Annotated in this window: 53 protein-coding genes and 2 pseudogenes (1 of these 55 only partly in view); 27 read left to right on the top strand and 28 right to left on the bottom strand. The window is 58.1% G+C overall.

The features are described 5' to 3' along the window. From H6G62_RS07845 to H6G62_RS07825, 5 genes and pseudogenes are all read left to right on the top strand, one after another. A pseudogene (locus H6G62_RS07845) lies at positions 1–49 on the top strand (GDP-mannose 4,6-dehydratase) (its annotated part extends 398 nt beyond the left edge of the window); the annotation flags it as partial. A 10-nt stretch (positions 50–59) separates the two neighbouring features. Then, complete coding sequence (locus tag H6G62_RS07840) at positions 60–512, top strand: hydrogenase maturation protease (RefSeq protein ID WP_190493760.1); 453 nt, start codon at positions 60–62, stop codon at positions 510–512. A 301-nt stretch (positions 513–813) separates the two neighbouring features. Further along, positions 814–1776 carry a LysR family transcriptional regulator gene (locus tag H6G62_RS07835; protein WP_190493758.1) on the top strand — a complete coding sequence of 321 codons (963 nt, stop codon included), beginning with the start codon at positions 814–816 and terminating at the stop codon, positions 1774–1776. Between the two features lie 178 nt (positions 1777–1954). Then, on the top strand, positions 1955–3031 hold the full coding sequence (locus H6G62_RS07830) for an anthranilate phosphoribosyltransferase family protein (RefSeq protein ID WP_190493756.1): 1077 nt from the start codon (positions 1955–1957) through the stop codon (positions 3029–3031). A 236-nt stretch (positions 3032–3267) separates the two neighbouring features. Next, positions 3268–4425 carry an S-layer homology domain-containing protein gene (locus H6G62_RS07825; protein ID WP_190493755.1) on the top strand — a complete coding sequence of 386 codons (1158 nt, stop codon included), beginning with the start codon at positions 3268–3270 and terminating at the stop codon, positions 4423–4425. Between the two features lie 111 nt (positions 4426–4536). Here the strand turns inward: H6G62_RS07825 and H6G62_RS07820 are convergent, their stop codons facing one another. The 5 genes from H6G62_RS07820 to H6G62_RS28550 all read right to left on the bottom strand — a co-directional run bounded on the left by H6G62_RS07820 (position 4537) and on the right by H6G62_RS28550 (position 7952). After that, positions 4537–4734 carry a hydrogenase isoenzyme nickel incorporation hypB domain protein gene (locus H6G62_RS07820; protein ID WP_347239308.1) on the bottom strand — a complete coding sequence of 66 codons (198 nt, stop codon included), beginning with the start codon at positions 4732–4734 and terminating at the stop codon, positions 4537–4539. Between the two features lie 53 nt (positions 4735–4787). After that, on the bottom strand, positions 4788–5141 hold the full coding sequence (locus tag H6G62_RS07815; protein WP_190493753.1) for a hypothetical protein: 354 nt from the start codon (positions 5139–5141) through the stop codon (positions 4788–4790). An 81-nt stretch (positions 5142–5222) separates the two neighbouring features. After that, entirely contained in the window at positions 5223–5696 is a 474-nt protein-coding gene (locus H6G62_RS07810; protein WP_190493751.1) for a hypothetical protein, read from the bottom strand. Positions 5697–5807: 111 nt separating this feature from the next. Continuing rightward, positions 5808–6905, bottom strand: coding sequence for a hypothetical protein (locus H6G62_RS07805; RefSeq protein ID WP_190493749.1), 1098 nt, complete (start codon positions 6903–6905; stop codon positions 5808–5810). A 363-nt stretch (positions 6906–7268) separates the two neighbouring features. Then, positions 7269–7952 carry a helix-turn-helix domain-containing protein gene (locus H6G62_RS28550; protein ID WP_190493748.1) on the bottom strand — a complete coding sequence of 228 codons (684 nt, stop codon included), beginning with the start codon at positions 7950–7952 and terminating at the stop codon, positions 7269–7271. Between the two features lie 798 nt (positions 7953–8750). On the opposite strand from H6G62_RS28550, the gene H6G62_RS07795 reads away from it, so the two are divergent. Together H6G62_RS07795 and H6G62_RS07790 are read left to right on the top strand one after the other, a co-directional pair. Further along, complete coding sequence (locus H6G62_RS07795) at positions 8751–9254, top strand: hypothetical protein (RefSeq protein ID WP_190493746.1); 504 nt, start codon at positions 8751–8753, stop codon at positions 9252–9254. 505 nt (positions 9255–9759) lie between these two features. Beyond that, positions 9760–10842 (top strand): Gfo/Idh/MocA family oxidoreductase, encoded by a 1083-nt coding sequence (locus H6G62_RS07790; RefSeq protein WP_190493743.1) that lies wholly within the window; start codon positions 9760–9762, stop codon positions 10840–10842. 276 nt (positions 10843–11118) lie between these two features. On the opposite strand, the gene priA is transcribed toward H6G62_RS07790, so the two are convergent. Continuing rightward, positions 11119–13740, bottom strand: a complete 2622-nt coding sequence (gene priA, locus H6G62_RS07785) for a primosomal protein N' (RefSeq protein ID WP_190493741.1) — start codon at positions 13738–13740, stop codon at positions 11119–11121. 607 nt (positions 13741–14347) lie between these two features. Here priA and H6G62_RS07780 point away from each other — a divergent pair. The 3 genes from H6G62_RS07780 to H6G62_RS07770 all read left to right on the top strand — a co-directional run bounded on the left by H6G62_RS07780 (position 14348) and on the right by H6G62_RS07770 (position 17386). Then, positions 14348–15325: an RNA polymerase sigma factor, RpoD/SigA family gene (locus H6G62_RS07780; RefSeq protein WP_199324826.1), complete on the top strand. Its 978-nt coding sequence runs from the start codon at positions 14348–14350 to the stop codon at positions 15323–15325. 62 nt (positions 15326–15387) lie between these two features. Beyond that, positions 15388–16632, top strand: a complete 1245-nt coding sequence (locus H6G62_RS07775; RefSeq protein ID WP_190493738.1) for a glucosyl-3-phosphoglycerate synthase — start codon at positions 15388–15390, stop codon at positions 16630–16632. 277 nt (positions 16633–16909) lie between these two features. After that, a complete protein-coding gene (locus H6G62_RS07770) occupies positions 16910–17386 on the top strand; it encodes a hypothetical protein (protein ID WP_190493736.1) in 477 nt (158 codons plus the stop codon). A 93-nt stretch (positions 17387–17479) separates the two neighbouring features. Here the strand turns inward: H6G62_RS07770 and pdxH are convergent, their stop codons facing one another. From pdxH to psb28, 3 genes are all read right to left on the bottom strand, one after another. Further along, a complete protein-coding gene (pdxH, locus tag H6G62_RS07765) occupies positions 17480–18124 on the bottom strand; it encodes a pyridoxamine 5'-phosphate oxidase (protein WP_190493734.1) in 645 nt (214 codons plus the stop codon). Between the two features lie 342 nt (positions 18125–18466). After that, positions 18467–19387: a TIGR01777 family oxidoreductase gene (locus H6G62_RS07760; protein WP_190493732.1), complete on the bottom strand. Its 921-nt coding sequence runs from the start codon at positions 19385–19387 to the stop codon at positions 18467–18469. A 282-nt stretch (positions 19388–19669) separates the two neighbouring features. Then, on the bottom strand, positions 19670–20047 hold the full coding sequence (gene psb28, locus H6G62_RS07755; protein WP_190493730.1) for a photosystem II reaction center protein Psb28: 378 nt from the start codon (positions 20045–20047) through the stop codon (positions 19670–19672). Positions 20048–20470: 423 nt separating this feature from the next. Here psb28 and H6G62_RS07750 point away from each other — a divergent pair, with 423 nt between their 5' ends. Beyond that, a complete protein-coding gene (locus H6G62_RS07750; RefSeq protein ID WP_190493729.1) occupies positions 20471–20845 on the top strand; it encodes a hypothetical protein in 375 nt (124 codons plus the stop codon). Positions 20846–20868: 23 nt separating this feature from the next. Here the strand turns inward: H6G62_RS07750 and H6G62_RS07745 are convergent, their stop codons facing one another. The 9 genes from H6G62_RS07745 to dprA all read right to left on the bottom strand — a co-directional run bounded on the left by H6G62_RS07745 (position 20869) and on the right by dprA (position 32117). After that, the gene (locus tag H6G62_RS07745; RefSeq protein WP_199324822.1) at positions 20869–21618 is read right to left on the bottom strand and encodes a TSUP family transporter; all 750 of its coding nucleotides are present in this window, start codon (positions 21616–21618) and stop codon (positions 20869–20871) included. A 46-nt stretch (positions 21619–21664) separates the two neighbouring features. After that, entirely contained in the window at positions 21665–24469 is a 2805-nt protein-coding gene (locus H6G62_RS07740) for a UPF0182 family protein (RefSeq protein ID WP_347239307.1), read from the bottom strand. Between the two features lie 172 nt (positions 24470–24641). Then, positions 24642–25706: a serine/threonine-protein kinase gene (locus H6G62_RS07735; protein ID WP_190493723.1), complete on the bottom strand. Its 1065-nt coding sequence runs from the start codon at positions 25704–25706 to the stop codon at positions 24642–24644. Between the two features lie 243 nt (positions 25707–25949). Continuing rightward, positions 25950–27041, bottom strand: coding sequence for an ATP-binding protein (locus H6G62_RS07730; RefSeq protein WP_190493721.1), 1092 nt, complete (start codon positions 27039–27041; stop codon positions 25950–25952). Positions 27042–27049: 8 nt separating this feature from the next. Beyond that, positions 27050–27277: a 4Fe-4S dicluster domain-containing protein gene (locus H6G62_RS07725; protein ID WP_190493719.1), complete on the bottom strand. Its 228-nt coding sequence runs from the start codon at positions 27275–27277 to the stop codon at positions 27050–27052. 257 nt (positions 27278–27534) lie between these two features. Further along, positions 27535–28773, bottom strand: a complete 1239-nt coding sequence (locus tag H6G62_RS07720; RefSeq protein WP_190493717.1) for an ATP phosphoribosyltransferase regulatory subunit — start codon at positions 28771–28773, stop codon at positions 27535–27537. Further along, the gene (locus H6G62_RS07715) at positions 28773–29720 is read right to left on the bottom strand and encodes a J domain-containing protein (protein ID WP_190493715.1); all 948 of its coding nucleotides are present in this window, start codon (positions 29718–29720) and stop codon (positions 28773–28775) included. The genes H6G62_RS07720 and H6G62_RS07715 overlap by 1 nt, the downstream gene beginning before the upstream one ends. A gap of 270 nt (positions 29721–29990) precedes the next feature. Beyond that, positions 29991–30830, bottom strand: coding sequence for an inositol monophosphatase family protein (locus tag H6G62_RS07710; RefSeq protein ID WP_190493713.1), 840 nt, complete (start codon positions 30828–30830; stop codon positions 29991–29993). 114 nt (positions 30831–30944) lie between these two features. Next, positions 30945–32117, bottom strand: a complete 1173-nt coding sequence (dprA, locus tag H6G62_RS07705; RefSeq protein WP_190493711.1) for a DNA-processing protein DprA — start codon at positions 32115–32117, stop codon at positions 30945–30947. A 224-nt stretch (positions 32118–32341) separates the two neighbouring features. Here dprA and H6G62_RS07700 point away from each other — a divergent pair, with 224 nt between their 5' ends. Beyond that, positions 32342–32821 carry an Hsp20/alpha crystallin family protein gene (locus tag H6G62_RS07700; protein ID WP_190493703.1) on the top strand — a complete coding sequence of 160 codons (480 nt, stop codon included), beginning with the start codon at positions 32342–32344 and terminating at the stop codon, positions 32819–32821. A 56-nt stretch (positions 32822–32877) separates the two neighbouring features. On the opposite strand, the gene H6G62_RS07695 is transcribed toward H6G62_RS07700, so the two are convergent. Then, positions 32878–33459, bottom strand: coding sequence for a M67 family metallopeptidase (locus tag H6G62_RS07695; RefSeq protein WP_190493701.1), 582 nt, complete (start codon positions 33457–33459; stop codon positions 32878–32880). Positions 33460–33473: 14 nt separating this feature from the next. On the opposite strand from H6G62_RS07695, the gene nrtS reads away from it, so the two are divergent. The 6 genes from nrtS (at position 33474) to H6G62_RS07665 (ending at position 41012) form a co-directional block, all read left to right on the top strand. After that, complete coding sequence (gene nrtS / locus H6G62_RS07690; protein ID WP_190493699.1) at positions 33474–33731, top strand: nitrate/nitrite transporter NrtS; 258 nt, start codon at positions 33474–33476, stop codon at positions 33729–33731. Positions 33732–34206: 475 nt separating this feature from the next. Then, positions 34207–34995, top strand: a complete 789-nt coding sequence (locus H6G62_RS07685; RefSeq protein WP_190493697.1) for an amino acid racemase — start codon at positions 34207–34209, stop codon at positions 34993–34995. A gap of 12 nt (positions 34996–35007) precedes the next feature. Further along, positions 35008–36057: a transporter substrate-binding domain-containing protein gene (locus H6G62_RS07680; RefSeq protein WP_190493695.1), complete on the top strand. Its 1050-nt coding sequence runs from the start codon at positions 35008–35010 to the stop codon at positions 36055–36057. Positions 36058–36194: 137 nt separating this feature from the next. Continuing rightward, positions 36195–37445, top strand: a complete 1251-nt coding sequence (locus H6G62_RS07675) for a cation:dicarboxylase symporter family transporter (protein WP_199324821.1) — start codon at positions 36195–36197, stop codon at positions 37443–37445. A 63-nt stretch (positions 37446–37508) separates the two neighbouring features. After that, the gene (locus H6G62_RS07670) at positions 37509–38966 is read left to right on the top strand and encodes a cache domain-containing protein (RefSeq protein WP_190493692.1); all 1458 of its coding nucleotides are present in this window, start codon (positions 37509–37511) and stop codon (positions 38964–38966) included. 129 nt (positions 38967–39095) lie between these two features. Continuing rightward, the gene (locus H6G62_RS07665; RefSeq protein ID WP_190493684.1) at positions 39096–41012 is read left to right on the top strand and encodes an AAA family ATPase; all 1917 of its coding nucleotides are present in this window, start codon (positions 39096–39098) and stop codon (positions 41010–41012) included. 122 nt (positions 41013–41134) lie between these two features. Here H6G62_RS07665 and H6G62_RS07660 read toward each other — a convergent pair whose 3' ends face one another. Then, positions 41135–41692 (bottom strand): pyridoxamine 5'-phosphate oxidase family protein, encoded by a 558-nt coding sequence (locus tag H6G62_RS07660; RefSeq protein WP_190493683.1) that lies wholly within the window; start codon positions 41690–41692, stop codon positions 41135–41137. A 170-nt stretch (positions 41693–41862) separates the two neighbouring features. On the opposite strand from H6G62_RS07660, the gene H6G62_RS07655 reads away from it, so the two are divergent. The 4 genes from H6G62_RS07655 to H6G62_RS07640 all read left to right on the top strand — a co-directional run bounded on the left by H6G62_RS07655 (position 41863) and on the right by H6G62_RS07640 (position 45590). After that, positions 41863–43215, top strand: coding sequence for a proton extrusion protein PcxA (locus tag H6G62_RS07655; RefSeq protein ID WP_190493681.1), 1353 nt, complete (start codon positions 41863–41865; stop codon positions 43213–43215). A gap of 175 nt (positions 43216–43390) precedes the next feature. Next, positions 43391–44074 (top strand): dTMP kinase, encoded by a 684-nt coding sequence (gene tmk / locus H6G62_RS07650; RefSeq protein ID WP_190493679.1) that lies wholly within the window; start codon positions 43391–43393, stop codon positions 44072–44074. Then, on the top strand, positions 44047–45024 hold the full coding sequence (gene holB, locus H6G62_RS07645; protein WP_190493677.1) for a DNA polymerase III subunit delta': 978 nt from the start codon (positions 44047–44049) through the stop codon (positions 45022–45024). Before tmk ends, holB begins: the two co-directional genes overlap by 28 nt. Before the next feature lie 338 nt (positions 45025–45362). Beyond that, positions 45363–45590, top strand: a complete 228-nt coding sequence (locus H6G62_RS07640) for a hypothetical protein (protein WP_190493675.1) — start codon at positions 45363–45365, stop codon at positions 45588–45590. 196 nt (positions 45591–45786) lie between these two features. Here the strand turns inward: H6G62_RS07640 and H6G62_RS07635 are convergent, their stop codons facing one another. The 3 genes from H6G62_RS07635 to H6G62_RS07625 form a co-directional block, all read right to left on the bottom strand. Beyond that, entirely contained in the window at positions 45787–47460 is a 1674-nt protein-coding gene (locus H6G62_RS07635) for a Gldg family protein (RefSeq protein ID WP_190493673.1), read from the bottom strand. A 303-nt stretch (positions 47461–47763) separates the two neighbouring features. Continuing rightward, positions 47764–48600: an ABC transporter permease subunit gene (locus H6G62_RS07630; RefSeq protein ID WP_190493671.1), complete on the bottom strand. Its 837-nt coding sequence runs from the start codon at positions 48598–48600 to the stop codon at positions 47764–47766. Further along, positions 48597–49577 (bottom strand): ABC transporter ATP-binding protein, encoded by a 981-nt coding sequence (locus H6G62_RS07625; RefSeq protein ID WP_190493669.1) that lies wholly within the window; start codon positions 49575–49577, stop codon positions 48597–48599. The genes H6G62_RS07630 and H6G62_RS07625 overlap by 4 nt, the downstream gene beginning before the upstream one ends. Before the next feature lie 235 nt (positions 49578–49812). Between H6G62_RS07625 and H6G62_RS07620 the strand changes: the two genes are divergently transcribed. Genes H6G62_RS07620 through H6G62_RS28545 form a run of 3 tightly spaced genes read left to right on the top strand, consistent with a single transcriptional unit; the run spans position 49813 to position 50801 of the window. Next, positions 49813–50211: a hypothetical protein gene (locus H6G62_RS07620; RefSeq protein WP_190493802.1), complete on the top strand. Its 399-nt coding sequence runs from the start codon at positions 49813–49815 to the stop codon at positions 50209–50211. Between the two features lie 60 nt (positions 50212–50271). Then, positions 50272–50598, top strand: coding sequence for a DUF433 domain-containing protein (locus H6G62_RS07615; RefSeq protein ID WP_190493799.1), 327 nt, complete (start codon positions 50272–50274; stop codon positions 50596–50598). A gap of 2 nt (positions 50599–50600) precedes the next feature. After that, positions 50601–50801, top strand: a complete 201-nt coding sequence (locus tag H6G62_RS28545) for a DUF5615 family PIN-like protein (protein ID WP_347239306.1) — start codon at positions 50601–50603, stop codon at positions 50799–50801. Positions 50802–50970: 169 nt separating this feature from the next. On the opposite strand, the gene H6G62_RS07605 is transcribed toward H6G62_RS28545, so the two are convergent. Together H6G62_RS07605 and H6G62_RS07600 are read right to left on the bottom strand one after the other, a co-directional pair. After that, positions 50971–51378: a DUF2237 domain-containing protein gene (locus H6G62_RS07605; protein ID WP_242051876.1), complete on the bottom strand. Its 408-nt coding sequence runs from the start codon at positions 51376–51378 to the stop codon at positions 50971–50973. Between the two features lie 465 nt (positions 51379–51843). Next, positions 51844–52332 carry a molybdenum cofactor biosynthesis protein MoaE gene (locus H6G62_RS07600; protein WP_190493667.1) on the bottom strand — a complete coding sequence of 163 codons (489 nt, stop codon included), beginning with the start codon at positions 52330–52332 and terminating at the stop codon, positions 51844–51846. Positions 52333–52436: 104 nt separating this feature from the next. On the opposite strand from H6G62_RS07600, the gene H6G62_RS07595 reads away from it, so the two are divergent. Further along, positions 52437–53981 (top strand): site-2 protease family protein, encoded by a 1545-nt coding sequence (locus H6G62_RS07595; protein ID WP_199324824.1) that lies wholly within the window; start codon positions 52437–52439, stop codon positions 53979–53981. A gap of 217 nt (positions 53982–54198) precedes the next feature. Here H6G62_RS07595 and H6G62_RS07590 read toward each other — a convergent pair whose 3' ends face one another. Then, positions 54199–55386 carry a DNA double-strand break repair nuclease NurA gene (locus H6G62_RS07590; RefSeq protein WP_190493665.1) on the bottom strand — a complete coding sequence of 396 codons (1188 nt, stop codon included), beginning with the start codon at positions 55384–55386 and terminating at the stop codon, positions 54199–54201. Positions 55387–55505: 119 nt separating this feature from the next. On the opposite strand from H6G62_RS07590, the gene H6G62_RS07585 reads away from it, so the two are divergent. Beyond that, positions 55506–56279, top strand: coding sequence for a Uma2 family endonuclease (locus tag H6G62_RS07585; protein WP_190493663.1), 774 nt, complete (start codon positions 55506–55508; stop codon positions 56277–56279). A 72-nt stretch (positions 56280–56351) separates the two neighbouring features. Here H6G62_RS07585 and H6G62_RS07580 read toward each other — a convergent pair whose 3' ends face one another. Both H6G62_RS07580 and H6G62_RS07575 read right to left on the bottom strand, forming a co-directional pair. Next, the gene (locus H6G62_RS07580) at positions 56352–56609 is read right to left on the bottom strand and encodes a hypothetical protein (RefSeq protein ID WP_199324819.1); all 258 of its coding nucleotides are present in this window, start codon (positions 56607–56609) and stop codon (positions 56352–56354) included. 60 nt (positions 56610–56669) lie between these two features. Beyond that, positions 56670–57159 (bottom strand): annotated as a pseudogene (locus tag H6G62_RS07575) (IS4 family transposase); the annotation flags it as partial.

Below are 57159 nucleotides of genomic sequence, written 5' to 3'. Positions count from 1 at the left end.
CCATGCTTGGCAGTGGCACCAGCGGCGACATGGAGCCCCCATTCCCTAGCAATCCGCCCATGAAAACCCTCGTGATTGGCTATGGCAATACCCTGCGCGGCGATGATGGCGTGGGGTATCGCCTAGCCGAAGCGGTGGAGGATTGGCACCTGGCCCAGGTGGAAGCCTACCCCTGCCACCAGATCACCCCCGACTTAGCCGCCCTCATCGCTGATCAAGAACGGGTCTTTTTTGTCGATGCCGCGCTCCCCCAGGATCCCCATAGTCCCTTAATTCTGACGAGGCTCATGCCGGGGTCGGAGCCGTCCCTCACCTTCACCGGACACCACAGCACCCCGATGGATCTGCTAATCCTGACCCAACAACTCTATGGTCAATCTCCCCTGGCCTATACGCTGCTGCTGCCCACCTGGGCCATGGGCTATGGCGAAGATCTGTCCCCCATTGCCCAAACGGGGCTGATTCAGGGGTTGCGCTGGCTTCAAAAACTTATCCTCAACCCTGATGGATGACCCTGGTGTCAGCCCTCGCCCGCTGATATCGGGGATATCACGAGCCGGATGTAGTATGAGAGGCAAAACAGGGTTCAGGGTCAACGGCTCCATCCTATCCATCTCCCCTGTTTCAGGGGAGATGCAACAGAGGACATCGTCCTCCGAGGATTTCCATTGGCCCATGGCGATCATTAGGGGTAGCGTTTCGGCTACCGTTGATACGAATTGGGAAGAGGTGATCTGTTAGGAAAGGGTAACGCCAGTTCTTCCCAGGACATCCTAGGGCGGCTGGGTTACTCTTCACCTGGGCAGTGGGTTAATGCGGATCGAGCAAATTCAGGCGTTTTTGGCGGTGGCAGATACGGGTAGCTTTCAGGCCGCCGCGCACCAGTGCCGCGTTACCCAATCTACCGTGAGTCGGCAGGTGCAGGCTCTAGAAACAGAGCTAGACGCCCCGTTGTTCCATCGCGGTGCCCAGGCCAAGCTAACGGTGGCGGGTGAACGGTTGCTCCCTAAGGCTCGTCGTATTGACCAAGATTGGACGCAGGTGTCGCGGGATATTGCGGATTTGATGGCTGGGAAACAGCCGGAGCTTTGTGTGGCGGCGATTCAGTCGGTGTGCTCTACGCTGTTGCCCCCGGTGCTGCAACGGTTTTGCGAGGAATACCCCCAGGTGCAGTTGCGGGTGACGGCTCTGGGTAGTGATCGTTCTCTCAAGGTGCTGCGGGATGGCCTGGTGGATGTGGCCGTGGTGATGCACAATCCACGATTGATTACCCAATCGGAAATGGTGGTGACGCCACTGTTTGAGGAGGCCGTGGAGGTGCTGATGGCGGCGGATCATCCCCTCGCGAGCCAGCCCCAGGTGTCTTGGGAAATGCTGTCTCGGTTTCCCCAGGTGATCTTTAAAGATGGCTACGGAATGCAGCGCCTCGTGCAGGAACAGTTCCAAAACCGAGGGGAAGACCTCAAAGCCGCCCTAGAACTGAACACCTTAGACGCCTTTCGGGGGGTGATTCGCCAGGGAAATTTCATCGCCCTGCTGCCCCAGTCGGCCCTGGTGGAATGTTACACCGACCCCACCCTGGCGGTGCGTCCCACGGAAGACCCCGTGCTGACCCGATCCGTGGTACTCGTAACCACGCGGGATCGGCTCACCATTCCCCCGATTCGGCGGTTCTATGACCTGGTGCAGGGAGTTTCGGCCACGGTGTTGCAATCCGTCAAGCAGGTGGAGGCGGCCATGGTTCAACCTTCGGTGCAGATTAGCAACTCACGGTAGGGTGGATCTCTTAGCTACTCCTGGGCAGATAGCAGGCTGATGCTACCAGACATGTGCGGCTTGCTGAGCATTGGAAATGACTTACTAAGGGGCACAATCGGGCCTGGGCCGATGCTTTCCAGGGCGCGATCTCGGTAGGATAAAAACGACCTAGGGCGGAATGACGAGGGGGATTAGCATGAGCCAAGACTTTCGAGAGTTACTCAAAAAGGTGGGCAGCGGTAGCCATACCTCTAAATCCCTTAGCCGCGAAGAGGCCGACGCCGCCACCTGCATGATGCTGACCCAAACCGCCACCCCCGCCCAAATTGGGGCCTTTATGATTGCCCACCGGATCAAACGCCCCACCCCCGAAGAACTGGCGGGCACCCTCGATGCCTACACCGCCCTAGGGCCAACCCTCCCTGCCATTGCCGATGGCCGCAAAGCCCTGGTGCTAAGTTGTCCCTACGATGGCCGTTCCCGCACCGCTCCAGTGGTTCCTGTAACCACCCTGGTGCTGCTGGCGGCAGGGGTGCCCGTGGTGCTGCACGGTGGCGACCGAATGCCCACCAAGGAAGGGATTCCCCTGGTGGAACTGTGGGCGCAGTTGGGGGTGAACCTAGCGCACCTCACCCTCGCCCAAAGTCACGACTTGCTGAATCAAACGGGGTTCGGATTTGTCTATCTGCCCCAGCATTTTCCTCAGGCTAACGCCTTGGTGCCCTACCGGGAACAAATCGGCAAGCGGCCCCCCTTCGCCACCGTGGAACTGATGTGGTCGCCCTACGCTGGCCCCCATCGCCTGGTGCTGGGGTTTGTGCATCCCCCCACCGAAGCCCTGGCCCAGGTCACCTTTGCCCTGCGTGGACAGGCCGAGTGGATGGCCGTCAAAGGTTTAGAGGGCAGTTGTGATTTGGCCCGTAGCCGCACCGCCATCGTCGGCATTCACCCCAGCAACCATGTCCCTGGTGAGCCGTTAGAACGCCTGCTGCTGCACCCTAGGGACTACGGCTTTGAGGGCGATGATGTCCCCCTAGAGGACGAAACCAGCCTCGGTGAAGCCCTGCTTTCGGTGCTAGTGGGAAAACCTTCGGAACTGTTCAAAACGGCCCAGTGGAATGCGGGGTTTTACCTGTGGCAGAGCGGTGCAGCAGAGTCCCTAGAGGCCGGATTAGCCCTCGCCTACGATCTACTCACCCAGGGGCAAGCCATGGCTAAACTCGATGAACTGCGCCACCACACGACCGCTCTCATCGTCGATCTGGTGTCCTAGGACGATGGCCTTAACCGAGATATGAGCGTAACTTAGGCGGAAAAGTTCCCATTTTTCAGCGTAAAGGCAAAATTTTTAGCGATAGATCCGCTTTTATGGGGAATTGATAAGTTTTTTGGCCCTTAGCAACCATCGGCCTCCTCCTCCGTCAGGGCAAAAAGACAGGTTGACCAAAGACATCGTGCTCTACCACGCCACGATTGCCTTTCTCACACCCTAGAGGAGAACGATTGATCATGACTGACCGTACTTGGGCCAAGACCCTACGCCTAGCCCCGCTATCCCTGGTGTTTACGGCCCTCACCTTGGGCGGTGCGTCCTCAGTAGCCCTAGCTGCCGAAGCCTCCCGTGGCCCCATCCAAGACTTTAACTGGCTGAAGGATGCCGGACTGTTGGAACAAGCTCTGGACGGAGCTTACACCAAGGATGACGATGATGATGACGATGACGACGACGATAACGGTGGCCAAGTTATCTACGAGCGCACCACCACGACCACCACGGTGACGCAAACCCAATTTACCGACATTTCCACCACCAGTTGGGCCAGTGATTTTGTCTATCGGCTATCCGCCATTCAAGTGGTAACGGGTTTTCCCGGTGGCTACTTCCTGCCCACCAATAACCTGACCAAGGCCCAATATGCGGCCATGATTGCCCAAGCCTTCGACCAGCCCACCGTTCGTCAAACCGTCACCATTCGCAATCTTTCTCGGAATTACTGGGCCTATGAGTCGATCCAGAAAGCCTACTCCATGGGCTTTTTAGATCTTGATGACGACACCTTTAACCCCAACGCCACCATGACCCGCCTGGATATGCTGGTGATGCTGGCCAGGGGCATGGGCATTACCCAGGTGAGCCAGGGCCGCTCCGTGGATGCCATCCTGAGCGTGTTCAGCGACGCCAACCAAATTCCCAGCGAATATCGGGTGATCATCGCCGCCCTGGTAGAACGGGGCGTTTTGGTGAACTACCCCACTGTCACCACGCTCAACCTGTCCAGCACCGTGTCTCGCGCCGAAGCCTGTAGCTTTGTCTATCAGGCCATGGCCTACCTGGGCAAGGTGGAGAAAGTAGAGTCGGCCTACATCGCCAACGCCACCAACATCACGGGTCTCACGGGGCTGACGACCGTCACCACCACCACCACCACCACCACGACCACTGAAACCAATACGGTGAATGTGGACGACGACGACGATGACGACGATGATGACGATGACGATGACGATGACGATGATGACGATGACGACGATGACGATGACGATCGTCGCCGCCAAAGCTGCAACCAAGGCATTGGCAACGGTGCCGAGGGCTGCGATCCAGGCAATTCTCGTCCCCACGGCGGCAGCAATGACGAGGGAGGGCGCACTCCTGGCTCTAGCCGCTGACCCTCTATTCGACGTTGGCTGATTTCACAACGTCGAAGCACACCTAACCCCAAGCTTCCCCGGTCTAAAAGGCGCTATGTGTTGATCGCCAATGGGCTAGGGAAGCTTGTTTTAATGACCTGGGCTAGACCGAGAGCGCACCCAGTTGAACCACAGGTCTAGTCCTTCCCCGGTTTTGGCAGAAACGGGAATGATAGTGACTTGGGGGTTCATCTGGCGCACATTGTCGGCGATTTGCTCAAGGCTGATGTCCAGATAAGGCGCGAGATCCACTTGGTTCACCTCCTGCTGCCAGCCTGTCAGCGGCAATCGAGTCTCTTTTTCTAGGGCGCGTTGGGGTTCGGATGTAGTACTAGACCGGGTTAGATCGCCTTGTCCTCTGCGACCGAACCTTGCAAGCGTCGCACGCCTTCTTGGAAGCCCTGATCGTAGTCCAGGGTGGCTCGGAAGTTGTCGTAGGGGAGACCATTTAGGGCATCCTGGAGGCCGCGAAAGAATTCCTCTTCAGCGGATACCGTTTGCTGGCGTTCTGCCTCTGCGGCTCGTTGATTGGCTTCATTGGCTCTGCGGTTGGCATTGATGACGGCACTCGTCCCCGTAGCCGCCCCGACGCCCAACATAAAGTTCCCAAAACTGGCCTGAGCTACCTTGGCCGTAGAACCTAGGAATGCCATGGCGGTAACCACAGACAACCCTGTTGCGATGGATCGTTTCATCCGTTTATCCTCGTTATTTAAGACCTAAGTATTCAAAGCGTTACATTCAAAGCATGACCCTTTTTGAAACCCTGTGGGGCATCAATTCTGGGCAGGGCGTGGCGAAATCCAGCCCTCGACCGTTGCCGATGTAATCAGCACCCGACCATCGACTCGGCCTAGACGCAGCACCGTTTGACTGGACGCCATCCATGATTGCCCTTCGGCGGTTTCAACGGCTTCCATTTGATAGATTTTGGCAATCCCAAAATCATCGTTAATGATGTCGATGGTGACGTAGTTTTCTAGGCTTTCCTGGCTCTGAACTTGTCCGAAGGATTGCTCTAGGAGTTGTCGATGGGCCTGTAATCCTTCCAGACGGGTCGTAATGGTAGATAGGCCATTGCCCGACTGAACCGTCACCACCGTCACCGCAAAGGGCGCTATGAGTGCTAGGGTTTGATCCACATTCTGATTGGCCCGTGCCGTTTGTAATTGGTCAATGACAGCCCGTACATTGTCTTCCGTCAGCCGGTTCGTAGCCTGGGCAATGGACACAGGAGAAGCAACAGGCATGGCCTTTACCGGCACCGGAATTATGGCGGTGGTTAGGCCAAGAGCCAGCGCAGAATAGACAAGAAATGTTGACTTCATACGGATGCGATCCATCAATATTAAGAACGTGGGCTAAAATCTGAACTTCACCCCAATGTTGGGGCCGTGGGTAAACAGGTTAACACCAGAATTGCCGCTGGTGTAGTCCAGGTAGGTAAACCCATAGGAGGCTAGCAGGGAGGTATTTCCTGAAAATAGCCAGTCAACCCCAGCGTATCCAGCGGCGGAGAAGGTTAGGTCTCCCAGGCCAAAACCGGACATACTACCACCCGCTAAGGCCGCCAAATTATGGGACAAGTTCCAGCGAGCCCGTCCCCCCAGCATGGGTTCAAAACTGGTCTTAGATTGGTCAAACTCAAACTGATTGCCCAGCGGGCCAGTCAGCACTAGATTGTTGTTGAAGCTATAGAATCGCACCCCGGCCAGGGCATCAAATACGAATGGCCCCAGGTCAAATTCAGTATCGGCGGTTCTGAGTGCCGTAGCTAAATTACTATCCCCAAAACGGTAGGCACCCCCTAGATCCAGTTGGACAAACGATGTGCCCGCTGCCGCACTTAGGGTCGCCTGAGGGGGCAAGCCGACTTGCTGTAGCGCCGGAGGAACGGGAATGGTTGCCGTTTGCCCCGTACCCAGGTTCACATAGGCTCCCCCAAAAAAGATACCCCAGGGGCCTTTCCAGGCTTCAAATCGACCAAAGGCGGCAAAGTTGAGGTCATTGACAATGGTGCTAAAAGTGTCGCTAATCCCGGCATTAATGGGTGCGCTAATTCCCCTAACCGTGACGTCGCCATTGGCCCCAAAGGGTACGTAAAAGAACGGCTCAATACTAAATCGCCAGGGAATTTCATCGGCTGAATCGGTAGCTTGAGTGAGTAAATTGGCCTGGGTAAAGGTTTCTCTCAAGGAGGCCTCATCGGCGGACTCACGAAGTAGGTATAAATTATCTTGAACCGTGATGGATTCCTCCTCCGTTTCAACGAGGGTAGGACTCTCAAACACTGCTTCTAGATTGGTGGAGTCGATGGACAGGACAACGTTTCCTGATGAGTCTGATATTGGAAGTTCAACGGCCCTAATGTCTTCACTGACGATGTCTTCACTGCCCACGCCTTCGCTGACCCTAGGTGCGGCCTGAGCCATGGCAGCATTGGCCCAGCCCAGCGTCATGACTATCAACCAGGGGCTGAGGCGCAAAACAGAAGAAATAGACGGTCTGATTAACCCAGTCCCGGAGCCGATTTCTCTCATAGTATAAATCTCCACCCTTGGGATTTGATTTGATTTAAGGCAATGGGTATGTAGTCGCTCTCTCTGAGCCCTAAATGAAGACTGAGCCAGGGCAGTCTGTAAATTCTGATATTAAATCAAAACCAGCAAAAGAGAAGTTGTCAAGGGCTGGACAACGCAAGACGTGCGTTTTTTGAATAGTGGTCGTGAAGATCGCCGCTAGAATTAGGCCATTCCCTAAGGTCTAGTTGGAATAGAATCGATATTTTTAACTATTTTTTAATCATTTAATACCTTGGATCCCTATTGTCGCTGCAAGGTTTGGGATGGCGACTCACCAAAGAGTTGCTTGTAGTCCCTGGAGAAGTGACCCAGGCTGAAAAAGCCCCATTGGTGGGCAAGGTGAGCCACGGTTTCGATTTTTGGGTCGGCGTGGATCAGGGCGCGACGAATACTGTGGAGGCGCTGCACTTTCACAAAGGCCATGGGTCCCATGCCCAGCATTTCCTGGAACCCGTACTGAAGCGACCGCTGGCTGGCACATACCGCCTGACAAATATCCGCCAGGGTCAGGGGGTGGTCGAGATTGGCCATGATGTAGGCCTTGGCCGCCATCACCAAGGCCGCTCGACGGTAGGGGCGGGGGGGCTCGGCTTGGTGGCCCGGAGGCAGGGCGTCAATCAGGAGTGGGATTAAGGCTTGTTCCAGCAGGGTAGCGGCCTGGGGAGTATGGTGCCAGATCTGATGATCTGACCCGGCTTGGAAGAGTTGGCGGAGATAGCTGCAAAGGGGAGAGAAGCGATCCGCCGTGGACACCGCCATATTGTTTTGGAGGAAGTTGTCGTCTAAATCGTAGCGATTAGCAAGGGCAGCATAGTGTTGAAACAACGCCTTGGAGACATCAATTTTGCACTGATCCTGGCCCCCTGGGGAGGTGATGAGATGAACAGGACGCTCGATATCAAAGCCAAAAATTGCGTTGGCCACGAGTGGCCTATCGCGGGCAAAAGCGGGAAGGGACGGTGTATTTAGGAGAACTACAAATCTGAGATGATCGGGCCGTTTGTCATTAGTCACCTGAAGCGCTTGGTTCGTCTGGTACCGGGTCACAACTAGGCCGGGACTCAATGCCCAGGAGGACAAGCGCCCTTGAAAAGCACCCCGACTGAGTTGGGTTAACTGGAACCCACCGGGAGAAAGGGCTTCACCGAAATGATCAACATCGTTGAACGTAGCTTCTAGATACCTAGGCCAACTCGCCGCTGGCCGTTGGACTGGCAACTCAGAGGGATTTCGGATGAGTAGACGTGCATTCATACCTCACCTTACAACGGTGCTCGTCAAGTCTTGTTAACGATAAGCTGTGTGCATCTAAATTGCATATTAGCTTTCTCTGAAGCCTTTGCTAAAAGGCTTTTGGGGCGATCTAGCCAATGTATTTTAGATGACTAACAGCTTGCCATTCCTGCTAATCTAGGGGAATTTGGTTTTGCTCAGTCGGTAGGATAGATGAATGATCAGACCAGACCTAGGATGATTAGCGTTGGCATCGCCATGCTGAAGGCATTAGGTGTAACCGACTTGGCGGAGGCATCTTTGTTGATTGTTACGATTGTATTTGGTTACTTAGCACAAAAAAATAGGATTAATATAGGATTGATCCTATGATGGCTTGGTAAAGCGCAATCCCTGCGGGATAATTCTTCGATATTAAGTAAATAAATCGATGGTTGATTATTGCAATTCATCATCGTAGTCTGAGTTATTTAACCCAAGGATTTGGCCATGTTTTTCACCCGCCACCTGCCTAAGATGCTCTTCGTTATGGGGCTGGCTACGGCATCCTCATTTATCTATGCCCTTGCGCCAGCCTGGGCGATAGTGAATATTTTGAAGCTTCCCTTCGATGCAACCTTTGAGGCGAACTATTTCGATCAGGGGCACTACTTCTTCTACTACCACTGGGGCGTCATGGTGGGATTTATGGGGGTGGTGATGGTTGTGGCGGCCTTCAAAAAATCCTGGCGTGCCCCAGTGGTGTTTTATTCCTTTGCGGAAAAAGCCTGGATGGTGGCGCTCTATGTCGCCTCTCGCGGGTTTGCTAACTCCAGCACCTACGGCTACTTTCCGGTGTTGGTGGTGGATTCCTTCGTTTCCCTGTGGACGCTGGGCTACTGGATCGAGCAGCGGTCTATCTTTCCCGACCCAGAAATTGCGTTCCCGTCCATTACCGATGATCTGGAGAGTGAGCCGCAGCCCACTTTGTTGGATTCTGAAACAACAGTCTGACGCATACGATAGGGCTATCTTGACGCTAACCCTCCTCTTCCGCCATGCGTCTATCTACTCTCGCCTAACTGAGATGCACCCACCGAGTCTTCTGTGCAAGCTGAGAATTTCGTCCGTCAGGTCAAAGAATACTTAGAACCGCTATATAGCGGTTCTCGCTTCAGTAAGATGCAAGCTTGTTTAGCTTCAGATTTCCCCAGGTTATTGCTGTAGAAGATTTACCTTGTACCCCTCTTATTAGGGGGGCTGGGGGGATCTTCGCGGTGTACTTTCTTCGAGTGGAACCCGCTCTATGATCTTTCTCAAACTCACCCGCTAGATCTCCAGGGAGATTCTGGACAAAGCCCACCCTATGCGTGAGTGGGGAGAGGTAGGGGTACGACAGATCTTGGTAGGATGGGCCTCTGGCGGTAAATCGCACCACGACTCATCCACTTCTCACCCTGGAGAAGAAGTGGGGTATCACGTTGGTTTTAGAGATCGGTTAGTTAAGGAAAAAACAGCGATGGCAACCACACTAGGCGTCGGCGTTTTGGGCACTGGGTTTGGCCAAAAGGTGCATATCCCCGGCCTCCAGGCTCACCATCGCACCGAGGTTGTGGCTGTCTACCACCGAGACTTGGCCCAGGCCCAGGCGGTGGCGGAAGCCCACCACATCCCCCACGCCTGCGATAGTGTGGATGCCCTGCTCGCCTTACCAGAGGTACAGGCCGTTACCGTGGCCACGCCGCCCTTTTTGCACCACGCCATGGCCACCGCCGCCCTCAAGGCTGGAAAGCACGTCCTGTTAGAAAAACCGACGGCCCTCAATGTGGCTGAAGCCCTGGAAATTCAAGCCCTGGCCCAGCATCACCAGCGGGTGGTGACGCTCGATTTTGAGTTTCGCTTCGTCCCGGCATGGCAGCGGTTGGCGGAACGCTTGGCCGAGGGCTACGTGGGCAACCTACGTTTCGTCAAAGTGGACTGGACGGTGCCCGGTCGCGCCGATCACCGCCGTCCCTGGAACTGGTACGCCCAGAAAGCCCTTGGCGGCGGTGCCCTTGGAGCCTTTGCCTCCCACAGTTTCGACTACCTAACCTGGCTATTTGGCCCCATCGAACGCCTCAGTGCCCGCCTCAGCACCGCCATTCCCCAACGCCACGACCCCGCCAGCGGCACCCTCAAACCCGTGGATGCCGACGATACCTGTAGCCTCACCCTGGATTTGGCCTGCGGTGCCCCCTGCCAGGTGGCGATTAGCTCCGTCACCTATGCTGGACGGGGCCACTGGGTCGAAGTCTACGGTGACCAGGGCACCCTCGTCTTGGGCAGCGACAATCTGACGGATTACGTCCACGGCTTTCGGCTCTGGGGCAGTCAGGGCGGCGCACCCCTCAGCGAATTGGCCATCCCCGAACGGCTAGACTTTCTCACCACCTACGCCGATGGCCGCATTGCTCCCTTTGTGCGCGTCGTCAACCACTGGGTGAACGACATCGACCAAGGCCAAACCACCGCTCCGTCCATTGTGGAAGGGGTGCTCTCCCAACGGCTGATGGACGCTGCCCACCAGGCCCACCAAACCAATGCCTGGATCAATTTAAGTTGATTAAGCGCCAAGCTTATGGGTTTAGGAACTGTGGGAACTTCCGTAAGCCCCTATTAGCTTGCTTTTCTGATTCGGTAAACTTATCACCCTGGATCCAGAAGAGCCCCAAAAGGGTAATCCTTTGAATGGAATGCTTGAAATAGTTGGGTCTAAAATAGCGAGGATAAACGAAATGAAGCGGAATGCTGTCGCGGCCTCCAGGATGCCTTGAATGGTCTCCCCTACGACAACTTCCGAGCCACCATGGATTACGATGGGGGCTTCCATCGCCCAGATCTAGGACAAATTGAGCGGATCGACATCAATGGTGAGGCTCACCGAGGTGGGGCACAGATCTCGCAGCGCCTGCAAATTGGGCAGGGGCAGCCCTGGGGGAAACTTCAGCAGAATTTGCCATCGAAACCGACGGGCCACCCGCAAAATGGGGGCTGGCGCAGGGCCAAGGCGGATGTGGGGCCAGCCTTGGAGGTAGGTATCGAGGTGCTGGGCGACGGTCTCGGCAACTCGCTGCACGGCCTGGGCGTCGAAGCTGCTCAGCCGCAACAGCACCAACTGACCCGCCGGAGGGTATTGCAAGATCTGGCGTTGCTCCCACTCGGTGGCAATAAAGGGCTCGTAGGCGTGGTGGGTCACCGCTTCGATAACGGGATGCTCCGGCGTGTAGGTTTGCAGCAGGACTTGGCCCGGTTGGTCGCCCCGTCCGGCCCGCCCCGCCACTTGGATCAACACTTGCATAGCCCGTTCGCTAGCCCAATAGTCACTCATATACAGCAGTCCATCGGCGGCGATGATGCCCACCAGGGTCACCTGGGGCAGATCGATGCCCTTGGTCAGCATTTGGGTGCCCACCAGCACATCGGCCTCCCCCTCGGCAAAGCGGGTCAGCAGGGCGCGATGGGATCCTTTAGTGCGGGTGGTGTCGCTGTCAAAGCGGATGCAGCTCAGGCCAGGGAACTGCTCCGCCAGGGCATTCACCACTCGCTGGGTGCCGCTGCCAAAGTGCTTCAGGTAGGGCGATCCACAGTCGGGACAATGGCGGGGATGGCCCTGCTGGTGGCCGCAATAGTGGCAGCGCAGAGTCATGGCGCTGTGGGCGTGGGGCTGATGGTAGGACAACGACACATCGCAATGGGGGCACATCATCACCAGCCCACAACTGCGGCAAGACACAAAACTGCTGTGCCCCCGCCGATGGATGAACAATAGCCCTTGCTGCCCCTGGGTCTTCATTTCGGTAAGAGCATCCTGAAGCCGCCGACTAAAAATACTGCGGTTACCCTGGTGCAGTTCCTCCCGCATGTCGATAACCTCCACCTTGGGCATAGGCCGAGCCTGAACCCGCTGGGGCAACGACAGATAGGTCGCGGGGAGGGGAGTCGGGAGTGGGCAGTCGGCAGTCGGCAGTCGGCAGTTGGGTAGGGGCGAGGTCTCCTCACCCTGAAGGATTTGGCGTTGGGATTCTGGGAGGGGGGATTGGGGGGAACTGAACTTTGAAGGTTGAAGGTTAAAGGTTGAGCTTTGATCACTGAGGTCTGAACCTCGAAACCCAGGATGGCACTGCACCCAGGTTTCTAAGGAAGGGGTAGCAGACCCCAAAATCAGAGGACAGTTTTCCAGTTCGGATCGCCACTGGGCAACGGTGCGGGCATGGTAGCAGGGGGTCACGTCCTGTTTATAGCTGCCATCGTGTTCTTCGTCGAGGACGATCAGCCCTAGGTAGCGCAGGGGCAGAAAAATGGCCGACCGGGTGCCCACAATCACCAGGGGATTTCCCGGTTGCAGGCATTGTCGCCAGGTGTCGTAGCGTTCGCCATCGCTGAGGCCACTGTGGTACACGCAAACCTGGGAGCCAAACCGCCGCCGAAAGCGATCCGTCAGTTGGGGGGTGAGGCCAATTTCCGGCACCAGTACCAAGGCGGATTGACCCGCCGCCAGCCGAGGCGCAATGGCCTGAAGATACACCTCGGTTTTGCCCGACCCCGTCACCCCATGGAGCAAAAACTGGGCTGCTCCATGGGTTTGGGTAATCGCGGCTAGTACCTGGGCCTGGGGAGGGGTCAATGCCTTGGGTTGGTCGGCGGCGAGGGCGGGAACCGTTTCGGTACGTAGCCGTTCGCGGGGGGCAATGGCCAGATACCCCTTTTGGGCCAGCCGCTTCAGGGTAGCGCTGGTGGTTTGGCACCGCTGGAGGGCATCGCTGAGCCACAGATCGCCGCCGTGGCGTTTCAAAATCGTTAAGATTTCCGCCTGCCTAGGAGTGAGATCCGCCAGATCCGCAACATCGGCCACCAGCGTAACCGCCTGTCGTTGCTGGGGTTGAGGCGGCTGGGGCGGGGCCAGGTAAGATTCTGCCCAGCCCAGTTGAATCAATTGTTGAATATTTCGGTAGGAAATGTTGTGCCGTTTTAGATATTGCCATGTATAATCACCCGTGGCTGAACGACGCAGGATCTCCAATAGAGTGATCAAGGCGGGCGATAATGACCCGTCAACCTGGGAGGGGATGCGTTCAGGACACAGCCGCAACCGACGCTGGGATCGTGCCAGCAACCCCGGTGGTAACGCCGTTCTAAGCACCTGAACTAAGGGTGTTTGGTACCGTTCGGCCACCCGTTGCAGTAGCGTCCAGTAGGGCGGTGCAAAAAAACGTTTCTCCACCACGCCTTCTACGACCCGAATTTGATCAGGGCTGAGATGAGGCGGTGGTGTGGTCAGCAGGGATAGGGCAATGGCCCCCACCTGTTGCGACCCAAAGGGCACCGTGAGAATGTCGCCCGCCTCCACCGTCAGGTGTTCCGGTAGGCGATAGGTATAAATCTCCGGTTGCCCCCCGTAGTCAACTAAAACATTGACCCAACTGGGTGAATGGGAAGCGGACTCGAAACGGGGCTGAACCATAGGGGCAACTGTCCTGGGTGTAATGCCAGTTTAAAGGCTGGAGCTACCTGGGTGCTCCCAGAATTTGGGTTAGCTATCTAGCCCTAAAAGCCTAGCGCCCACGACAGTGCTTAGGTCGGTTTTCCATGCTTAAGAATAAGGAGAAATGGACGACAAGGATTCATCAAAATGGCACAAGATTTTTTGAAAAATTCCCTTGCAAAATTGGCAAAGCTTGCTACACTACGCAGAACCACAAAGAAATGTTACATTGCCTGGGAATTTTCAGAAAAGTGCGTATTGTGGACTCACAAAATTACCTCTCCCAATCGTTCCCCACAGGCTAAAAGTTCGTGCTAGGGGCTGTCACTAATCGGGCAGTCTGATATACATGCTTCCAACCTGTAGCCATACAGATTTACTGACTCCTATGACCACTACATTTAACTCCAGCACAGACAGTTCTATCGGTTGGCCAGAGCACTCCCTCGATGAGTTCTCCAACGATTTTACTCGCGCTACCGAAAAATCTCCCCTGGCGGAAGGCGAGGTTGCCCTTGAGCATGTCGCCTGGGAAGAGGATCGAGAGGTCTTGGCCAAGTTTACCCAGGCCAGTGAGCTCTCGGAAATGGGCATCTCTGGCTACAGCAAAACCCTCAGCGATGACGCTGTAGGAGCCTTTTTTAAGGAGATGGCCCGCTATCCTCTCCTAGAGCCGAGCGAGGAGATCGAGTTGGCCCGTCAGGTGCGTTTTCTGGCTAAGGTAGACAGCGTTAGCGAAAAGCTCACGAAGGAACTAGGCCGTAAGCCCACCCGTCAAGAGATGCTAGCCAAACTGAACCTAACCGAAGCCGAGTTTAGTCAAAAACTCCACGATGGTCGAGCCGCAAAACGGCGAATGATTCGGTCGAATTTGCGCCTGGTCGTTTCTATCGCTAAGCGCTACCTAAATCGAGGCGTTCCCTTCCTGGATTTGATTCAAGAAGGTGCCCTTGGATTAAACCGTGCTACGGAAAAATTTGACCCCGACAAGGGCTACAAATTCTCCACCTATGCCTATTGGTGGATTCGTCAGGGGATTACCCGCACCATCGCCAACGATGCCCGTACCATTCGGTTGCCCATTCACATTGTTGAAAAACTGAATAAACTGAAGAAAGCTCACCGTGATCTGCGTCGGGATCTCCAGCGCAACCCCACCGAACAGGAGTTGGCCGATGCCCTCGATGTGACGGTGGATCAGCTCAGAAGTTTACAGCAGGTGCGCCGCCGTTCTTTGTCCTTAAACCACCGAGTGGGCAAAGGCGAAGATACCGAACTCATGGAACTGCTAGAGGACAGCCGCACCCAATCGCCGGAATCTCAAATTAGCGAAAATATGATGCGCCAGGAGATTACCAGTGTTCTCGCGGAGGTGCTGACCGAGCGTGAAAAGGAAATCATTGCCCTGCGCTACGGCCTCACCACAGGCGAAACCCACACCCTAGAAGAGGTGGGCGGTATTTTCAACCTGTCGCGGGAGCGGGTGCGCCAAATTCAAACCAAGGCCATGCGTAAATTGCGCCGTCCCCAGGTGGCTTCTCGCCTGAAGGGCTGGCTGAAGTAGTCATGCTGACTACCCCGGTCATGCGATGCCCCTATGATTGAGGCAATCGTTGGGGAGTTGGCATGGATTATAAGCAGGAACTGATTACCACCATTCACGATTTGGGGGGAGATCTAGATCGCCTCGAGACCAGGCTGACGGAACTCAGCCAGCATCACCCCACCGCCGTGCTCATTCCCTCCCTCTATGAGGAACTAGAGCGGCCCGCCCTAGCCACCATTCGCGACCACCTCAGCCAATGCCCCTTTGTTAACCGGGTCGTCATTTGTCTCTATGCCGACAGCGTTGAGCAGTATCGGCGGGCGGTGGACTTTTTTGCGCCCCTGCCCCAGCCCACCTGGGTACTGTGGGAAAACGGCCCGGCCATTACGGCCATTCTGCAATTTTTAGCGGATCAGGGACTCGATTTGCTGCAATTTCGCGGCAAGGGGCGGGCGGTGTGGTTGGGCTTAGGGGTGGCGTCCTTGGATGCGGTGGCCATTGCCCTCCACGATGCCGACATCACCACCTACGACCGCACCTATCCCCTCAAGCTGCTCTACCCGCTGCTAGAGCAAGAATTTGGTATCGCCTTCTGCAAAGCCTACTACGCCCGCATTGGCCACCAGCGTCTCCATGGCCGAGTAACGCGGCTGTTTGTAACGCCCTTGATTACCTCCTTGATGGAAGTCTTCGGCTACCGCGATTATCTGCGATACTTGAACGCCTACCGCTATCCGCTATCGGGGGAATTTGCCCTGACCAGCGATTTGGCCTTGAATACGCGCATTCCAAGCAACTGGGGCTTAGAAGTAGGACTGCTGGCGGAGGTCTACCGCAACGTGGCCCTGAAGCGCGTGGCCCAGGTAGATTTGGGCATTTTTGAGCACAAACACCAAACCCTGGGGCAATCCACCAATGTGGGTCTGCAAAAAATGTGCCGCGACATTTTGCAATCTATTCTCCGCACCCTCACCGAAACCGAGCAGGTGGTGATCGGCCCCGACCACATTCGCAGCCTACGCATTAAATTTCGGCGCGAGGCCCAAAACCTGGCCCGTCAGTATTTTGTGGATGCCCGCTTCAACCACCTCGACTATGACCGTCACCAAGAAGAAGTCACTATCGAGACCTTTGAGCAGGTGATTGTCTCCGCCGGACAGCAATATCTAGATGACCCCACCGGAACCCAAATCCCCGACTGGACAAGGGCGCTTGCCGTTAATCCCGACCTGCGGGAACAATTGCTCGATGCCGTTCTGTCTGACATGGCCCAGGCTCGATCCGTCCTCCCCAGCCCAGAACCACCTACCCCAGCCCTCAGTTAGTCTCAGCACCCAGCATTGCTATCCCGGCTGGCACAGAACGCCGCGCCAAAACCCGCGCAGGTCGCTATCATGGGGCACGGGTTCCCTGGTGACCACAATGGGATGCCCGCTACTGTGAGGTAACGTGATGGCCGCATTATCCCTAGGGAAACGCTCAAGGGGGACGAGTTCCATACTCAGGCGGGGAGCTCAGGGGAGCCTGGGCTTAGGGATAGCCCTTGCTGCGGTAGGAAGCTTAGCCCTACCCAGTCTGGCCATTCCGGGGCAATCCGTTCGTGTGGCAGAATCTTGGATTCGCAACAACCCCACCCTCAGCCCTGCGCCCAACGAGCGCCTCAGCATCAACCGCACCCCCAGCCCTGGGCAGCGGTTTTCCTTCCAGGCCAGCCTCTTTCCGGTGGCGGGAGGAATGCCCGACAATGCCCGCCGCATCATCCGCACCGAGCGCTTTACCCTGGTAGACCACGCCAACGACATCACGGTAGACCGCCTAGAGGAATCCTTGCGGCTAATCTACGGCCCCCAAATTTTTAACGACTACCGCCAGGGGCAAATCCTGTTTGAGTACCCCACCGATCAGGCCACCGAGAACCCGAATCTCACCCTGGTCGGAGCGGTGCGCTCTGGGGAACGATTTGCCTACTGGTATGAACTGGCCTACGGCGAAAGCGGCACCCCCTACCTAGGTCGCATGGCCGTGTTTTTGAAGGAAGACTTGCCCATGTTGCGAGAACGCCTCGTCCCCACCCGCTAAAGGGTTGGTTGATCAACCCGGTTTCTCCCGTGGTAAAGCCCCAATCCCCTACGCCCTCCGCTCAATCAACCGGGTTTTTAGCTGTCCTGTGCCCTAGGGCGACAGCCGCACCACCTGCCAGCCCGATTCTCTATCTGAGGCAGGGGTATAGAGGAAACGGTCGTGCAGACGGCTGGGACGGCCTTGCCAAAACTCAAAGCTGGCGGGCTTGACGCGATAGCCACCCCAAAAATCGGGCAGGGGAATGTCTTGGTTGAGAAAGCGCTGCTTCATTTTCTCGAACTGCATCTCCAGCAGTTGCCGGGAGGAAATAATCTGGCTTTGCTGAGACACCCACGCCCCCAACTGGCTCCCCCTGGGCCGAGAGGTGAAGTATTTGAAGGATTCGGCGGCGGAAATTTTGCTGGCGGTGCCCGTAATCGCCAACTGCCGCTCTAGGGCATACCACGGAAACAGCAGCGACACCTGGGGATGATGCTCGATGTGTTGGGCCTTGCGGCTGCCGTAGTTGGTGAAAAACACAAAGCCGTCCCGGTCAAAGTATTTCAATAGCACTGTGCGCTGGTAAGGATGTCCTTCCGGCGACACCGTAGACAGCACCAGGGCATTCGGCTCTAGCAGTTTCGCCTCACAGGCTTGCTGAAACCACAAGGTGAACTGATCGTAGGGGTCAGGGGCGAGATCCGGCAGATCCAGCCCCCGCTGAGTGTAATCGCGGCGGAAATCGCTAATGTCCATGGGGAGTCGAGAGTGGGGAGTGGGGAGTCGAGAGTGGGGAGTCGGATTCAAACGTAGGGGCAGTAGATCGCAACGTCTTTGGATCGCTCACCCCCGGCCCCTCTCCCACGAGGCTACTGCTCATACCCATCTTGTTTTCGTGCTGTAAGTCCTTGGAGATCCCCCTAAATCCCCCTTAGAAAGGGGGACTTTGACTCCGGTTCCCCCCTTTCTAAGGGGGGTTAGGGGGGATCAACCCTAGGAACCCAGACTTGTGCATAAGCGGTAGCCCTTGGGGAGAGGGAGTTAGGGTGAGGGCCAGCCAGCATCCATGCACCATTTCATTGGATGAGAGCCACTCACCTAGGGCTTGACGATGTCAACTAGGGCGTCTTTCACGTCGGTGTATTGGTAGGTAAACCCGGTGGCGGCGGTGCGGGTGGGGAGAACCTGCTGCCCTTCTAGCACCACCTGCGCCCCATCGCCGAGGATGGTTTCGAGGACGAAATCGGGCACCGGGAGCCAGGAGGGCCGTTTTAGCACCTTGCCCAGCACTTTGCAAAAGTCCGCCATGCGTACCGGGTTGGGGGCCGTGGCGTTGTAAATCCCTTCCATGGTGGGATCGGTCAGGGCTTTGATGATCAGGTTCACTATATCTTCCAGGTGAATCCAGGAAAACCATTGCCGCCCGCTGCCGATGGGGCCACCCGCAAACATCCGAAAGGGGGTCAGCATTTTGGCGACGGCTCCGCCCATGCCCAGGACAATGCCCAGGCGAAAAATCACCAGTCGGGGGCCGTGGTCTTTCACCCGCTGGGCGGCGGATTCCCAGCCTTGGCACACTTGGGATAGAAAATCATCGGCGGCGGGGCTGGTTTCGTCGAAGGTGGCGGTTTCGCTGGTGCCGTAGTAGCCAATGGCGGAGGCATTCACCCACACTGTCGGCTTCGGATCGGCCTGGGCGAGGGCTTCCACCAGTTTCTCGGTGCCTACCACGCGGCTGTCTACAATGGCCTGCTTGTGCTCATCGCTCCAGCGCTCGGAGATGGGCGCTCCGGCCAGGTTCACCACCCCATCGCAGCCCGACAGCGCCCCCTGCCAAGGCCCAGAGGCCAGCGGGGTATATTCTACGATGGTCACCTTGGGAAAGGTCTCGGCTGGGAAGATTTTTCGTCCCAGATCGGCGCTACGGGTGAGCACCACTATGTCGTGGCCTTCCTCTTGCAGCCGCTCTACCAAACGACTGCCGACAAACCCTGTGGCTCCGGTGATTGCAATTTTCATTCGATACCTATGAACGGCGGCGTCTCGATGGCGGCGTCCCTGCGGGTCGGCCAAGACGCAGCACCAAACCGGATTCTAGGATAAACCATCCCAGCGGCAGGCACAGAATGGATGGATATGGCACCACGCTTCGAGGGGTATAGCAATTCTCAGGATGACTAGGCTGATGAATACAATCCCGCTCAGGCTGAGCTTGTCGAAGCCTTGTCACCGCCTTATCACCCTTCGACAAGCTCAGGGCAAACGGTCAATGTACCAAAATGAGAATTGCTGGAGAGGCATTTATGAGGAGGGCGGTTCTCCGTAGGCCATGCCATTAGCCTCGGCGTAGCGGTGCATGAACCGCATGAACCGTTCCCAGTGGTCTTCTCGGTCGATGGTGAGGGTGCATTCGACCCGCTCCAGGTCGTCGCCCTCGTCGCCGCCAAAGATAAACCGAATGCCGGAGGGCTCGATGGTAATGACGCCCTCCTCGTCCGTGAGTTTGAGGGCTTTGGAAAACTGGCTACGAAAGCTCTGGAAGGCTTCGATGGCCTTGAGTTGCTTAAACATCAGTAGTACCGTGCGTTCGCCCGTGTCGGCATTGCGTCGCAGGCTGACGTTATCGATGGATTCTAGGATGCCTTCGTAAAACTGTACGGTGGGAAGCTGTGCTGTCATAGGGCGCACCAGATAGCCATCACTCCATTATATCGGCCTCCATCAGCCCCATCGGCCCAATTCTCGTGGCATGGCGGCGATAGGCTCCCCATGACCGCCATGCTAGTTGCCCGGATCGCCCCATCGCCAGCCCCCAGCCCTCGCCCGCTCACCATAGAGATTCATTTATAAAAAAGGTCGATTGCTGAGGGAAAAATCAGGCAAGCGTCAAAAGCTTTGAAGCATAAGGGATTGCAGCGTCATGGACGCTCTCGGCTCTGCGTTACACGTTGTAACTCCGTGAAGTTATGTGTATAACATGAATCCTAGCTATCGAAAAACGCCGGGATATCGCCTCAGGTTTCCCTAGGCTGGCTCCATGCCTGGGCTAAGGTTGGGCTCCCCCAGCGGCATCGCATCGTAGATATCACGAGGGCACTTGGTTTGGCTGATCACACGTCTTCCCTTCCTATCAGGCAACGGCTCCGGGGCTGGGGCCAAATGGCCCGCCAGGTGATTGATCTGCGTCTGGCTTTGGTGATGGCTCTGTTGGCATTCGTCCTCGTCGTCAGCTTAGACTCCGCCGGAAACAAGGCTGAAGCGGCGGATTTGGCCAACTCAGCCTATTCTGCTGCCCCCACCGCCACGATGGTTGTGCCGCCGCTTTCCACCGCCCCAGAACTTGGCCTTGCCCCAGACACCCTGGATACCACCCATCGACTGCACCATGGTTTGATGACCAGCGCTATTCTGACCAGCAACCGCCTCACCGAAGCTCATTTATTTACAGACTTGTCTACGGACTTATCTACAGACTAGCCCGCTGGGGCAACCCCAAAACCTTAGGGAGGCGCTAACAGCAGTCTGAGGGCAAGGGCAAAGCACACCACCGTCACCATGGGCCGAATCAGCAACGCCCCGTGTTTTAGCACCAGTCTGCCTCCCAGCAGGGCTCCGAGTAACTGTCCGGCAAACATGGCTAGTCCGGCCAGCCAATACATCTGGCCAAACACCATGAAGTAAATCAACGCGGCGATGTTGCTGGTAGCGTTGAGGAGTTTGGTGTGGGCGGTGGCTTTGGTGAGGTTATAGCCGCATAGTCCCACAAAGGCGAGGGCCATGAACATCCCTGTCCCCGGCCCAAAGAAGCCGTCATACCAGCCCAAGAGCGGCGCAATGGTGAGGGAAAAGCCTCCGTGGCTGAGGCGGCGTGGTTGATCGATGGCTCCTAGGCTGGGCGAGAGGGCAAAATAGAGCCCCATGGCCATCAGCAGCAGGGGAATCAATCGCGCCAAGATAGCGGCGTCGATTTGGAGGACAAGCCACCCCCCCGCCATGGATCCCAGGAAGGTCATGGCGACCGCTAGACGATGTTCCTGGAGTTGGATGGCCCCCCGGCGCAGAAAGAACAGCGTGGCGGTGACGGAACCGCCCGTGCCCTGGAGCTTGTTGGTGGCAATGGCCGCTGCCGGAGGCACCCCCGCCATCAGCAGGGCGGGCAGGGTAATCAGTCCGCCGCCCCCCGCAATGGTGTCTACACATCCCGCCACCACCGCAACCCCAAACAGCAGCAAAACGGTGGCTATGTCCACAATGGGCGTTCCATGAATGGCATTAAAGAGGCTTCGGGAAAGAGAGCTAGGGCGTCTGGTCTGCCAGTTGTTGCAGCAGGGTTTCGAGCTGTTGTTGGGCTTGGCCATAGCGTTGCCAGTCGCCCTGCTGAAGGGCCGTTTGGCCATCCTGGTAGGCGGTGAGGGCGGATTGGATCAGGCTGGCCAGATCACTGGGCAAGGGAGCGGGAATGTTGCCGTCGGGGCTGTCAGGGCTCTCGATGACGGGAAGACGGGCCGCGCCAAAGATGGCCTCTAGGGCTTGGTCGAGGGTTTCCCGCATCACCACCTGATCGCCGTAGGACACAATCACCCGCCGCAGTTCTGGCAGTGCCCCCTGTTCCGCCCGCAGGTAGATGGGCTGGACGTAGAGCAGGGATTGTTCGATGGGAATCACCAGCAAATTGCCCCGCAGCACCCGCGACCCCTGCTGGCCCCAGAGGGTGATTTGTTCAGAAATTTCCGGGGTTTGGCTGATGCGAGCTTCGATCTGGCTGGGGCCAAAGACCAGTTCCTGCTTGGGGAATTCGTAGAGCAGCAGCCGACCGTAGTTGTCGCCATCGGATCCGCCCGCTAACCAGGCAATCATGTTGTCTCGGTTGGCGGGGGTGAAGGGCAAAATTTGCAGAAATTCCTCCCGCTCCAGTTTGGGCAGCTTCATGATCACATAGTAGGGGGCCATGGTTTCCAAGGTGCCGTCCTGGCTGTGTTCGGGGAAGCGCCAGAGGTCTTCGCGGTTGTAGAAGACTTCGGGATTTTCCATGTGGTAGGCCCGATACATTTGGGCCTGGATGGTGAAGATGTCTTGGGGATAGCGCAGGTGCTCTCGATAGCTGGCGGGCATGGCCTCGCTGGGCTGAAACAGACCAGGAAACATCTTCTGGTAGGTGGCTAGGACGGGGTCAGTGGTGTCGCGGACGAAGAATTCTAGGGTGCCATCGTAGGCATCGATGAACACTTTCACCGCATCGCGAACATAGTTGGCGCTGGGGGGCAGCAGGCCATAGCTCGGATCGGCCACGGCCAGCATTTCGCTGTAGCGGTGTAGGGGTTCGGCGTAGGGGTAGCGGTCGCTGACGGTGTAGCCATCCATCACCCACTTCATCCGTCCGTCCACCACCACCATGTAGGGATCGCTGTCGTAGGTGAGGAAGGGGGCCACCCGCTGCACCCGGTCGCGGATCAGGCGATGGTAGTGGATGCGGGAGTCGGCACTGAAGTAGTTGGAAATCAGGATTCGCAAGTTGCCTAGGTCGTAGGCGTAGGCGAGGCGGCGCAGGAGGGAATTCAGCGGTATGCCCCCCTCTCCGGTGTAGCGGTAGGTGGCGTTGGTGTCGCCCAGGGGATAGTCAAATTCGTCGGTGTTGGTGCCTGTGAAGATGTAGTTGGCGGTGTCCTCTCCGTAGTAGATGCGGGGCTGATCCAGGGTTAGATCCACCGTGGAATCCGGCGGCACATTGCGCAGGAAAAATTCTGGCATCCCGTTGCTGGCCGCACGGTTGACGGGGCTCATCACCAGGCCAAAGCCGTGGGTAAACTTGAGCTGGCGGTTGATCCAATTCTGGGCCTCCGGAGGCAACTGCGCCACCGATAGCTCGCGGGCGGAGAGCGTCACCTGGCGATAGTCGCCGTTGAGAGTGTAGCGGTCAATATCAACATCGCTGAAGTTGTAATACAGCCGAATCTCCTGGAGCTGCTTGTAGGAACTCAGGAGCGGCACATCGTCCCAGAGGCGAATGTTGCGTACCGTGGGCTGGTTATTGTCCAAAATCGCCCGATCCAGGGGACTATCGGCGGGAAACGGCTCCGAAATCACGTCCGTCAGGTTGTAGGCTTGGCGGGTGAAGGCAATATTGTGCTCAATGTAGGGCCGCTCCATGGTGAGTTCGTTCGGCTCCACCACAAAGTTTTGCTGAAACCAGGGGTACAGTCCATTCACCACAATCAGCACCGCCAGGTACAGCCCCATGCCCACAATCGGCAGGGAAAAACCACTGCGCCACAGGGCCAGTACAAACAGCACCGCAATGGCCAGGGTAACAAACCCCATCAACCAGTAAGCTTGTAGCCGCGCATGGACATCGGTATAGCCTGCCCCAAAGATCACGCCTCCCTCGGAATAGAGCAGGGAGTAGCGATCTAGCCAGAAGCCCACTGCCAGCAGTGCCGCCAGCAACGCCAACAGCAGACACAGGTGGGCCTTGGCTTCCCCGGTGAGGAAATACTTCCAGCCCCGCTCAGGCCGAATTTCCCCCTTCAGGCCATAGACCACTAAGGTCAGCAATAGCGCCCACACCACCAGCCCCAGCAGGTTGCTCTGTAAGCCCTGCCACAGGGGCAATCGAAACAGGTAAAAGCCGATGTCGTGGCTAAAAATGGGGTCAGTTTGGCCAAAGTCCGTCGGATTGAGGAACCGTAGCACCTGCTCCCAGGCCGCTGCCCCTTGCCATGCCGCTCCCAGAGCCAGCACCCCAATCGCCCCCAAACTGCCCAGGTGCATCAGTTGTTCAAACTGTTCCCGCTGCTGGGGGCTGCTGTAGCGACTGGAAAACCGATAGCTGCGTTCGCGGGTGATTCCCCTCGCCAGTTGATAGTGGCCCCACAGCCAGAGGGCCGTCAGGCCAAAGGTGCCCAACCCCAGCCCCAATTGCCACCGCAGCCGCTTGCCAAATACCGCTTCGTAACCCACCGACTGAAACCACCAGGATTCCGTCAGCAGGTGTACCAGGCTAGCTGTCCCCACCAAGATCGCGACAGCCACCAACAGCCAGGGTAGCCAGCGACCGCCGCGATAGGTGGGCCATGCGGATTTGGGAGGTTTGGAAAAAGTCACAGGAGCTAGCATACTGAGCGTTCGCCCTGATCCTAACCCAAGGGAGAAAAGGGGTTGACCCTTAGTAACGTTTTCTCAAGGGTGCCGTGGTCAGCGGGGGCATTTTTGGCAACTTTACCTCGGCGTCCTGGGCAACCTCCCCAGGGGATCGGGACACCTTCCGAGACACGTTCTACGAGGAAGACGTGCTTCGGTTGAAGCGCCGATTGCGCCAAGCCCGAATCGCTTGGGCCTGCCGTTGCACCGCCGTGAGGTATTGGGTTGTGGATAACTCCTCCGTGGGGGCGGGGGGCGGGGCCGACCGGGTGGTGGATAGGCATTGCACCAAGCTATCAAGGTGAGGTTCTAGGGCCAAATCCCGCACCAAATGATCGATGGATTCGTAGCGGTCGGTTGGGTCAGGGCGCAGCATTTTGTCCAAGACGGTGGCAAAGTGATCGCTGACGGTGACGGTGTGTCGCCAGCGCACTTGGCCCGTTTTAGGGTCACCCTCAAACTCCGATGGGGTGCGGGTGGTCAGCATAAACAGACAAGTCATCCCCAGGGCATAGATGTCGCTGCTGTAGCAGGGGCGCAGGGCCAACTGCTCCGGCGGAGCAAACCCCGGTGTACCCACAAACTGACTGACGGGAGCCTGGTGGGCGTGGGCGTCTTCCAGATCGGTCAAAAATTCTCGCACGGCCCCAAAGTCAATCAACACCAGGCGACGATCAAACTCGCTGCGGATGATGTTGGGGGGCTTGATGTCGCGATGAATGATGCGGTTGCGGTGGATAAACTGCAATACCGGGATCATTTCCTGCAAAAAATACTTCACCTGGGCCTCGGTTTGGCGGCCTTGCTTGCGCACCTCCTGGGCAATGGTTTGGCCTTGGATGTACTCTTGCACCAGGTAAAACTCGCCCTGGATGGTGAAATAGTCCAACAGGCAGGGAATTTGGGAGTGGCTCCCTAAATTGGCTAATACTTTGGCCTCTCGACGAAACCGCACCTTGGCCCGCTCTAGGGCTAAATTGTTTTGGGTGCGGGGAGACAACTGCTTAATCACACAATAGGGGTGGCTGGGCAGGTTCATGTCCTGAGCTAGGTAGGTGACGCCAAAGCCGCCCTGCCCCAGGGATCGCAACACTCGATAGCGCCCACGAAAGAGGGCTTGGGATTGATAAAACGCCCCAATTTCACCGCTAAAGCTGCGGTCATGGTTCCCATTTGAAGATCGGGCAACGGGGTCTGACATGGGAAAAGCCTAGGGCAGCGGAACAGGGTAGGCCAAGAAAATCGCTACCCAGCGTAGCGTGATACGTCCATTTTAATGCAGAGCTGAGTGACGATGGGAAACACGACGAAACGAGGCCCAATCTGAAACTGTCATCCCCAAAACCCTCACCCCCAGCCCGGTACGGGAGAGGGCGAACGACACGCATGGAAGCAGATACCTTCACCCTTGCCGTCTTGGCCTTACCCCAAGCGCAGGTTCAGGCTAGGCTTGGGGCAGCCAAAAGGTGAAGGTGGTGCCCTGGTTAAGCTGGCTGGTAACGGTGATTTCGCCCCCCTGCACCGTCACCAAACGGCGACAAATCGTCAACCCTAGGCCCGTTCCTCCAGAGCGGCGGTTGCGGGAACGGTCGGCCCGCCAAAAGCGCTCGAAGACGTAGGGCAGGTCGGCTTCGGCAATTCCTGTCCCCGTATCGGCCACCGCCACGTAGACCCGTTTGGCCTCGGCCCAGGCCCGCACTTCTACCTGGCCCTGGTCGGTGTAGCGCAGGGCATTGCCCAGCAGGTTAATCAAAATTTGCTCAATGCGGCTGGGGTCGGCGTAGACTGCGGGCAAATCCGCCGGAACATCGAGGAGGAGCGCCACCTGCCCCAGATCGGTACGCTGCCCTTGGAAGGTTTGGATGAGGCTGGTGAGCAAGGGCTCTAGGTTAACCGCTTGGGCCTGAATGGGCAGGTAGCCCGCCTCTAGCTTGGAGAGTTCTTGCAGATCATTCACCAACCGTTGCAGGCGGGTGGTTTCTGCGGCCAGCCGTTCGTACAGTTCTGGCTGGGGAGGAATGGTGCCATCGGCCAATCCCTCCAGGTAGCCGTGCAGGATGGTGAGGGGGGTACGCAACTCGTGGGTGAGGTCGCCCACCAGTTCCCGCCGCCGCTGTTCCACCCCCTCCAAATCCGAGGCCATGCGGTTAAAGCTGTTGGCCAACCGCTGAATTTCTAGAATCTCCGAAGGGGGCACCCGTGCCGTCAGTTCTCCAGCGGCAAACTGCCGGGTAATCTCCGCCATTTGGTCGAGGGGCCGAATGATGCGGCGAGACACCCAGTAGCTCAGTCCTCCGGCGGCTCCGCCCCCCACCAAAATCGACCACACCATCCCCTTGCTCCAGGCGTCCTCAAAGCCCTTGAGCAATTGGGTGCGGCGATGGAGACTCATGACGCCATTTTCGTAGCGTTGTAGGGTAATCACCATTTGCCGGGGGGTATACAGTCGCCCAATCACCAGCAGGGTCAACACGCCCACGGTCATTACCGCCATATGGGAGAGAAACAGCCGACTGCGCAGGTTGCCCTTGACCATACCACCCCTCAGCCAGGGGTTTGCTGAAGGTCGGGCTGTTCCTCTGGCAAAATGGCCCCCTCCACCGGGCACACCTGGAGGCAAATGCCACAGTCAATGCAGGTGGAAAAGTCAATCCAGTACCAATCGGTGCCCTTGGTGTTTTTGCCGGGGCCTTCGTGAATACAGGCCACAGGACAGGCATCCACGCAGTCAGCAACCCCTTCACAGACGTTTGTAACAATGGTGTGGGCCACAGGTCATCCTCAATCACAAATTACAGCTTAGGCGGCGCATGAAAGGCTGGGTCTGGGCAAGGTCGTTTGGCCAGTACAGCACGGTTCCATGAAGCCGATCCGTTGGTCAGATCGTGTCTGTTAACCAGATCGTGTCTGTTAACCAGATCGTGTCCGTTGGCCAGATCATTAGGGGTGGGCCAGACTTCACCAAGCCGACTGACCCGATCCGCCATACCCCCTCCAGTAAACGGCCCTGCATCACGCCCCTTATCACGTTAGTGTAGGGCTTCGATGTGTGGCAACCCGTCGGCGTTAATCCAGGCGATGTGTTGAATGTGGCGGTGGTGGGCCATGGCCCGAATGGCCTCCTGGGACGGCACCTCCGCCAAATGGACCTCTGCCCGCACGAGGCTGGCCGAAGCCCGCAGGGTTTGGGCATAGGTAAAGGCGGCGGCGGCGGCCTGGGGCACGGTGGGCACCACGAGCCAATCGCTGGCTGGAATGGCCTGGGGCAAGCGCCCGGTGGGCAAGAGAGCCTGGTGCAGGAGATCAATATCGAACACAAAGCCAATGCCGGGAAAGCCCTCACCCGCAGGGCTAAACACCCTCAGCAGGTGGTCGTAGCGACCTCCTTGTCCTAGGACTTGGCAACCCAATTCCGGCGGACTGACCACCTCAAACACCAGCCCGGTGTAGTAGTCAAAGGTTTGAATTAGGCTCAGGTCGAGGATCAGGGGCGGACGGTAGGGCGCTTCCCCCTGGCAGGGCGGCACCTCCCGCAGCAGTGCCACCAGGGATTTCAGCCGATTCAAGGACGCTTGCCCCGCCGTCCCCAGGTCGAGGGTGCCCAGGGATTGCAGAATATCCTCCGGTGCCCCCCGCAGGTCGAGTAGGTGGAGGGCGTGATCCCGCTGGGCCTGGGACAGATTCAGGGTTTCCAGGGCCACCCGATCTAGTTCGGCGAGAGCTTGACGTACCACAGGGCGCACCGAGACCGGGAAGGGATCCAGCAGGGCACGGGTCAGTTGGGCATCCCCCAGTAGCAGGCTCCAGCCCGTGAGGTTGAGGCTGGCCAACCCATCGGTGAGCAACAGCAGCATTTCGGCATCGGCCAGACTATCTCCGGCCCCTAACAATTCCACCCCAGCCTGAAAAAACTCCTGCTGACTGCCCCGATGGCCCTGATCTGCCTGCCGAAAGACATTGGCATTGTAGTAGAGCCGCTGGGGATAGGTGACCTGGCTCAAACGACTGACCGCTGCCCGCGCAATGGAGGCCGTCAACTCAGGGCGCAGCCCCAGCCGTGGCCCAGCGGTTTGGTGCAGTTCAATGACGGCATCCTGGTCAATGGCTCCTCCGGCCATCAGCGTCTCAAGGCGCTCAATGGTCGGTGTGATGATGCGGTGGTAGCCCCAGCGCTGGAAGACCTGTTCCAGGCGATCCTCAATCCAGCGTTTTTGGGCCACGTCTAGGGGTAGGAGATCGCGGGCTCCGGTGGGTGGCTGATAAACCATTACTTTTTCTTTCCTCCAAATAATCCACCCAAAAATCCCCCCCCTTTGTCTTCGGGCTTGCCCTTGGCGGGGGGCTTGCCGCCCTTGGCCGCAGAACCTCCCGTCGATCCGGGAGCACTTTTCTCTAGCTTGGCCTGGATGGATTGGGCAATCTCATCCTCAGGGCTTAAATCTAGCGCCCGTTTTGCATGTACCTTGGCCATCGTGGCCTGCCCCGCCTTTAGGTAAAGGTTGGCCAGATAGCTATGACAGCGGGCGCTGTTGGGGTAGGTTTTCAGTGCCTCCCGCATTTCCAGCACGGCCCGACTGTAATCACGATTCAGCTCAAACTCCTGGGCGCGATTGATGTAGCTTTCGAGGATGGTGGCCTGGGTGCGGCGGGGGGGGGGGGCAGGGGCAGGCTTACCGGGGGCGGGCGGCGGGGCGGCACTACTGGGGGGCGGCGGGGCGGCAGGGGCACTGGAGGCCGCAGGGCCATCGCTGGTGCGATAGAGGTAGACCATATTGAGCTCACTGATCTGGCCCACTACCTCTAACACCTGGGCCAACTGTTCATACTGCTGCTCCGCCAAGGATTTCACGGCCTGTTGGTAGGCCAAGTCCACCTGGGGGGCTTTTAGCAACGTTTTGGCCGCTTCGCTGCTGATTTCGGGCGGGGCGGGGGATCGCTTCAGCCCTTGCCCCTTCAGCTTCAACATAATCTGGTGCTCAGTAGATAGCTTTTCCTGGCTGAGGGATTCGTAGGCGGGGTTCACCCACTTCGAGAGCAACTCGTTGGCCTGCTGGGCTTCGTCCTCGGAGAGACCCGACAGACTATCGGGGTGGAGCTTGCGGGCAATGGCCAGGTAGCGCTTCCGCACCGCCCGCGCATCGGCGGTAATCGGAATCCCTAGCACCGCGTGGTGATCCTCAAAATCAAATTTAAAGAGCCCATGGTCGAGTTTCATGATCACCTACCCCTTTAGCCTTTACGAGAAGGCCCAAGCCTTTTTCAGAGTATTCCATTTCCATGGCCGTCCATACCATATTGACGCACAGCGTTAAAAACCGCTGCTACACCCAGCCTTGGACGTGGCCGCCTCGCCAGCCGAGGTCGATGGGCTATCCCGAACGCTACGACGGAAATATCACTTAGAGTATTCCACGAAAGCCAGTATCGATCCGGTCATCTTGGCGCGGAATTCCACCCAAAATCGTCCTTAGTGGCTCGCCTCGCCTTAGTCCAGGGCAAGGGGCGTAAACGCCAGCGGGTTTACCTGCTGAAGCACCTGCGCCATGGGGCTATGGAGGTGGCCATTGGTCGCCAACAGTCGCCCGCTGTTGACGATGAGAGGGCTTTGGTCGTAGGCCGTCACTTGCCCCCCCGCCTCTCGCACCAGGGTAATCCCCGCCGTAATATCCCAGGGCGAGAGCCCCCGCTCCCAATAGCCATCTAGGCGACCGCAGGCCACGTAGGCCAAATCCACCGCCGCCGATCCACCCCGACGCACCCCCTGGGTGAGATGGGTGAACTGGCAAAACTCGGCATAGTTATTGTCGGCAGTGTCGCGGCGGTCGTAGGCAAACCCCGTCACCAGAAGGCTTTGGGCCAAATTGTCCGTGGTGGAAACCTGCATGGGCTGACGGTTGAAGGTGGCCCCCAGCCCCTTCGCCCCCTGGAAGAGTTCGTTCAAAATCGGGTTATACACCACCCCCAAAATCGGCTCGCCCTCAAACAGCAACCCAATGGAGACCGAGCAGAAGGGGTACTGGTGGGTGTAGTTGGTGGTGCCGTCTAGGGGGTCGATGGCCCAGAGAAACGCGCTGTTGTCTTGGCCCGACGCCCCAGATTCCTCTGCCAAAATGCCGTGGTTGCTGGGCAGGTGACGTTCCATCACCGCCATCACCGCCGCCTCCGAGGCCTGATCCGCCTCGGTGACTAAATCCCCAGAACGCCCCTTCTCCCGCACATCCTGGAGATTGCCCCAATAGTGCTGAAGTACCGCCCCAGCGGATTGGGCCGCTTCGGTGGCCACATCTAGCCAGGTTTGCAAATCACGGTCGGAGGGAAAGATCATGACGGCAGATGGGTGAAACAGGCGACAAAGCTGAGTCGTGGTCAGACCAGACTTCCCCTAGATTACCCCTAAGCGACGCCTCATCGATCCGCGCTACGTTCCCAAGGGAATGCCTCAACACCGCTGATAGGTTTGGCTACCGGGGGGCGTTTGGGTGACTAAGCCCTCTAGTTCTAGGTGTAGCAAGCTGCTGAGGATGTCCCCCGTGGGCCGATTGAGGGACTGGACGAGATAGTCCAGGGTAACGGGATCCGTGGTGACGGCGGCGAGGACGGTGGCAAGATCGGGGGAGAGGTCAGCTGGGGCGGGGGTGGGAAGGGGTGAGGGTTGGGCCGTTGAGGATCCCGATGCCATCGGGGCGGTGGAGGGTTGGGCCAGGAGTAGTGGAGCGTCGAGTTGGGGAATTTGGCCCAGGTCTCGGATTAAGGTGGTGTCGTCCCAGATCATCTGTGCCCCTTGGCGGATCAGGTCTAGACAGCCTAGGCTGGCGGGGTTGTCGAGGGAACCGGGCAGGGCGTAGACCTCACGGCCATAGTCGTTGGCGAGGCGGGCAGTGATCAGGGCACCGGATCGCAGGGGGGCTTCGGTGACCACGGTGGCGCGGCTGAGTCCGGCGATGATGCGGTTGCGGCGAGGAAAGTGGGTGCGGTCGGGCGGGGTGTCGTTGGGGTGTTCGCTCAGCAGCAGCCCTTCTTGGGCCATGCGGTCTTGCAGGGCGCGGTTATTCCAGGGATAGCTGCGATCTACCCCGGTGCCCAGGACGGCAATGGTCAGCCCCTGGCTATCGAGGGCTTGGCTGTGGGCGTAGCGATCTATGCCGCTAGCGAGGCCCGACACCACAATCACATCATGACTAGCCAGTTGTTGCACAATGCGTCTTGTCCAGCTTTGGCCATAGTCTGAGGGTTCGCGGGTGCCCACAATGGCGACCGAGGGCATGGTTTGCACCGCCTGGGCTAGTTCGGTGCGGCCCTTGTAGTAAAGCAGGGGCGGCGGGTCGGTAATTTCGTAGAGCAGGGCGGGATAGTCTGGGTCGGCAGGCGTCCAAAAGTTGGCCCCCTGTTCTTCGTGATGGGCCAGACAGTCATCGGGGTTGACCTGTTGGCGATGCTCCGAAAGTTGCGCCGCCAGCAACAGCCCAATCCCCTCCACCTCCAGCAGGGCCGATTCCTCCGCCTGCCACGCCGTCGCCAAGCTACCAAAGTGGCTGTGCAGCCGCTTCAACAACACCGATCCTAACCCCTTGGCCTGCGACCAGGCCACCCAATAGGCACGTTCTGTGGTCAATGCTTCATCCCCAATGGTGTGCCGTTATTGTGCCCACTCCAGGACGGTTATACACCCCATGACCTTGGGCTTTCCTCCCTACCAGATGCCGACGTCCATCGCCATGATGGAAGTAAACCAAGTCAGCCACGTCGAGGATTCGGCTGCCGCCGAATCACCTGTCACCATTGTCCACCGCCACCATCGCCCGCCAGACCACAGGCAACCGTTACCAGGAGGGGAATATGCCAAGCACCATCTGGTCATCCGTTTGGGATTTAACCGCCGCCCAAGCCCAGCTCGATGCCATTACCGCCGCCCTCATGCCGTTGGATAGGGCTCCCTCTGGGCGACTACAGGTGCCCTCCGTGGAAATTCAAGCCACCGAGGATGCGGTGATCGTCACGGCTTTTCTGCCCGGTATCGATCCCCAGGCCGTACAGGTGCGGGCCAGCACCACAGGGATCACCTTCTTTGGTCAACGCCAATCGGGCTATCGTCGTGATCTCAGCTATGGCATCAGCCTCAACCACTTTCAGCACAGTGTTCCTCTACCCGCTCCCGTACAGGATGGGGCTATGCAGGTCGCCTATGCCCAGGGGGCGATTGTCGTTACCCTGCCAAAGCGCAAACCTCTCTGGCGGCAAGGGTTAGTGGCTCTACGGAACGGCTTTCACCGGGTTATCGCTAAACGTGCCCCCAACCGGGCTAGCTTGCATTCCTAGCGACGTCGCTAGGGCGTTGACTTGGTGATGGGTGGGCCACCGTGGGCTAGCCATTCTCAGCGGTTTTGGCCCAGGATAAGGCCGATGCTCTCCGGCTCAAATTGCTGGGCGTCGTTGAGTCGCCAGCTTTGCACATCCACCACGCTACCTCGGCAGACTGACGCGATGACATAGGAATACCCAGGCCAAGCCAGTCGCCGATCACAGTCCGAGGGCAGCGCTGGATGGTCGGGGTGGGAATGGACTATACCGATGATGTCTAGCCCCTGCCCACGGGCTTCTTGCTGAATTCGCAACAGGTCGGCGGGGTGAATCCAGTAGCGGTCGTGGGTTCCGTGGGTTACCGTCTGATTGGGCCTGTCGTCACGGTCGAGATCGTTCCTAGCATGGGCGGTTTCTTCACCCCCCTCCTCATCCAACAGCCCTGGTTCCCAGGCATTTGCTACCGGGATCACCTGCGCCACTTCACGATAGGCGTCCTGGGGCAGAGATTGAGATGGCCGTTCAGTCGGAGCCTGTGCCTCAACTGAATCAAACACCCGTTTCCCCACTAGCACCCCACAGCCCTCCTGGGGATAGGCGGTTTCCAAAAACTCCTGTATTCGTTGATACTGAAGTTGAGAAATATGAAGTGTCATCGCTCAATCCTCCCATGTCCCAGATCATGCTACCCCAGCCCCAACCCTCCCAAACCTACTGGCAAAGCCTGCGGGATCCCCACTATGCCCCGACGGCGTTGCGGGTGGCGCTGGTGATTGGCACCCTCCTGTTTACGATTAACCATGGCGTAGCTCTCTGGCAGGGACAAATGACCCGTCAGCGCTGGTTTTCTGCCGCCTTAACCTACGTTGTGCCCTACTGTGTCAGCATCCACGGGCAACATAGCCGATCCTCTCGCCCCCGACCTTAAATCCCCGCTCACCCCACCCCCATCACGGTACGCCGGTCGGAGGAATCTCTAGGAGAAGGATCTGGCTGAGGGGAAGGCCAAGCAAGCAAAAAAACGCATCATCCATGCTGAGGAAGATGCCAAACCCATGGCCCTCATAGACTGATTAAAACAAATTCCAGATCACCGTCATTTGTGGATGCCTTGGATACTCAGATCTACATGGGTTCTCTCTCGCCTAGACACTGCACTAGGCGAAAGGTATCATGCTTGGCAATAGCCGTGGCATCTTCGATAGGCGGCATGGCAACCAATCTCGGCGTGGCGGTTTTGGGGTTTGTCCCCAAAAGTGTCCGGAATAGGGTTTCTAGGACTGAATCTTGAATAGGTTAAATCAGTCAAACGGCCATTGGCTCTGCGGTTTGCGGGGATTTGGTATCGATGCTGACCGTCCTGATTGTGCCTGCTTCCATGGTGATAACTGTAGGTAACCGCGATGGCTTCCCTTGCTCCCCTTGGTCGTCGGCAGCAGTCTATTCCGGGGATTTTAGGTGGCCTTGGCCCTCTGGCCCATATTCAGTTTGAGCAGCGTCTGATTAACCAAAGTGTCAAGCGGGGTGCCCGGTGCGATCAGGATCACCCCACCTGGATCCTTGTGAATGCGAGCAATATCCCTGACCGGACTCGCAGCCTTCAGGGCAAGGCTCCCGACTGTGTACCTGGGCTGGTGAGCTATGGGCGGATTTTAGCTCAGGGGGGGGCCAATTTTCTGGTGGTGCCCTGCCATACGGCCCATGCCTTCTATGACCGCGTTCAGGATCAGATCGATATTCCCTGGATTTCTTTGATGAACTGTACCAGCCAATTCATCCGCCAGCGCTACCCGACTGTGCACCGCATTGGGCTGCTGACGACCGATGGCACTCTCCAACATCGACTGTTTAGCCCTAGTTTGAGGGCAGCGCGGCTCCAAGAAATTTCCCCCGCCCTCGGATCTCCCATTCAACAACAGGTGATGCAAACGATTTATCACCCAGATTGGGGCATCAAAGCCACGGGAACCCGGTTGTCTAGCCAAGCCCTCGCGACCTTGGTCGAGGCCGTCCAGTGGCTTGCGAATCAAGGGGCGGAGGTGGTGGTGGCGGGCTGCACCGAACTTTCGGTGGGGCTAAGCTCCCTGGATGCTCTGCCCCTGCCCTGGGTTGACCCCCTCGAAGCGGTGGCGGACACCACCCTGGATTTGGCCTTTGGTGTTCGCACCGTTTCATCTTTGCTGGAAGCCTAGAGGTATTTTGTTGTGCTGAAGTTTGCGCCTTACCGCCCCCGCGCCCTAAGCCTTGGCCTAATTCTGGGGCTATGGCTGACGATCCTTCTCACCCTGGTGCCTACCCCAGCCTGGGCCGGGGGCAATGGATCCCATGGGGTGGCCGCCCTGCGCTCTACCACCGCCGCCACTACGGATAGTCAGTGCCAAGCCATCGACCGCGCCACCCCTGGCCGATCCGTCGCCAGTTCAACCGCTGGTTCGACCGCCCGAACCACGGGGCAGTCTCGCCCTATCCCGATAACCGACCTGGATTGCAACAATCCGCCCCCCGATGTTCAACGGATTCGCGACCGGGGCAAGCTAGTGGTCGCGGTGCTGGGGGTGGATAATCCCCCCTTCTTTATGACCTTGGCCGATGGGAGTCTGGGGGGCCTCGACATTGGACTGGCCAAGGCTCTGGCCCAGCAGTTGGAGGTGGATCTGGAGCTAAACCGCTCGGCCCAAACCTTTGATCAAGTGGTGGATCAGGTCTATCGGCTGGAGGCGGATCTGGCCATTTCAAAAATTAGCCGCACCCTGAACCGGGGTCAGCGGGTGAGGTTTTCGCGGCCCTACCTGAGTATGCGCCAAGGGCTGCTGGTCAACCGCCTGCAACTAGCCCAACAGAGCCAAAACCGCCGCACAACCGAGGCCATTCGTGCCCTGGCGGGGCCAGTGGGTGTGATTCAAAATTCCTCCTACGTGGGCTTTTTGCGCCAAAAATTTCCCCAGGCTACCGTGGTCGAAATGCCCACCTGGGAAGAGGCTGTGCAGGCGGTGAATCGGGGAGACCTCCTCGCCGCCTATCGCGATGAACTCGAAGTCAAAAAGGTGATGCGGGTGCAGCCCGATGCCTCCTTGAACCTGCAAACCGTGGCCCTCACCGATGCCCAAGACCACTTGGCCATGGTACTGCCCTGGGATAGTACCCATCTGCTGTCCTGGGTGGATCTTTACCTTGAAACCCAAGGGCAAACCTACACCGTGGACACGGTGCTAGACGACTACGCCGACTACTGGTCGGAACCAGAGGGCTCCTAACGCCTGATCCGAGCCCGCCGCCGCTGATTGGCCACGATTTCTGACCTCGTTGTTGCAACCCCATGACCACCTTGCTGAACTCTAAGTCGTTTCCTCGGATCTCTATCAAGTGGCTGCGTAGCCCTTGGGCTATTGTCGTGAGCGTTTTGCTAGGAGCCTACATTGGCAGCGTTCACCCTGGGGTGGCCCAACAACTCCAGCCCCTCGGTAGCCTCTATCTGGGTTTGCTGAAGATGTGTGTGCTGCCAATTTTGCTGTCGGCTATTTCTAACAGTATTGGTCGGCTGATGCGCAGCCACGATGCCCGACGGTATGTCCGGCGGATTGTGCTGATTTTTCCCCTGGCGCTGCTGATTGTCAGTGGCATTGCTACCTCCATTGCGGCGGTGGCTGGCCCAGGCCGCAACCTCACAGCCAGCACCCTAGAAAGCCTAGGGGTGTTGATTAATCAGTCGGGCATTGACCTAGAAATTGCCCTCAATGGCCCCCTTGAGGTGGAAGAGGGCAACGCCATCGGCGAATTAGTGGTGGACATTGTGCCGGAGAACATTTTCTCGGCCCTCAGCGAAGGCCAGACCCTCCAGGTTTTGCTGTTTGCGATTATCTTTGGCGTTTCCCTCGGCCTGATTCGTACCCAAAGCACCAACGCCCTGTTTGATATTCTGGACAGTGTTTATCGCAGCTTTAACCAGGTGATCCACTGGCTGACCTATCTACTGCCCATTGGTCTCTTTAGTCTGCTGGCCTACCAACTCTCGGAAATTGGGGTTGAGGTGTTGGTGTCGATGGTGGACTTTGTGGTGGTGATGCTGGGGATTTCCCTGGTGATCTATCTTTTGGGCACCCTGGTCATCTGGCAGCGATCTGGCCGATCCTTTGGTCAGGTGCTAACTGCCATCAAGGATCCCACTATTCTGGCCCTGGCCACCTCCAGCAGTTTGGCCTGTCTGCCCGCTGCCATCAGCAGCCTCAGCGAGGATCTGGGCTTTGACCGCCAAACCACGGATTTAGTGACCCCCCTCACCATTACCCTGTGTCGGTTTGGTTCTGTGGCATACTTCGGGGCAGCGGCCTTGTTTGTTGTCCAGCTCTACCAAAAGGAGATGGGCCTCAGCACCCTGCTGACGATTCTCGTTGGGGCGATTTTGGCGGGCATGGCCACCTCCGGCGTCACCGGAATTTTGACCCTGACTATGCTGGGTCTGGTGCTGGATCCCCTGCGTCTTCCCCTCGAAGCGGTGCTGGTGCTCTTCATTGCCATCGACCCCCTGATGGATCCCCTGCGTACCTTGGGAATTGTCCATACGGGGATGGCGACCACCGCTGCCATTGCCGCCCCCCAAACCATCGTCCAACCTCAGGCCGACCCCATCATCGCCCCCCAATAGACCCAGAAACCCAGATTCAGCCCTCGCCCGCCTCTCTATCGCCGGACATCTACTCCCTCGATCATGACCTCCAGATTGCGCCGTCCCCTTGGTCTAAAAGCCACCCTAGTTGGATCCGTCTTTCTCACCGTTAGCGCCACCGCCGCCATTGTTTATCTGCCCTGGGCCATCACCGCCCGCCGCAACATCGATACCATCGTGGCCCAGGTGAACCAAGAAATGATGGTGGGCACCTCCAAGGAAGTCGAGCGCCTGTTTACTAATGCCCAGTCTGCCCAGCAGGTGCTCAGCAGCAGCTTTGGCCAAGATCTCATCGACCTGACCGACCTAGACGCCACCCGTGACTTTATGCTTGGGGTGTTGCGGGCCTATCCTAACTTCACCTGGGTACAGTACGGTGATGCGGGGGGCGACTTCCTGGGTGCTCAGCGTGGCCCCGACCAACGCCTTTATTTCCACCACCGCATCTGGGATGCCGACCGCCAAACCACCACTACCACCATCTACACCTTCGACAACAGCGGCACTCTACCCCAGGAAATCCGCCGCGAGACCAAAAGCATGGATCCCCCCTTCTACGCCCCAGAACGGCCATGGTACCAAGCGGCGATAAAGACCCCAGGGCAACCCGCCGAAACCGTCTATGTGTATCGCTCGAACCAAGTCCCCGGCATGGATGTCACGGTCACCCTGTCTAGGGATGGCGAGATTATGGGCGTGATTGGCATTGGCATTGAGCTAACCCAGCTCTCGGACTACCTAGAATCGCTCCAACAAGACCGCCCCGGTGCCGCCTTCATCATTAACGATCAGCGCGATCTGATTGCCTCCACCGTGGTGCAGGAGGCCATGCCCACCCAGGTCTCGGTGGACGGATCGCCCCAACTTCAGCGGTTTGACGCCGTGCAGGATCCCCTACTGCAACGGGCCAGTCGGGCCATCCAAGCTTCCCCCGCCCTCGACGACCTGCTGCGCTACACCGACAGCCAGAGCGGCGACCACTACTACATCTCCCTCACCCGCCTCGACTACCTCGACTGGACCGTCGGCACGATTATTCCCGAAGCAGACTACATGGCGGGCATTCGCCGCAACCAGCAGTTGTTACTTGTCGTGATTGTCTTTTTCACGATCTGCACCGCCGCCATCGCCATTGGGCTGGCTAACCGCCTCATTGCCCAACCCGTCCTAAACATCGCCAAAGCCGCTACTAAAATCGAGGATGAAACCTTTGACCTCGATCAAGACCTCGATCCCCTCGCCGCCATCACTACCCGCCAGGATGAAATCGGTCGCCTTGCCCGTATCTTCCGCCAAATGGCCCATCAGGTCTACCAACGAGAGCAACGGCTGAAGCAGCAAATCCAGGCGTTTCAGATCGAGATTGATGAATCCAAACGCCAGCGCCAAGTGAAGGAAATTGTGGAAACCGACTTTTTCCAAGACCTCGCCCTCAAGGCCCAAGCTCTCCGCCAACGACAGCAGGAGAAAGAGCAGAACCAACAAGACGAGGACGGTTGACGAGAACCGCGCAATTTCGCGCAATTTAAAGTTTTGTGGCTACCCTGGAGGTTAGGGGGCGGGGGCAGTGAACCCTAAGTTGTGGGGGCTGTTGGCCCGCCATTGCTGCCGTTTGCCTGGGAATGCCCTATGAGTGACCTCTTTAAAGGCTTTGAACAACTGCTTGAACTGGCCAAAACCCTAGAGGAAAAGGCCGAAAGTGGTGAACTGAAGACCAATGTGCAGATCAATGCCCGTGGCCTCAGCAGCATTCCCCGCCAGGGCAACATTCCTGATATCGGCGTCAGTCGCATGGGGCGTTCGGGGGCGGGTGTCAGTTCCGACCCTGTGGATGACGTGATTATCACGCCGCCGCCTAGTCGCAACCCAGCCCCAGCGGATCCAGCGGCTACGGCTTCTGCACCGTCTTCTGCTCCCCCACCTGCCGATTCGCCAACCCCGAATCGGTCACCAGAACGCCCCACTCTGCAATCCGTCGGTGGTTTGGCCGATACCCTGCAAGAACTGCGGGAACTGGTGGAAATTCCCCTCAAGCGGCCCGATGTGCTGGCCAAACTGGGCCTAGAACCCACCCGTGGCGTGCTGATGGTTGGCCCCCCCGGCACTGGAAAAACCCTCACCGCCCGATCCCTCGCTGAGGATTTGGGGGTGAACTACATCGCCATTGTGGGGCCGGAGGTGATGGGCAAATACTATGGCGAGGCCGAGCAGCGTCTACGGAGCATCTTTGAAAAGGCGAAAAAGGCCGCTCCCTGTTTGATCTTTATCGACGAAATCGACAGCCTTGCCCCCGACCGCAGCAAGGTGGAAGGGGAGGTGGAAAAGCGCCTGGTGGCCACGTTACTGGGACTGATGGACGGCTTTGCCCAAACCCAGGGGGTGCTAGTGCTGGCGGCCACCAATCGGCCCGACCACCTCGACCCCGCCCTGCGCCGCCCCGGACGCTTTGACCGCGAGGTACAGTTCCGAGTGCCCGACCGTCAGGGTCGTTTGGAAATTCTGCGGATTCAAACCCGTGAGATGCCCTTGGATGGGGTGGATCTCGCCGCCATTGCCGACCAAGCGGTGGGGCTGGTGGGGGCCGATCTCAAAGCGCTGTGTCAAAAAGCGGCCTACCTTGCCCTGCGTCGCCAGGTGCCTAACCTCAATGCCCCCATGCCCGATACCATGACCCTGCTGCCGGAGGACTTTGCCCAGGCCCTTAAGGACATCAAGCCCTCGGTGCTGCGGTCGGTGGAGGTGGAGTCTCCGGCCATTGCCTGGGACGATATTGGCGGACTGGAAGCGGTGAAGCAAACCCTGCAAGAATCGGTGGAAGGGGCGCTGCTCTATCCCGAACTCTACGAACAAACGGGGGCCAAGGCTCCGCGAGGGCTACTGCTGTGGGGGCCACCGGGAACGGGCAAAACCCTCTTGGCCAAGGCCGTGGCCGCCCAAGCCAGGGCTAACTTCATCGCCGTCAATGGCCCAGAACTGCTGAGTCGCTGGGTAGGGGCCGCCGAACAAGCCGTACGGGAACTCTTTGCCAAGGCCCGTCAAGCCGCCCCCTGCGTCGTGTTCATCGACGAAATTGACACCCTCGTTCCCGCCCGTGGCCAATACATGGGCGATTCCGGCGTTAGTGATCGCGTGGTGGGCCAACTGCTGACGGAACTGGACGGCCTGCAAGACTGCCGCAACGTGCTGATGATTGGGGCCACCAACCGCCCCAACGCCCTCGACCCTGCCATCCTCCGGGCCGGACGCATTGACCTCCAGCTTGAAATTAGCCTGCCCGATGCCGCTGGACGCTTGGCGATTCTGGAAGTCCACAACCAGAACCGCCCCCTAGATGAGGTAGACCTCCCCCACTGGGCCATCCTCACCGACGGATGGAACGGCGCAGACCTGGCCCTGCTGAGCAACCAAGCCGCCCTAGAGGCCGTCCGCGAATACCGCGCCCAGGCGATGACCGACCCCAGCCAAATCCGCATCACCGCCCAACACTGGGAAAAGGCCCACCAGGCCATCCTCAGCCAGCGCGATTCTGTGGCCAGCCGAGGATAGCGCCTGTCATTGCTAGCAAATTGTGTTTCAAACGTCCTCTACGGGATTGATGACGATAGCGCAGCTTGCAGCTAGGTGCGGTACAGGCAACGGGATGAAGCCCCTGCCATCGGAATTTCCCGTTAGGAGCCAGAGTCGGGGGTGGCGATCAGACTGGACAAATCGAGCTGAATTTTGGTGTCGATCAGAATAGTGTCGCTGAGGGCGATGCGGTCTCCGGTGATCCAGACGGTCTGGGGCTGAAAGCGGTAGAGACGGCGGGGCGAGGGGGGGAGGTAATCGGCGGCGGTACGGCGTTGTCCTGATGCAGATCGTTGCAGAAGTAAGGGTATCACCGTTTCGACGGCGGCGGTCTCCACCTCGGCAACGGTGCCTGAGAGGTAAAGCCCCTGCCCTTGGCCCTCGGATCGGTCGGTGCTGTAGATGGCGATGGCGGCACGACCCTGGTTAGCATAGAGGTTCTGGGAATGCTGGGCCACCAGGGTTGACGACCAATAGAGGTTCCAGGCGGCATCGTAGCCGAAGAAGATTGGGGAGGCCCAAGGGAGGCCATCGGGGCGGCTGGTGGCAAGGGTGCCGTAGATCGTCCCCGCCAGAATTTGCCGTGCCCTGGCGATCACCGCTGGGTTGTGGCCTTCGGTGGTGTTGACCCAGCCGTTTTCAGGGGTAGCTTGGGACATGGTCAGCGGCCTCCCGGATCGATGCAGTGTTCCTCCTAGGATCGGTTAAAGGCGGGCGGACTGACAAGCCCTAGAAGGAGGGATCCATCCCCGCTTCTAGAGCCACTGGGAAGTGATGTATTATCCTGTGGTTTAGAGCCAGACCGCGATCCTTTCCCCTGTGCCCGCTGATGCAGACTCCAGGCTTTTTTCGCAATGCCCAGCAGTGGTTTTTCCGCACCCCTGAGCGAGCCCTTAACCAGGCTTACGAGGCGGCACAGATGATTGAGGCCATTGAGCGGGAGTACTTTGGGGGCAACCCCATCTCCGCGCGTTACGGCAGCTATGGCGACAGCGCCATGGACTATTTTCAGGCCGAACTCAAGAAATACCTCAATCTGATTAAGGTGCGCATGGCCGAGTTTCGCACCAGTCGCACGGTGATCCGGGTGTCTGATGCCCGGATTATGGAAGTGGACTTATCAACCCCCGAAGCCGACGAACTGGCGGTGAATGTGGTGGATCGGCAGGCCGTGCTGTTTCGGAAACTGCGGCTGATTGATGAGGTGCTGGCCCGCTATGCCGCCCTGGAGACTCCCCCAGAGCGCGTGATTACCCTCACCGAGGGGGCCAATGGTAGCCTTGCCTCGGCCCAGTCTACGCAAGTGTTGCGGGCTAAGGCCGACCAATCGCGGGGGCAAGCCAACGGATCCATCGACTCCCCCAGCGACAGTCGGGAAGGTCTTTCGGATCGGGTCAACGTGCTGCCTCGGTCTATCCTGCGCACGGTGGATCGGATTCGTCAGGATCTCGACCCCAACGCCGAAGAGGAAGTGGTGCAAGAGTTTCGTACCTCCAAGGCCAGAACTACCGCCGCCATTCGCTTTCTGCTACTGCTGGTGATTGTGCCCCTACTCACCCAGCAGTTCACCAAAACCTTTCTGGTGGGGCCAGTGGTGGATCACTTCCGCCAGGATCGGCAGGCCGATGTGTTTCTGAATGTGGAAATGGAGGAAGAGGCGCTCCACGAACTTCAACAGTTTGAGGAGCGGCTGCGATTTGAGGTACTGATTGGCAAGGCTCCCCCTTTATCGGAGCTGAATATCGAACGACAGGTGCGGGAAAAGGCCACAAAAATTGAGGAAGAATATCGCCAACGCAGTGCTGATGCTATTAAAAATATCTTTGCCGATCTGGTCGCAGCGGGAGCCTTTGCCCTCCTGTTGATCACTCGCAAACAGGACGTAGCCAACCTGAAGTCTTTTATGGACGAAATCGTCTACGGTCTCAGCGACAGTGCCAAAGCATTCATCATTATTTTGTTTACCGATATTTTTGTAGGATTCCACTCCCCCCACGGATGGGAAGTCCTACTAGAAGGGCTATCTCGCCATTTGGGCTTTCCAGCGAATCGGGAATTTATCTTTCTGTTTATCGCCACCTTCCCGGTGATTCTCGATACGGTGTTTAAGTACTGGATTTTCCGCTATCTCAACCGTATTTCGCCCTCGGCGGTGGCCACCTATAAAAACATGAATGAGTAGGAAAAGAGACTTTGTGTCTGACTCTTATTCCTTATTTTTTGGAGAAGGGATTGAGAAATCTAGCTTGCTTTCCGTAGGGTAGACGATGACTTTACGAAAGTGGGATTCTCCCATTCTCTACATTGGAAAAGTAGGCTAATCTCAGGATGTTCTTGGTTTCGGTTAGGTGGTGACGATGCGGGGTAAATTGATTGTGTTTGAGGGGGTGGAGGGCTGTGGAAAGTCCACCCAGATCCAGCGGCTGCGGGAAAACTTGGCCCAGAGTGCTTCTTTTCAAGCCCTGCAAGCTCAGGGGATCATCCCCGAATTGCTCATCACCCGCGAACCGGGGGGCACCAACCTAGGGCTAGGGTTGCGGCGGCTGTTGCTGGACAGTCACCATGATGTGGTGATTGCGCCACGGGCGGAACTGTTGCTCTATGCCGCCGACCGGGCTCAGCACATCGAAGAAATCATCTTGCCAGCCCTGGATAGGGGAAGTTGGGTACTGTGTGATCGGTTTACCGATTCCACCGTGGCCTACCAGGGCTATGGTCGGGGCTTAGATTTGGGACTAATTCGAGACCTCAACCAAGGGGCGACGGCGGGGCTGGTGCCGGATTTAACGATTTGGCTGAAGCTGAGGGTGGAGCAGGGGCTGGCCAGGGCACAGCGGCGGGGTTCTCAAGATCGCATGGAGCAGGCGGAACTGGCCTTTCACCAACGGGTGCAACGGGGCTTTGAGACCCTAGCCCAGCAATTTCCAGAGCGACGGGCTACCATTGACGGGGCACAGCCTGCCGATGCGGTGGCGGCACAGATCAACACCATCGTTCATGACGATTTGGCGCAATGGTACAAGCCCTTTTTAGCGACCTAGTGGGTCAAGATACGGCCATTGCCCTCCTGGCGCGGGCGGTGAGGCAGCGGCGGGTGGCTCCGGCCTATCTGTTTGCGGGGCCAAATGGGGTGGGGCGACGGCTAGCCGCAGAACGCTTGGCTGAGGTGCTGTTTGCCGCTGATCCCACCACCCTGACAGGCCCAGACCCAACGCCTAACCAGCGCCGCCGCATTACCCAGCGTAACCATCCTGACCTGCTGTGGGTAGAGCCGACCTATTTGCACCAGGGCAACCTTGTCCCCGCCTCTGCCGCTGCGGAACAGGGCATTACCCGCAAAAGTGCGCCCCAGATTCGCCTCGAACAAGTGCGCCAGATTGCCCAGTTTCTCAGCCGTCCACCGCTGGAATCCCCTCGCTGTGTGGTTGTACTAGAAGCCGCCGAAACCATGGCCGAGGGAGCCGCCAACGGCTTGCTGAAAACCCTAGAAGAGCCCGGACAGGCCACCATTGTCCTGCTAGCCCCCGGCCCCCAAGCCCTGCTACCCACCCTTGTCTCCCGCTGCCAAACGATTCCCTTTCAGCGGCTTAATAGCCCAGACCTGACCACCGTGCTACAACGGGCGGGGCAAGCTGAAGTTCTCAACCAGCCCCAGGTAATCGCCATGGCCCAGGGTAGCCCCGGACAGGCCATCGTCGCCTACCAACAACTGCAAGCCATCCCCACCGACCTCCTCCAAGCTCTCCATCAGCCCCCCAAAACCCTTCGTGCCGCCCTCGATCAGGGGCGTCAGGTGGCGAAGGCATTGGATACGGAATCCCAGCTATGGCTGCTAGATTACCTGCTGAACTGGTATTGGCAACAGTACCCGGTGGAAAGCGCCCAATGGCTACCTCACTTGGAAAAAGCCAAGGGCTACCTACGCCGATTTGTGCAGCCCCGTCTAGTGTGGGAGGTGATGTTTATGGAGCTAGCTACCCTGACCCGCTAGGCGTTGGAATCAGGGAGTTAGGGCCATTGTGGGGTCGGATAGGGCACTAACCCCAGTGTTCCGCTGATCGGCAACCCTATCGATCCAACCCTTGATCCCTGGTTAACAAACAAAGACGTTCGCTGTCGTTTGTCAGGGAAATTTGACCTCAGCAGGTGGAACAATCCACTATCCATGGCCTGTTCCGACAGCCAATCCTGTTACAACGGCTACGTTTTAAGTCGGTGACGAATGGGCGGATTGGGCGGATAGCCTCCCCTAAGGCTGGAGTCATCGAGCGCGATGGTCATGCGCCAGTGGGTAGAGTAATAAAAGCGACTCTCCTAGGAGAAAAGACGATGGATAAGCAAACCGAACAAGCCCGCGAACTCTTGGCCCAGCAGCGCCAGCAGGAAGAACTCCGCCACGATGCCATGCTAGAACGCAGCGCCGAAGAACTCCATGAAGATGCCCCTTCCACCGTGGAGGAAAAGGCCCGCCTTGCCATGGCCAACAAACTCCATGAGCAGGGGCATGTGCAGGACGCCATGCTGGAACGGGGCGCAGAGGAAGTCCATGGTGCTTAGGGATCGAGATTCTACCCAATCCGAATTGTCCAATATCGATATTGGACAATCTTGACATTGGACAATCTCGATTCCCAGCCCAGCAAACCGTAGGGGTGAGGTCTCCTCGGCCACTGATGCTGGGGGCAAACAAGCCGGATGCAGTATTGTCGAGCCAAGGAGAGTCGGGTGGTAGGCGGTGCCCACCCTACCAGAGTTAGCGCCGCTTCAGCCAGAGCAGCACCGCCAGGATAATCCCCACCAGGGGCAAAATCAGCAGGGCAAACACCCCTAGGCCGATTTGTTGCTGCACCGTCATCACAATGCGGCGGTTGGTGACTTCGCGGGGGCGAATGGAGAGGGTGGCGTCGTTGGCTTGGCCCAGCCAGCTCACGGAGTTGAGGAACACATCGCCGTTGAGCTGCTGATCGAACAGGCCATCGGTGGCAAAAGACGCATTGCCAATCACCACTAGGCGGGCTTCTTGGCTAACAGGATCCTCCTCTGAACTTGAATCCACTAAATCCTCTAGGGGATCGGATCCCTCCGTCTCGGCCTCAGCCCCCTCCTCGATGGTGGAATCCGCCGATGGGGAGTCTGCCGCAGGATCGTCACTGCCGTTGTTTTCGCGAATCGGACGGCTGAGGGCCACGCCCAGGCTGTAGGGGCCGGAGGGGGGCGCGTTTTCGTCGAACTGAAGTTCTCCTTCCGCAGAGAGGGCTTCGGCACGACTTTGGGCGTTGCTGTTGAGGATCGACACAGCGGTTACCCCTGGCACTTCTTCCACGTTGACGGGCCGGACCAGGGGAAAGAAGGATCGGCCTGTGCCAAAGTCGCGGGTGATGGGGTGGTCGCCGTAGTCCGTCACCAAGGGGGCGGCGGGGCCAAGGCCGACCAGTTGCCCCGTCCCGGAGGTATCCAGCACAATGCGGTCATCGAGGGTAACACCCCAGAGATCCAGCAGGCTATCCAGGTTGGGGTTGGTGCGCGGGTCAATCATCAGCATCACGCTGCCGCCGCGATCTAGGTAGGTTTGGAGGGCTTCCACTTCAGCGTCAAAAAATTCCGTCGCTGGCCCCGCTACGATCACCACGCTGGCGTCCTCCGGGACAACCGCCGCCGTATTGGCAAAGTCTAGCGGCTCCACGGTGAAGCCTTTTTCCCCTAGGGCGGTGGCGGCTTGGAGAAATCCGGTTTCGCTGCCGTCAATGGCAAATTCCTGGTGGCCCTGGGTGAAGTAGGCGGTCAGGGCGCTTTCGGTACCCAACTGGGCCAAGCTATTGGTAAGGGTGCGTTCCGATAGCCGATCCGAGGGCGTGAGGGTCTGCACGGGACGGCGGGTGTCGCCCTGCTCCACAAACACCATCCCCGGCTGGGTAACGTTGAAGTCCTGGGCTAAACGGGGGTTGTCGTAGGGATTGACGAACTCGAAGGTGAAGTTATTCCCCGCCCGCCGATAGCTCTCCAAAAGCTGCCGATCCTGGGGGTTTTGGTTGGGATCAAACACCAGCACCCGTGTGGGTTCGGCCAGGGCTTGCACCACCTGCTGAGACTCTGGGGCCAGGGTGAAAATCTGGTTTTCGGTCAGATCTACCCGACTGGAGTAGCGCACCGCCAGGAAGTTCACCAGTCCCAAAATCGCTAGCACCGCCAGCACCGACACCAGGGCATTGGCCCCCGCCTCGGTGGAACGCTGACTCCAGAAGCGGTTGCGGCCATACTCGCTAAAGCCTAGGCCCACCACCATCAACCCCAGTCCGCCCAACAGCAAGGCCGAGGGCAGGGGCGTCCATCCCGCCACAAAGCCCGCAATCAGGCCCGCCGTAGCCAGGGCCAAGCCGGGTAGAGCCAGGTACTTGAGATACTTCTGATAGGCCACCTTAACGTTCATGGAGCTACACCAAAAGGGACGGGTTGGGGGAAGTTTGTAAAGAGCGAAGCATTTGAGGATTCCCCCTAGCCCCCCTTGGGAAGGGGGGAACTGGAAGGAGCACTTTCCTTTGAGGGGGCCGGAGTCAAAGTCCCCCTTGTTATAGACGCTTGCGGCTTCCCGCAGGGTAGGGGGATTTAGGGGGATCTCCAAGGACTTTCGGCGTGAAAACAAGATGTACATCAGCAGTAGCCCAGTGAGAGAGGGACTTTGCAGAACTTCCGGCTCCCCTCTCCCTTGGGGAGAGGGGCTGGGGGTGAGGGTCTAGGAGCGTTGGAACCGGAGGGCTTCGACGGATTGGGCGGTGAGAAAAATGCCGAGGACGATGAAGGACAGAAACAGCACCAGACTGCTGGAGTCGAACACGCCTTCGGTGAAGGTGGTGAAGTGGCGCAGTAGGGAGAGATGGCTGAAGGCTTCCCCCAGGGCACCGGGTAACCCCTGGGCCACGGCATCCACCAGCCACAGCAGCAAGATTAGGGCAAAGGTCATAATCGCGGCTAGGACGGTGCTATCGGTGAGAGAAGAGACGAACATGCCCAACGCCAGCAGGCTGGCGGCCATCAGCACCAGGCCCACGTAGGAGAGCACAAAGCCCCCCGACCCCACTGCCGGAGTCGCCGCCCCCAAGGCTACAGACTGGCTCACCATCAGGGGCAGCACCATACCGATGTAGAACGTCACCACCGCCAGCAGTTTGCCCAGGGCGACGGCCCAGTTCGGCAAGGGAGAGGTGGCCAAAAGCTCCAGGGTGCCCTGCTTGCGTTCGTCGGTGTAGAGGCCCATGGAAAGCATTGGCAGCACAAACATCGACAGCGACCCCAGCAAGCCCACGTAGGCTTTGTTGAATTCGTAGGCCACATCAAAGGGGGGCGGCGGGGCCATGCCCATCTGAGCCGCTTGGTCGGCCATGGCCGATTGGGCAATCAGCCCCTGCGGCCCCAGCAAAATCGCCACCAGAAAAAAGCCCCCCAGCAGCCAAAACACCGCCGCAATCACGTAGGACAGGGGCGAGGTGAAGTAGCTTTGTAGCTCCCGCTGGTAGATGGCCAGGATGTTTTTGAAGATGAGATTGTTCAAATTCGGGTTCGCGTTAGTCATCGGGTCGCCTCCACGGAGGGCACGGGGGGAGCACTGGGTTCGGTGGTGGTCAGGTTGAGGAACACGTCCTCTAGGGTGGCCTGCTGGCGGCGCAGTTCGTGTAGTTCCAGCCCCGCATGGACGAGACTGGCCGCAATGGCTTGGCCCAGGCCAGCGTCCTGATTTCCCGTCACCCGCAAACGATGATGATGTTCCGGCAGATGATCGGGGCTGAGGATCTCCACCTGGCGCACCTCGGCCAAATGGGTCAGTAGGGGTTGGGCCTGGTTCACGTCGCCCTTAATTTCCACCTCGTAGGCCATTTCTCCGGCGAGGCGAGCCGTCAGGTTATCCGGCGTATCCGTCGCCACCACCTGACCTCGGTTGATGATCGTCACCCGGTCGCAGGTCATGCTCACCTCCGGCAGAATGTGGGTGGAGAGGATGATGGTATGGCTTCCGGCGAGGCTCTTGATCAACTGACGGACTTCGTTGATTTGGCGAGGATCCAGGCCCACGGTAGGTTCGTCCAAAATAATCACAGGCGGGTCGTGGATGATGGCCTGGGCAATGCCCACCCGCTGCCGATAGCCCTTCGAGAGCTTGCGAATCAGCGTCGTCCGCCGATCCAACAACCCGCAGCGCTCCATGGCGATTTGCGCCCGCTGGGGCCGCATTCCCGCCGGAACACCCTTAATTTTGGCGACAAAGTTCAAATAGCCCTCCACTGTCATCTGCGGATACAGCGGCGGCGACTCTGGCAAATAGCCAATCCGCTGGCGCACCGCCATGGAATCGGTGTGGACATCGTAGCCCGCAATCCGGGCCGTACCTTCGGAGGCTGGCAGATAGCCCGACAAAATTCGCATGGTGGTGGTTTTGCCTGCCCCGTTTGGCCCCAAAAAGCCTAGAATCTCCCCCGGCTGCGCCTCAAAGGTGACATCGCGAATGGCCGGGGTGGAGCCATAGGTTTTACCGAGGTGCTCAACTTCAATCATGGACGCCTCTATCCGGTGGGATCAATGGACAGTTATAGCAAACAAGGGGTTCACTGTGGGCAGACAGGGTGACGGGGAGTCGGGAGTCGAGAATCGGGAGTCGGGTAGGGGCGAGGTGCCCTCGCCCAACAGGTTGAATGTAGGGATGGACTTCACTCACCCCAAGGGTCTGGCTGAAGCTTGGATAGACTTTTGGCATACTGGGAGGTGTTGTCGCGGTTTTTCCCAACGGTTTATGATTGGCACCTTTCAGCAAAGCCGCCTCCGCATTGAAGTTGATGCCGCCGCTGGGCAAATTCAGGCCTGCCTGCTCCAGCCCGATCAGTTTCGGCAGTGGCTTTGGCCCCAGCGCTTCGAGGTTGGATTGCCCGAAACCCTCCAACCCCACCTCGTTTTCCACAGCTACTTCGGCCCTGTGGAAATCCGCCACGAAGTTCAGGAACTCTCCCAAAATCACCTGCGCCTGGTGCTCTCCGGTGGCATTGATGGCTTCCATGAGTGGTACTGGGGGGATCGCTGGGTGCAGGCCCAACTGGAGGGGATTTCTGCCCTGCCCATTAGCCTGGGCCAAAGTTTGGTGATGGTGCGTCTGCGCCAGTTTTTGGCTGATTCTGCTGAGCCACAAACCCCATAGCTCCCCGCCTCAAGATTGGCCGACCTAGCCATCGTTCATGACATTCTTGCTTTCCCCATGGTGATGTTGAAGGATCTGCAGACTCAACTGCTGGCGCTCTCGCCGAATGAAAAGACCCAGGCTATCCAGCTTTTGGTGACAAGTTTGGGGAACGGCTGGAGTGGAATCGAGAGGACGCCTGGGGTCATGGGGGGAGATGCCTGTATCCGACAGACCCGGATTCCGGTTTGGCTCCTCGTCAGCCTGCGACAGCAAGGAGCCACAGAAGCCTATCTTTTAGAAGATTACCCCACCCTAACCGCCGCCGACTTGGTGAATGCTTGGCTCTATGCTGAGACCCATCACGAGGAAATTGAAGCAGCCTTAGCTCGCCAAGAGGCCGCCTAGGGATGGCGCATTTGTACGCAGATGAAGGCTTTCCGGCGAAGGTCGCGGCCCTGCTTGTTGACCTAGGGCACAACGTTCTCACCGCACAATCGGCTGGGCAGGCCAATCAACGGATTCCCGATGATCAGGTCTTAGCCTTTGCGACTAGCCAAAATCGGACTGTGTTGACCATTAACCGAGGCGACTTCATTCGGCTCCACTGATCCACAGACCACCATGCCGGAATTATTGTCTGTACCGAGTACGCGAATCGGCAGCAGTTCGCCCAGGCCATTCATGACGCTATTCTTGGCCTGCCCTCCCTAGAGGGAAGACTCATTCGCGTCAACCGTCCCGCTACAACCTAAAGCCTATGATCTGTTCGTCCATAGATTAAGCCAATCCAGCATCCGAGGGCAGGGCGTGGCGTTGCAGTTCCGCCAAAGAGACATATTCCAGGGCCGAAGCGTGGGTGGCCTCTAGGCAAACGGGGGGCGCGACTCCGGCATCGAGGGCTTCCTTCCAGCGGGAGGCGCAGAGGCACCAGCGATCCCCCGGCTTGAGGCCCGGAAACTGGAAGGCGGGCATGGGGGTCAAGAGGTCGTTGCCCTGGGCCTGGGTATAGGCGAGGAAGTCTGCCGTCATTTCGGCACAGACCACATGGGCACCCATGTCTCCGGCTCCGGTGTTGCAGCAGCCATCGCGGTAGAACCCAGTCATGGGGGCGGTGCAGCAGGTGTCGAGGGGAGAGCCTAGAACGTTGCTGGCGGTGGATTTAGCGGTAGGCATGGTGTCAGACATGGTGAATTGATATGACCTGGAGAACGCCGGAACAATGGGGGACAACCTGGTCGTATCCCATAGGTGTCAGTTTAGCCCCCGATTCCTAACCCCACAAACTGTAGGGGTAAGGCCTCCTTGCCCGATAGATAGATCTCGAGGATAGACGGGTCGGATTTGAGATAAGTTTAGACCGCTGGATCCCCCTTGATTCCCTCAAGCGTCGAAACTACTGTACAGCAAGGCTTTTCGGCGCTCAGAACAACTTTTGTCAGGCAACCAGCTTGCCACCATCTAGATCATCGACTAGCCCGATTCTGGCGAAGAATCCTTCAGTCAGGTGCTAGCCGACCTCCATGTTTGTGCCACTATGCTAAAGGCTTGTTCTGAAGGCATGGTCAATGCGATCAATCGTTTCACCGAGGAATTGCCTGATTAAGCTTTGTTGTCCTGTTAGTTGTCGCTCCTTCGGTGATGACCAGCGGATCACTCATTCTGTTCGCAGGCTCCAATGCTGACCCAGGTGCTAGAAAGGGTGCCGTCTGGGCCTTGGTACCACTCCTTTTTCCAGATCGGGGCATTGTGCTTGAGGGTATCGATGGCGAACTGGCAGGCGGCGAAGGCTTCGGAACGGTGGGGGCAGCCAACCGCGACGAGGACGCTGATTTCGCCCACGGTCAATTTTCCGGTGCGGTGGTGGATGACGATCCGGGTGGCGTCGGGCCAGGTGTGGCGAATTTGGTCGGCAATTTGGCGAAACACCTCTAGGGCCATGGGTTCGTAGGCTTGGTATTCCAGAGCCACCACTGGGAAGCCATCGGTGTTGTTGCGCACCATGCCGCTCATCACCACGATGGCCCCATTGGCGGGATCATCCGCAAGGGCGTAGACCTCCTCTAGGCTGAGGGGGGCAAAGGTGATGCGAAAGGCGTTGGCATTTGAGGTTATCGGGGCCGAATTGGAGGCAACAACCATAGAAAACCGTACTCTACTGAGACTAAGATACCGTGCTCTTTTCCTCTGGGGGCGACGGTCTGCGCGGCTGGGCCTATCGCGGTAGACTAAATACCTACACCGAGATGTATTTAAGGACGGCACCACACCACACCATGGCTACTACTGGGTTAATTTTGCTGGCGGCGATTGCGATTTTGGTTTGGGGCTACCGTCGCGCCCTGCCCTACGGCACCATCGGAATTTTGGCCTGGTTGCAGTCGGTGGTTTTGATGGCTCCGTGGCTGCTGTTTTTTGGCCTGTTTGCCCTCGGTATCTATGTAAACTTGGCAGGGGTGTTGCTGTTATTGTTGGTGTCCACCGGAATTTACATCTACCTCGGTCGTCGATTGCGTACCCTCGGCCAAGAGGCGCTGATGGCAGAACGAGCCGCCCAGGCCCTCAAGGCTGATACGGCTCAATCTTCTGAGTCGGGTGATACCGCTGATCCTTCCATCATCCAGCCAGAGGATACAGTAGAACCCAAGGTGGCGGCTAAGGCCGATGAAACGGCAAAAATGGTGATTCCTGCCGAAGATTTGGTGCAAATCGAGGGAATTTTCGGCATCGATACCTACTTCCGTACCGAAACCATTCCCTACGACCAAGGGGCGATTTTTCGCGGCAACCTGCGCGGCAACCCCGCCGAGACCCAGGCCCGCCTGAGTGCCCTGCTGACGGAACGCCTGGAGGATCGCTATCGCCTGTTTTTGGTGGAAAGCCTAGAGAAAAAGCCGACGGTGGTGGTGCTTCCGGCCTCGATGGATCCCGCCAAAACCACCCCTGCCCAGTGGGCCATTGCCGGGGTGTTGGGCATCGCCACGGTGTTCACCAGCCTAGAAGCCGGAGCCATTCTCCAGGGGTTCGACCTGGTGCAGGAATTTTCCCGCTGGACGGCGGCGCTGCCCTTTTTGCTGGGGCTGGTGGTGGTGCTGGTGAGCCACGAAATCGGTCATTGGGTGCTGGCTAATCGCTATGGGGTGCGCCTCAGCCCGCCCTTTTTACTGCCCACCTGGCAGATTGGCTCCTTCGGCAGCCTGACGCGCTTCGAGTCTCTCTTGGCCAACCGCAGCGTGTTGTTTGATATTGCCCTAGCGGGGCCAGCGGCGGCGGGCTTGGTCTCCTTGGGAATGCTGATTACTGGACTGGTGCTGTCCCATCCCGGTAGTCTGTTTCAGTTGCCCTCCACGTTTTTCCAAGGTTCCGTCCTGGTGGGCACCCTGGCCAAGGCGGTGCTGGGTTCTGCCCTCCAAGAGCCTTTGGTGGATGTGCATCCCCTCACCATCTTTGGCTGGCTGGGTCTGGTGATAACCGCCCTCAACCTGATGCCCGCTGGCCAGTTGGATGGGGGCCGCATTGTGCAAGCGGTCTATGGCCGCAAAACCGCTGGCCGTACCACGGTGATCACCCTGATTCTGCTGGCCCTGGTCACCCTAGCCAACCCCCTGGCGCTTTACTGGGCCGCCATTATCCTCATTCTCCAGCGCAACCTAGAGCGCCCCTGTCTAGACGACATCACCGAGCCTGACGATGCCCGCGCCGCCCTCGGTCTGCTGGCCCTGTTTTTGGCCCTAGCGGTGTTGATGCCCCTCACTCCTAGCCTCGCCGGACGGTTGGGCATCGGCGGCTAGGGATACTCTAGGAATGCAGCCAATAGCCTGTTGCCCTAACCCATCGCCCATGTAAGTTGGGTGCAGCGAAACAAAATCCAACACTCGCCGGGAAGCTGGGGATCAATCCCTGGCAAGGTCAGCATTGATGACTTGTGTGTGCTTAGTAGCCCAGGGGGGAGAGGGGCTGGGGGTGAGGGCTGCGGGGACTTTGTGATCTACGGAGGATATTTGCCGCCTACCGTCGGCGCTGTTTGCTCACCATTTTGCGGGAGAGGCGTAGGTTGATTTCTTCCTTTTCAGCCCAGTCTTGCAAGACGCGGAAGAAAATGTGTTTGTCTGGCCCTTGCAAAACGGCGGTTTGGTCGGCGGTTTCGATGCCGTAGGGATAGCCGCCGCCGATAATCACTTCGCCACGTACCCAGTTGAGGTAGCGGGTGATCTGGCCACTGTCCCACATCCAAATCGGCATTTCGAGGCGCACGGGGTAGCCGTCCCGTGTGGTTTTTAGGTAGGTAAACGCGATTTGGTTGCGTTGTTCCTCGTACTGGTCAAGAATGCCGCCCCGGTCGCAGCGGAACAGGGGAATGCGATCCCCCCACTCCATCAACCGTGCCAAAAGTTGGGCGTCGTGGATGCCCTCGGTGGCCTCTAGGCCGCAGCCGTGGTGCAGCATGGTCGTCAGGTCGTGGGCGTAGGAGGTGTCCACATAGCCCACCAGGGGCACTCGCCGCCGTTCGCTGGCCCGCAACAGTTCTAGGATGGCCTGGACGTAGGCTTTTTGGCTGTCGGGGTCAAAGGCTTCGGCAAAGGTGACCACCAAAGCGCCATCAAAAAACACCAGGGTTCGTTCTGGTTCTTTGCAGGCGTTGATGTACTCCACCAGTCGCTCCGTTTCCATTTGAAAGCGGCGAATATTCACCCGCCGCTCCACGGGCTGGGCCGGATTTGGCCCCAAATCCTTCGGGGTCAGCAGGTCTACCCGCACATCTTTTTGGTAGGGGCGGGTTTTGCTGTGGGGGTTCTCAAACCAGCCAATTTGAATCAGCGCAATGGGGATGGACAAATCCTTCCCTGGTGCAATCTGCGAGCCATCCACCGCAAAGGTCGTAATATCCGACAGCACCGTCTGCACCCACTGGGCGCTGGATTCCCGATTCGACCAGCGCTCCGTCGCCGACGTTGATTCCGCAAAAAAGAAGGGAATCACCCCTTTCTTCGCCGCCTTGAAAACCTCCAGGGGTTGCGCTCCCGCCGCCGAGACAGTCCCTAAGCGCTGCTGTTGCTGAGCCAAGGGCAGGGCCGAAAACTCCGCCCAGGCCTGATGATAGGCGGTGAGCAGTTCAAACTTAGCCTTGTTAAAGGTACTAAAGGCCTCCCGCTTTTGGTCAAGCAGCGCTTTGATGTGGGCCGGACTCACTGGCATACCCCATGATCCTACAGAACGCCTGTATTGATGGGCATTCTAGCGGGTTTGGGGCCAATTGGCATAGGGGTGGTAATGGCATAATAGAAATCACGCCGCCCCGCTAAGGATGCCGTCCCATGGCCGAGACCACCGGACTCACCGCCGCGCCCATCATCTACCCCGATGCCGATGGACAACCGATGACCGAAAGCGACGCCACTCGCGATTATCTGCTGCACTGCATTGAGGTGCTGCAACTGTATTTCAAGGGGCGACCCAATGTCTACGTGTCTGGCAACCTGTTTGTTTACTACGAAGAAGGCAACCCCAAGGCGTCTCTTTCGCCGGATGTGTTTGTGATTTTTGGCGTGAGCAACCGCAAGCGCCGCAGCTACAAAGCCTGGCAGGAAGGCGGCAAGCTGCCCAATTTTGTCCTAGAAATTACCTCCCGCAGCACCAAACGCCAGGATCAAGAGGAAAAACCCCGCCTCTATGCCCGCCTAGGCGTTGAAGAATACTTTCAGTACGACCCCACCGCCGACTATCTCAAACCCCAACTGCAAGGGGCGCGGCTGGTGGAGGGTACCTACCAACCCCTGCCCCTAGCCACCAACCCCACCGGAATTCCCTTCATCCACAGCCAAGTCTTGGGGCTAGACCTGCAACTCCATCCCCCCTACCCCGAACTCGGCTTGGCCCCAGCGGCCCAGGCCCTCCGGTTTTATGACCCGCAAACCGGGGCAAAACTGCTCAGCCGCTACGAGCTAGAACGCCTGCGCGAAGCCCTGCAAGAGGAAAATGAGCTGATTCAACAGGAACGGGATGCCGCCCAGCAGGAACGGGATGCCGCCCGCCAACGAGCGGAGGAACTCGCCGCTCGCCTACGCGCCTTGGGAATAGACCCCGACTAGGGCCAAATGATACGAAATCCGGCTTGCTTCTCCTCGGTATCAGCGTACGAGGAAACCTCGCCCCTACGGTCCCTAGGCTCTGCGGGCCGCAAAGGCAGATCGATCTCCCCCATGGAGTTTGATGCTTCCTTCCACCTCATCCGGCGATTTCAGGATCATCCAACCACTGCCAGAGGCTTCGTCGCATTCATCATTGCCCTCCCAGGTAAAGTCGAACCGTTCGGTGTCGCCGCTGCGGCTAAATTCGCCATCCAAGCCTCCAGACACCAAGCCGAATTGAAAGTCTCCCGTGGCCTGGGGCTTCACCGTAACGTAGGCTTGCACTTCCATGTTGAAGTAATCTTCACTCCAACAACACTCCGGACAGATTTAGGAGGCTGTGATCCCAGTCTATGCGGCGATAACCCCGTAGTTCAGGAGGGTCTGGTAGTTGGGATGGGATTGAATCAAAGTTGGCTCCAGAGCAAACGTGGCTGTAAATAGGTCGAGAAGATGGGCATTCAGGGCCTGCCGTTTGAACGAGGCGATAGAGAAACTGAGCGGTTCAGCGGATTCACTCTTAGCTTGCGTGGATATCAGGGCGGCTTTGGCCAAATTAAGGGCCATCAGACTGGCGTTGACATGGGAATCGAGGGCTTCGGGAGAACGGGCTTGGCAATCCGCTAAGCCGGTGAATTGGCGAACATCGCGGAAGATAAATTCGATTTGAAACCGCGCCGCGTAGCCTTGATAGATCACCAGGGGGTCACCGTCGATATCCGTGGAGAACAAGACGACATAGCTCCGTCGCCCGCCTTGCTCCTTGAGCAGATAGGCCAAGCGGATGGGGCGCTTGAGGCTGACTGACCAAACCACAGCGGTGTAGAGGGACACCCCCTCC

Origin of the sequence: Phormidium sp. FACHB-1136 (assembly GCF_014697375.1) — a bacterium.
Classification (GTDB): domain Bacteria; phylum Cyanobacteriota; class Cyanobacteriia; order Phormidesmidales; family Phormidesmidaceae; genus Nodosilinea.
This window is presented reverse-complemented; position numbering and strand designations above follow the sequence as displayed.

Bases quoted from the DNA above. Each gene is read 5' to 3' on its own strand.
- H6G62_RS07720 (WP_190493717.1), bottom strand. From the start codon at position 28,773: ATGGTTTATCAGCCACCCACCGGAGCCCGCGATCTCCTACCCCTAGAC.
- tmk (WP_190493679.1), top strand. From the start codon at position 43,391: ATGCGGGGTAAATTGATTGTGTTTGAGGGGGTGGAGGGCTGTGGAAAG.
- H6G62_RS07825 (WP_190493755.1), top strand. From the start codon at position 3,268: ATGACTGACCGTACTTGGGCCAAGACCCTACGCCTAGCCCCGCTATCC.
- H6G62_RS07830 (WP_190493756.1), top strand. From the start codon at position 1,955: ATGAGCCAAGACTTTCGAGAGTTACTCAAAAAGGTGGGCAGCGGTAGC.
- pdxH (WP_190493734.1), bottom strand. From the start codon at position 18,124: ATGGACATTAGCGATTTCCGCCGCGATTACACTCAGCGGGGGCTGGAT.
- H6G62_RS07710 (WP_190493713.1), bottom strand. From the start codon at position 30,830: ATGATCTTTCCCTCCGACCGTGATTTGCAAACCTGGCTAGATGTGGCC.
- H6G62_RS07735 (WP_190493723.1), bottom strand. From the start codon at position 25,706: ATGTCAGACCCCGTTGCCCGATCTTCAAATGGGAACCATGACCGCAGC.
- H6G62_RS07810 (WP_190493751.1), bottom strand. From the start codon at position 5,696: ATGCCTGTTGCTTCTCCTGTGTCCATTGCCCAGGCTACGAACCGGCTG.
- H6G62_RS07840 (WP_190493760.1), top strand. From the start codon at position 60: ATGAAAACCCTCGTGATTGGCTATGGCAATACCCTGCGCGGCGATGAT.
- H6G62_RS07730 (WP_190493721.1), bottom strand. From the start codon at position 27,041: ATGGTCAAGGGCAACCTGCGCAGTCGGCTGTTTCTCTCCCATATGGCG.
- holB (WP_190493677.1), top strand. From the start codon at position 44,047: ATGGTACAAGCCCTTTTTAGCGACCTAGTGGGTCAAGATACGGCCATT.
- H6G62_RS28545 (WP_347239306.1), top strand. From the start codon at position 50,601: ATGGCGCATTTGTACGCAGATGAAGGCTTTCCGGCGAAGGTCGCGGCC.
- H6G62_RS07590 (WP_190493665.1), bottom strand. From the start codon at position 55,386: ATGCCAGTGAGTCCGGCCCACATCAAAGCGCTGCTTGACCAAAAGCGG.
- H6G62_RS07600 (WP_190493667.1), bottom strand. From the start codon at position 52,332: ATGGTTGTTGCCTCCAATTCGGCCCCGATAACCTCAAATGCCAACGCC.
- H6G62_RS07655 (WP_190493681.1), top strand. From the start codon at position 41,863: ATGCAGACTCCAGGCTTTTTTCGCAATGCCCAGCAGTGGTTTTTCCGC.
- H6G62_RS07775 (WP_190493738.1), top strand. From the start codon at position 15,388: ATGGATTATAAGCAGGAACTGATTACCACCATTCACGATTTGGGGGGA.
- H6G62_RS07760 (WP_190493732.1), bottom strand. From the start codon at position 19,387: ATGAAAATTGCAATCACCGGAGCCACAGGGTTTGTCGGCAGTCGTTTG.
- H6G62_RS07665 (WP_190493684.1), top strand. From the start codon at position 39,096: ATGAGTGACCTCTTTAAAGGCTTTGAACAACTGCTTGAACTGGCCAAA.
- H6G62_RS07630 (WP_190493671.1), bottom strand. From the start codon at position 48,600: ATGACTAACGCGAACCCGAATTTGAACAATCTCATCTTCAAAAACATC.
- H6G62_RS07635 (WP_190493673.1), bottom strand. From the start codon at position 47,460: ATGAACGTTAAGGTGGCCTATCAGAAGTATCTCAAGTACCTGGCTCTA.
- psb28 (WP_190493730.1), bottom strand. From the start codon at position 20,047: ATGACAGCACAGCTTCCCACCGTACAGTTTTACGAAGGCATCCTAGAA.
- H6G62_RS07595 (WP_199324824.1), top strand. From the start codon at position 52,437: ATGTATTTAAGGACGGCACCACACCACACCATGGCTACTACTGGGTTA.
- H6G62_RS07580 (WP_199324819.1), bottom strand. From the start codon at position 56,609: ATGGAAGTGCAAGCCTACGTTACGGTGAAGCCCCAGGCCACGGGAGAC.
- H6G62_RS07780 (WP_199324826.1), top strand. From the start codon at position 14,348: ATGGGCATCTCTGGCTACAGCAAAACCCTCAGCGATGACGCTGTAGGA.
- H6G62_RS07695 (WP_190493701.1), bottom strand. From the start codon at position 33,459: ATGACACTTCATATTTCTCAACTTCAGTATCAACGAATACAGGAGTTT.
- H6G62_RS07700 (WP_190493703.1), top strand. From the start codon at position 32,342: ATGCCAAGCACCATCTGGTCATCCGTTTGGGATTTAACCGCCGCCCAA.
- H6G62_RS07660 (WP_190493683.1), bottom strand. From the start codon at position 41,692: ATGTCCCAAGCTACCCCTGAAAACGGCTGGGTCAACACCACCGAAGGC.
- H6G62_RS07585 (WP_190493663.1), top strand. From the start codon at position 55,506: ATGGCCGAGACCACCGGACTCACCGCCGCGCCCATCATCTACCCCGAT.
- H6G62_RS07640 (WP_190493675.1), top strand. From the start codon at position 45,363: ATGGATAAGCAAACCGAACAAGCCCGCGAACTCTTGGCCCAGCAGCGC.
- H6G62_RS07670 (WP_190493692.1), top strand. From the start codon at position 37,509: ATGACCTCCAGATTGCGCCGTCCCCTTGGTCTAAAAGCCACCCTAGTT.
- H6G62_RS07625 (WP_190493669.1), bottom strand. From the start codon at position 49,577: ATGATTGAAGTTGAGCACCTCGGTAAAACCTATGGCTCCACCCCGGCC.
- H6G62_RS07685 (WP_190493697.1), top strand. From the start codon at position 34,207: ATGGCTTCCCTTGCTCCCCTTGGTCGTCGGCAGCAGTCTATTCCGGGG.
- priA (WP_190493741.1), bottom strand. From the start codon at position 13,740: ATGGTTCAGCCCCGTTTCGAGTCCGCTTCCCATTCACCCAGTTGGGTC.
- nrtS (WP_190493699.1), top strand. From the start codon at position 33,474: ATGTCCCAGATCATGCTACCCCAGCCCCAACCCTCCCAAACCTACTGG.
- H6G62_RS07715 (WP_190493715.1), bottom strand. From the start codon at position 29,720: ATGAAACTCGACCATGGGCTCTTTAAATTTGATTTTGAGGATCACCAC.
- H6G62_RS07835 (WP_190493758.1), top strand. From the start codon at position 814: ATGCGGATCGAGCAAATTCAGGCGTTTTTGGCGGTGGCAGATACGGGT.
- H6G62_RS07815 (WP_190493753.1), bottom strand. From the start codon at position 5,141: ATGAAACGATCCATCGCAACAGGGTTGTCTGTGGTTACCGCCATGGCA.
- H6G62_RS07620 (WP_190493802.1), top strand. From the start codon at position 49,813: ATGATTGGCACCTTTCAGCAAAGCCGCCTCCGCATTGAAGTTGATGCC.
- H6G62_RS07790 (WP_190493743.1), top strand. From the start codon at position 9,760: ATGGCAACCACACTAGGCGTCGGCGTTTTGGGCACTGGGTTTGGCCAA.
- H6G62_RS07605 (WP_242051876.1), bottom strand. From the start codon at position 51,378: ATGTCTGACACCATGCCTACCGCTAAATCCACCGCCAGCAACGTTCTA.
- H6G62_RS07805 (WP_190493749.1), bottom strand. From the start codon at position 6,905: ATGACGCTGGGCTGGGCCAATGCTGCCATGGCTCAGGCCGCACCTAGG.
- H6G62_RS07795 (WP_190493746.1), top strand. From the start codon at position 8,751: ATGTTTTTCACCCGCCACCTGCCTAAGATGCTCTTCGTTATGGGGCTG.